A 57,671-nucleotide genomic window follows, 5' to 3' on the forward strand; every position below is an offset into this window, starting at 1 on the left:
AACATCGGTGTCATGGATAATCCCCTCCTGAACTCATCGTACCGGAAAGGGAAACAACACAAATCAACCGAACGGTTGATTTGTGAGGTGGATATGAAAAATAGATAGGAATAAATGCCCATTATGGCCGCTGTGGACGCTGTTCAATATGAATCTACCTGGCCTACTCTTGCAAATAGGTGCTTACTTTATTTGGGATCAATTTGGCCGCTTCTTCCGCCGATTTCCCCGCCCTTCTCCAAATCTCGCACCGTCTCACTGCGCACCACCGTTTTCTCGTCCTTGTACGTACCCAACACTTTGTCCATGACCGGATTAGTGACGCCGAACCAGAAATGCTCGCTTTTGAAGTGATGCCACAAATGCATCTTCTTCATATAACGCCCCCATGGGGTAAGCGGCTGAATGGGACGATGAGCGCGAAAATGAACCCATTCATAATAGAGCAGATAGGCAATGACCCCAGTGACGGCCGCAAGCGTTAGGCTCCAGTCACCCGTAACAGCAATGGCGATGGCGCCAGCGACGGCGATGAGGGGAAAGCTGTACCAAACCGGCAAAAAAAGCAGCTTCAAATTATTCGGATGGACGTGGTGATCGTAATGAAGACGTCTTAGCATGTTCCGGAGAAATGTGTTGCGCGGCGGCTTCAAATGAAAAAGGTAGCGGTGAATAGCGTATTCGCTGAGCGCGTAAGCAATCATGCCGGCAACGATAGCAAGCCATGTCGCCCCCCGCGCCAGGTGCGGTATCGTAAAGCCAAGACAGACGAGCCCTGCCGCGAGTGTCAGCATGATGTCGAAAAACGTAAAAAACTCTTTGACGTACACCCTCATCTGATTCATCCTCCTCCGATTTCGGACTGTACGTTTCTCCCCTTTAGCAGCACATGAGCCGTCGGATGAAAATCCAAGGCTCGTTGGTCGATTCTACTTCCAATTTACTTCCTTTATCCCGAAATTAGTACTTCGCATCAGTCACATCATCGGCTTGTTGTCCTTTTCTTCGATTTGCCCCAGAAATAATGGTAATCCGACAGAGGACCTGACAATGGTAGTACAGACGACTTCACCCTTTGGCTCACTTTCCCTTTCAGACAGAACATCAAACCTGAGACGATGTCATCCACTCAACTCTTATGCACGTTCTCCCCTCCAGTCAGGACATGTACCCAGGGGAAGAGCTTCTAACTCAGTTCGCCCGTTGTGTCAGAAAGCAGAATCCCAAATTAAGCCCAAGAAGAATTAGCTGTAATTATTCTTCATTGAGAAGCTGCACGGAATATTGGATGGCACACATGTGGTGAAGTGTTTCTGAACCGTGGGGAGAGTGGAACTAAGGTCGTATTAGTCAATGGCTTTGTAATTTCAAGGTATAAATTGGAGGTTTCGGTGCAACAAATCCATAAATAAAAAGCGTCTGCTGCGGGCAGGCGCTTTCGATATCCGTCCTATTTATGGCTTGCATTCATCTCATGCATGTTCTGATGCAGCTCTTTGATCATGTGCTGCAGGAAATGCTGCTCCTGCGCGCTTAGGCCGTATTGATTGTCTTGGGCAAGATATTGCTGGATGTTTCGTCTCAGCATCTCGTTCCGACGGTCTAACACATTTTCGTTACTCAAGTGAAAGTCACTCCTCGCTCGTTAGTCATCTATCCGAAACAATTACACTCTTGTATAAGTATAAAGAAACCGGGATCGTATGGAAAACGGAGCGAGAAACACTGTGACCTTCTCAGCTTTGCACATTCACCGTGACAACGCTTGCAAGTAGGGGTGCTTGCAATAATGCTCGCCAATGCTCCTCCTCAGGGCTAGGAACGAAAGGCAGTCAAGCGCCCATTTCACTGTGTGGAACAGATCTGCTTAAAAATATCGACGATTTCGTCGATCTTCATACGGACTAATCCGCTTGAGGAGGGAGCAACGAATTCACGCACGCCGGGTACGACCGGTTCGCGCTGGTATCCCCAGCTTACGTCCCTCCTGCAGCTATATGCTTCATATACCCCTTTCCCGACGAAGCAGACCGTCTTCGGCTTGTACCTCTCAATCTTGTGCCGCAGCTCGTCCCGGCCCTGCGCATATTCCTCTGCCGTAATCTCTGCCGCCGTACGGGTCGGCCGCGCTACTATATTTGTGAAGCCATAGCCCAGCTCCAGTAAATCCCCGTCCTCTTCTGCCCGATACAGCCGCGGCGTCAGTTCGGCCCGATAGATGATATGCCAGAAGCGATTGCGGGGATTGGCATAATGATGCCCCGTCTCGCCCGACTTCAAGCTCGGATTATAGCCGACAAACAAAATGGACAACTCATGCGCCAAATGATCCGGTATTGAATTCATGTGCTTCGACCTCCTGAAATGGCCTATTGACTCGGCAGCCTGCTCTTACGGTATCTATGTCTACCCGAATGTCGTGCATGAGTTACTGCTGACGACTAATGACCAGCCCAATTCGATTCATCCCGTTGATGAACAAATTCATATAAGACACGGAATCGGATTTAGAATACCCCGATTCCCGTATCGAGTCAATTCATCTTGATTCGTATATATCATGCTGGCGGTCCCGTATAGCTGAACGTTTGGCTCATGATATGCGCGTTCTTCTGTCTTGTCCCCGAACTGTATGCAGGCAACCATGTTTTTGTAAAAAAAAGGCTGTAACCAGAGTAGTGAACCTATCTCTGATGCAGCCCCTGTCCCCGTTCCAGCCCCGATAGTCGACGCAAATCTTCTGGCTGCCATAAAGGGCTTAATAATTGCCATATTATATGCCCTCCTGTAGTCATTCTAGGAATTAGCGAATTTTAAAACGACTCGCTATTACATATAATGAGGCAATTAGAAAGATTGACAGTAATTCATTCCCTGATGGAGCGCACATTTTCATAAGTCCGAAGGTTCCAACGTTCATCTTACACGCGGCCGGCCGTCAGTTCTATCCCGCGATTGTGGAATTCTCCAATCATGACGTTGAACGCGCTGAGCGCCTTTGGAAATCCCGCATAGGCCGTGCACTGTATGACAACCTCGATCAGTTCTTCCGGAGTCAAGCCGATATTCAATGCTGCATTCACGTGCATCGGCAGCTGTTCGGCCGCCCCCTGCGTGATAAGGGACGATAGCGTGATCAGTTCCCTCTGCTTCAAGTCCAGTCCCGGACGGGAATAAATATCTCCGAACCCATTAGCTACAATAAACTCGGCCATATCGGGATAACATTGGCGTACCTCTTCCAACGCAGCCGTTCCTTGTGGTCCGACCATGTTTTGAAACAGCTCCAAGCCCCGTTCATACCGATTCTGATTCAAGCGGTTTTGAGTCAAGTCATTCCCCTCCTTGTGCATCTTCACCCTGCTCATCATCCAAACTTAGCAGTCTGGTCAATATCGGCGGAATCTCCAACGGATCGACCATCACTTCAATGACCGCCGGCTTCTTCGTCCCCAGCGCCTCCTGCACGGATGAGATAATATCCGCTTCCGACCGGCAGCAATGCGCGTCCGCTCCCATCGACTGCGCGTACTGCACGACATCCAGCGGATGAGCGTAAATGGCGCCGACAGAGCGTCCCGTTAGGTACGACATCCCTTTGTCGACCATGTCCAAGCGGCCGTTGTTCAGCACGACGATAATAACCGGAACCTGGTGATTCACCGCGGTGGAAATCTCATTGCCGTGCATCATGGCGCATCCGTCGCCCGTCAAGCAGACGATAGGCTTGTCCGGGGCACCGATGCTTGCGCCGATGGAATAACCGATGGCATGTCCCATCGCTCCGAATACGTCGTCGAAATAAAAAGTGCCTGCTTCTCTTATATCATAATGGCGGATAGCATAGAACGAATGGCTTCCGTCATCGCCGAACAGGACGGCATCATCAGGCAGCGCCTTCCGCAAGGCCTGTACGGCGGTCACGGCAGACATGCAGCTGCCCGTATCGGCAGGCACAGCAGTCTGGCTGGTTCCAGCTTCGACGGGTGCCGTGGAAGCCGCAATGTACGCCGCCTCATTCGTGAACGGAATCCCTATCTCATCCGGTGCCTGCACCCTCGAAGCGCCTGCCTTCTGAATGAGCATCTGCAAATTCAGCTTGGCATCGCCAGGAATAGCTAGCGTAGGCGCAGCAATCGACTTGCCCACGAAGGTCAAGTCATAATCGAAATGCACGATCTGCTTAGGAGCCATATCCTCGGTAAATCCAGACAGCGTCATATCGCTCAGCTTGGTGCCGATGGCCAGCATGAGATCGACGCCTGACTTCAAGTAACTGCGGGCTTGTTCCGTTCCGCCCAATCCGAAGTTGCCGAGACAAAGCGGATGCCGGGTAGGGAACGCGCCTTTCCCGCCCGGCGTGCAAATGACCGGGATTCGCCAACGCTCCGCGATGGCCCTTACTTCATCGCACGCCTCTGCGGCTAACACGCCTTTGCCGATGAACAGAACCGGTCTCTGCGCTTGCTCCAGCAGCGGAATGACCGCTTCAACGTCCGGCGATACGACACGGCGATGGCTCTCTGGCAAAGGCAGGTCGAAAGGTTCTATATCGGCCATCAATATATCGAATGGAATACACAGGTGAACAGGCCCCCTTACGCCCGTCAACGCCTGTTCCACCGCATGCTGCAAATATCGGGCTACCAAGTCCTCCCGCTCAATGCGGGCGCTGAATACCGTGACAGGCTCGAACATTTTCACCAAATCGGTTGTAAACGGGCTCGAATCCTGACCTAGCGCTTTCCCGCTATCACGGATGGAAGGCTGTCCTGTAATGAACAGAACAGGCATGTTGTAAGCTTTGGCTTGTCCGGCAGCGGTGAGCATATTCGTTCCGCCCGGTCCTGACGTGCCGATGGCTACACCGAGCGTCTGATGCGTCATGGCATAGCCTCCAGCCATAAATCCTGCGCCTGCCTCATGCCGCGTTAGAACGAACTCGATGCCGCGCGCCTCGCATTCCAGCATCAACGGTGAAATCGATTTTCCAGGAATGCCGAATACGTGGGTAACCCCCCATTTCCGAAAATGTTCTACAAGTAGCGAATAGACCTTCATCATTACTGTTAACTCCTTTTCCATATAAGTACGTGATCAAAAGAGAACTTTTTGAACAACCTCTATAAATTATCGCATCGGCTTGGACCATGACCCGCGCAGCTTCTCCACAATGACATGGGCCGGCAGCGGAGCGCTGAACAGATGGCCTTGCGCCTCATCACACTTTTGTTCGGACAAGAAGGACAGTTGCTCCACCGTCTCCACTCCTTCCGCCACAACCTCAAGCCCAAGCTGATGCGCCATCGCAATGATCGTGCCGACTATTTGCCGGTTGTGCTCGTCACTCGTCACGTCTTTCACGAACGAGCGATCGATTTTGAGACGATGTACGGAAAACTTCTTCAAATAATTAAGCGAGCTGTAGCTTGTCCCGAAGTCGTCGATGCTAATTTGCACGCCCAAATTACGCAGCTGATGAATGAGCGGAGTCGCTTGTTCCACATCCATCGTCATGCTCTCCGTAATTTCAAGCTCCAGATGCCGTGGATTGATTCCGGTTCGCTTCAACACGCGCTCGACGGCATCGACGCAGTTGCTGTTCAGAAATTGGTAAGGCGACAAATTGACAGAAATCTTCATCGGACGCAAACCGGATTGCTCCCAATTCAAAATTTGATGGCACACCTCATGAAGCACCCATTCCCCAATCGGGACGATAATTCCCGTTTCCTCTGCCAACGGTATGAAATCAGCCGGTAGAATGAGCCCATTTTTCGGATGCTTCCAGCGCAATAACGCCTCCATGCCGACGATCTCGCCCGTTTGAATGTTGACTTGAGGCTGATAGTACAGGACGAGCTCTTGATGCTCCACTGCTTTGCGCAGATCGGTTTCCATCGTCAGCTTCTCGTGGGATTGACGCACCATCGACGGAGTGTAGATCATGTACCGATTTTTGCCGATCGCTTTCGCCTGATACATGGCCATGTCCGCGTGCGTGAGCAGCGTCTCTGCATCCAGACCATCATGAGGATAAATCGAGATGCCAATACTTGTCGACAGTCTGAATTGGTAATGGTCAATGACAAAATCCTGTTCAAACAGCTGGAGCACCTGCTGTGCGGCTTGCACCGCGTCGTTCGAATCTCTCACATCGGACAGCAAGATGGAGAATTCATCCCCGCCCATACGAGTCACCGTGTCGTCCGGCAGGCATTTGCGCAGACGCTCGGCCACTTTTTGCAGAAGATAGTCCCCTTTACTGTGACCCAACGTATCGTTAACCAGCTTGAAACGGTCTAAATCGAGATAAAGAACGGCAAGTATGTGCTTGTTCTTCTTGGCCTCCGTCAAGAGTTCATTTAAATGATCGTTATAATGTCTGCGGTTGGGGAGCCCTGTCAGCTCATCATGATAAGCGAGATAGTTGTATCGTTCCTCTGCTTCGTATCGTTCTGTAATATCCCGGAACTGCCCGAACGCCCCAATCGGGTTATCGTACTCGTCCAGAATCGGCAGCGCATCAAATAAGCAGACACACTTGGTCTGACCGGACGGATGATCGATAACAATCTCGATATCTTCATGCTTGTCTCCATGACGAATCACTTTATCGATATATGGCCCCATAGGGAATAGATTAATTACGGGCTTCCCGATTAAATCTTCCTTTGTGAGACCTGTCAGATTCTCAGCATACGTATTGAATTCCGTAATGTGTCCTTCTCTGTCGGTAATAATAATGCCATTGCGGGTCGTATCCATCATAATATGGTTTAAAATGTCTAATTTCCTGTTCTGCCTGCGGAGAAGGAGTTCACGCTCGATAGAATCGACAACCGTAATGAGCATCGTCAAGAAATAGGGATGAGCTTGTTCGAGCGATGTCATAATGGAAATCGAACCCAGCAGATTATTGATATCGGTATAATGAAAAGGTACAGAGTAGCATACCCTGGAGTGAAAAAACTGATGGTAATGCTGGTTGCCGATTAATTGCACCGGACTTCGGTGATTTAGAGCGAGGTTAATCCCGTTCGTACCGCACTCCTCTTCTGCAAACTGTACACCTTCCTTAATGCCCAATTGCGTAATCGTTTGCTTCATCGTCTCATCCCCGGCCAATTCCAGCATGTAGCCTTTTTCATCGGAAATGACGATAATGATGGGTGTCCCTTGCAGCTGATTCAACAATTTGTCCATAAAAAAACGGATGACCGACAAAATTTCCTCATAAGCTAAGCGTTTGCAAATGAGTTCCGATTGCGTCATTACGGTGCGAAACATTGGGATCTTCATTGAGTTCAAGCCTGATTCCCTAGCCCTTCGCCTGGATGTGTCGATCCATTCGATCATTTGATCTTGCGCTTGCCGCTGAATCACGTGATTCAGTTCCATGGTTTCCCTCCCGATTCACTTCATTGACCCATATCATTCTCATGATAAATATAGTGCACCAGCGTCAGCATGCCATCCGCCGGTTCCCTTCAAATTTCGATCTTGTATACGTGAAAATTGTGGAAATAAAGTAGAGGGATGTTCTAAGGTGTGATAAAAAGGTGAAGGTTGCTTGGAAGAAGTTTCATATGGAACAAGTATACTACGTTTGCCGATCTTGTAAAACGATTATGCCAATAGTACCGTCTATTCGACAAAAACAGAACGAGGACGACATGTTAATCGTCCCTCTAATAATAGTTGCCTCTATAGAATCGTCGGTGCATTTTACATGCCGGCGCCTTTGTAATATGCTCGGTAAGAAGATTGGATGCGGAGGTTGGTCATAATTCATGAATAAATGGTGGAAGACAATCGCTTTTATCGTAGGAGCAGCCATCTTGACGCGCTGGATTCCGTTCTCGTCCTTTTTCCGCAACGTCGATACATTAGTGCATGAATTCGGTCATGCGATCGTTACGCTGCTCTTATCCGGGAAGGTGCAGTATATTCATCTGTTCGCAGACCACAGCGGGGTCACCTACTCATCCGTGGCCCATTCGTGGCGGTTCATTCCTATCTCCCTTGCGGGATATACGATTTCCGCCTTGTTCACCGTGCTGCTGTTCTATTTGTATTCGCGCGGGAAGCAGCAAGCCGGGTTAATTACTTTATCCGTATTGGCCTTGGTGAACGTTCTCTTCTTCGTGCGCAATTCATTCGGGGTCATGTGGTGCATCGGATTTACCGTGCTGAGCGCAGCAATATATTTCGTTCCTTGGCGTTGGCTGCGAGATTTTTATTATTTGCTGGTCGCCTTTATTTGCTTGGTGGAATCCGTGCTGGGACCGCTGTTCCTTATCGTCGCCTCCATCCAGCAGCCGACGCAAGCGGGCGACGCTTCCAATCTAAACGCAGCTACGTTCATTCCCGCCGTGTTCTGGTCCCTTCTGTTCACCGCCGTGGCGATAGCGTGTGCCCGAGTGGCGATGGGATTGTTCTTCAACGCGAACCGCCGGCCCCCGGCCGGAACGAGACCAGCATTCGGGTGGTCCAAGCATGCAAGACGGACGTAACGCTCAACTTATATGTCTGATCCAAAACGAAAAATGGTGGGGCAGAGATAGTCTCTGCCCCACCATTTTTCCATCCCTCAAGTATTTTTATCCACTTTCGGAACAGCTCCGTCATGCTCAACTGTTACAGCAATATTCAATTGGCTATTCCGCCGTTTGCTCCAACAACACTTGCTTCGCCGGCACAGCGCCGGATTGGCCCGCAGACGTTCCATCCTCTTGACCGGAAGACGTGCGGCTGGTCATGCGCAGCGGAATTTCCTTCAGGAAGAAGGCCAACATCAAGGCAACGACGAGCAAGGCCGCACCGGACAAGAACACCGTCGATAATGAACTGCTTAACGCATCGCGCAGCATATCTATCATCTGCGTGAAGATTGTCTTCAGCGCTTCTGGCAAGCTCTGCTGGATCTGCTCCAATTTCGGTTGGTCCAGCAGCATTTGCGGATTATGAAACGCTTGGAACTGTTCGGCAACCTTCGGATCCAACTGTGACAGATCTACCGCTTTACCCGAAGCAGCCGCCTCCGCAAGATTGCTAGTTATCTTCGAAGACATAATGGTACCCATCACGGCGATCCCGATCGTCCCCCCCATGTTGCGGAACAGCTGCGAGGAAGCGGTGACGACGCCCAATTGCTGAGGCGCAACTGCGTTCTGTGCAGCAAGCGTGAATACAGGCATTCCGAGGCCGAGGCCGAAGCCAAATACGATCATGCTGATTACAGCCATCCATACACTGTCCATGAAGCTCATAATAATCATACCGAGAATCATGACCGGCATGCCCAAGAGGGCAAATCGTTTATATTTCCCTGTCTTCGTAATCAATTGACCGCTAATGGCGCTGGAGATGACCATGCAGATGGACATCGGCATCGTCACATAACCGGAATAGGTCGGAGAGATGCCCATTACGCCCTGCACGAAAAACGGAATATAGATAAGCGCCCCCATCATACCCGCATTCATCAAAAATCCGATGACATTGGAAATGGTCACGACACTATTTTTAAATAAGGACAACGGAAGCACCGGGCTCTTCACTCTCGTCTGCACAAACAGGAAGATAAGCAGCGAGACCAATGTTCCGGCAAACAACAGGATGATCTGCGGTGAACCCCAGGCATATTGCGTGCCCGCCCACGAGAAGGCGAGAAGCAGCGGTACGATTGTCAGCGTCAGGAATAAGGAACCTGCGTAATCGATCGATTCCGATTGCTTGCGCTCCACCTTCGGAAATAGGATGAGAATCATGAAAAATGCAACGATGCCTAACGGGAGGAAAATCCAGAACACCCATTTCCAATCCATATGGTCGACAATATAACCGCCCAGCGCTGGCCCAATCACACTGGAAAACCCGAACACGGCGGTCATGACTCCCGTCCATTTGCCCCGTTCGCGCGGCGCGAACAAATCACCGACAGCGGTAAAGGCCGTAGCCATAATAATCCCGGCACCTATCCCTTGAATCCCGCGGTAAATAATAAGCTGAATAATATCCGCTGAGGTTCCGGACAAGAATGCGCCAATCATAAAAAATATAATACCTGAAAGAATAAACGGCTTGCGCCCGTAAATATCGGACAGCTTCCCCACTAATATCGTCGCAATGGTAGAGGTAAGCATATAAATGGTGATGACCCATGTATAGTAACCCATGCCTCCAAGCTTGGCGATAATTCGGGGCAGTGCCGTACCGACAATCGTCTGATTAATCGCAGAAAAGAACATCGCTGCGATAATGGCCATCATAATGGTCATTTTTCGTTTGTGTGACAAATGTTCCACGGTTTTTTCTTCTACTCCTTTGACTGTCCCTCTGTATTTTCTAAAATTTGCGTAAATATTCGTTTCAAATGCCCGACATCTTCATTTGGCAAGCTTTCAAAAAACATGGAGATCGTTTCTTTTTGACGCTCAAGCATCATCTGCACGATATCTCTACCTTTATCCGTAATATAAATGTAGACGACCCTGCGGTCATCCTCCGCTCTTTTTCGTTCTGCCAGTCCCTCTTTAATCAATTTATCAGTGCCTCCGGTAATCGCACCGGAAGTAATGCACAGTGCTTCCGCCAATTCAGAGACCTTCTTCTTCCCCCCTTCATTGAGCTTGTAAAGGATGCGAAATTGCGAAAATGAAAGGTTCGCAATCATCCGCTTGTTCCATTCCTGCGTCATCCGTTTCAACAGCAATCTAAAAAGGGTGGACAGTTCAAGCAGTTGTGATCTTGCCTGCATCGAAATCGATTCCTCTCGATAATTACTTTAGAATTAAAATAATTAGCAGTAAACTATTTAGTAGTATATATCTTGAATAAGATATTCGTCAAACAAAGAAATCCGGCCTTGAAAGGCCGAATTTATGTCAAAATGAACGTATGATGTTCATTTTCTTCAGATTCCGCATATCGTCCGTTCCATGCAGGTATTTTTTTGTCCCCATTTCGTACTTGCGAACCCGATTGCCAGTAATGCGGAATCGGTCCGATTGCCCATAATGACAGCAAAGCTCGACAGACAAAATCGCTTCCGTACAGTTCCTTGCGGTCTGGGCTCCGGCAGCGTGCGCGCGATGACCACCGCAAGCGCAGTCCGATGACGTAAAAAGACAAAAAGAAGCCCTCTTCTTATGAAGAAAGCTTCTTTAGCGTTAATGCTGCCGAATGACCTCGCTCAGACTGACCCCGAACTTTTCTCTACAGGCGGCCGCAAAGTATTCGGGGTTCGAGCAGCCTGCCGAGCAGGCCACCTCAGAACTATTCATTTGTCCCTGCTGCAACAGACAGAGCGCCTGTTCCAGCCGCTTCTCACGCAAAAAGGACACCTCGTGAGGTGTCCTTCTACATGGCGGAGGCTGTTCACAACCACAATGATACGTCGTCCGTCAATCCGTCTCGTTACGCAGTAGAGGTAAGCTGTTGTAGCAACAACTACTCGATCTGCACACCCTTCTTGATCGATTTCAGATCACCATTCGGGTTAACAAGTAACGGTAGCATCTTCATATCACGGACCATCGGAGAGTTGCATAACCGACAAGTCGGCTCATTCTCGAATGCAAAATTGTCGCGCATCCAACCCTTGCAGCCTTCTTTCGTGCAAGACCAGATGGCCGTATTTTCCTCCGGAATTTCCTCTAATGGTTTCTTGCGATAATTCATCGTTACCCTCCCTTTCTTTTGATCTTGCAACCAAAAGAAAAACTGCTCTTCACACATGTCAAGAGCAGTCGTCTGGCTTTTCTTACAGCTTCGTTACGTCCTCAGCTTGTGGTCCACGGTTGCCTTGTACCACGTTGAATTGAACGCGTTGTCCTTCGTCCAAGGATTTGAAGCCGTCGCCTTGAATCGCGCTGAAGTGTACGAATACATCGCTGCCGCCTTCAACTTCGATAAAGCCAAAACCTTTTTCTGCGTTAAACCATTTTACTGTACCTGTTTGCATTGTTCTTAACCTCCAAAAGGAAATATAACATGTTTATTTTTTCAACTTTAAAAAAATTCACACATTGAAAAAAGTTCCATCGTAAAAATGATACCCTTTTCAATGTGTGAAGCGTGGTTCAAATTTATCAATTGACATTATAATATCATATAAAATTGAGATATGCAAGTCGTTGAACACCTACCTTTACAATTTTTTTTGGAAAACTATTCATGTAGCAGCTTTTCCGCATGTACAGGCAGGTTAAACAAATAATTATCATATATTCAGTACTTAATTCACATACTATATAAAGAGCGGTTCCTTTACCTTATGTAATCCGCTTTTGTGTGGCAAGACTGTAGCCAATTTAAAAAGGGCTGTCCTCCGGGCAGTTCTTTTTCATTGCCCGTAGCCCCTATAAGTGCCTGTTCAAAACAGATACTCTTTGAACAATCTTTATAACAACATAAGGAGGGTTTCGCGATGTATTATTCTAAGAAAAATATCGAGCCGGTTCCGGATGAGCAAACTTCCATCTGGAGTTGCAGCAGTGAGGACTGTTCTTGCTGGATGAGAGAAAATCTCACGTTTGAAAAAACTCCGAGCTGTCCCCTCTGTCAGTCATCAATGGTCATCAATACGAAGATGCTTCCTCCTCTTATGTATCACACGAGGTAATCCGGATAACGGCGACCGCTTCTCGGTATTCACCGGGAAACGCCGCCGCTCCACATCCACCACCCAGGTAAGCGGGGCTAGTCCGTCAGTTCATCGAGACGCGCGCCGCTACCGGGTAATGGTCAGAAGGATATCTTCCGTTAATCTGCTCCCTGATTACTTTCGTCGCCATAACGCGAACGTCGCTGGACACAAAAATATAATCAATGGCCTCTCCGTCTTCCCCGCCCTTGAAGTCATGGAATGTGGCTCCGACCTTGCCAGCGGCTGCCGTATAAGCGTCTGTCAAAGATAGCAAGCTGCCATCCGGATTCGAGTGGAGGACGTCCAACACGGGACTGTCAGGCGTTGAATTGAAGTCTCCCATCAGCACCATAGGCAGCGGACGCTTCCGGAAGCGTTCCTCCATTTGCTGTCGAACGAGACGAATTCCGTTCACTCGGGCTTCCTCGCTCTCGTGATCCAAATGCGTATTGAACACGATAAATTCGTTGGCAGCCCCCTTGATGAACTGGAACCGGGCCCATGTGCAAATGCGCGGCAGACTGCTGTTCCAGCTTATGCTGCCAGGCTGAGACGGCTGCTCCGACAACCAGAACTGCCCGGATTCAACCGGTGCAATCTGTTCTTTATCATACCAAATGGCATTATGCTCATCTTGCTGTCCGCCGTACCGCCCCTCGCCGATGAAGCCATATTGCGGCAAGCTTTGCTCCATATCGAGCAGCATCGGGTGCAGCCCTTCCTGAGTGCCGATGACTAACGGTTCGTGACTCCGGATGACCTCAGCCACTTTTTCAACCCGATAGGGCCATGCATTTTCCCCATCCTGAATCTCGTTGTACCGCAAATTAAAACTCATGAACGTAACGTCCATAACTCCCACCTCTAATTTATTGTGACTGTTTACTATGTCTATATATCGCCTTCTTGCGTCACCGGATTACCCTTCTCCAAAGTATGGATAATGTCCTCCAGTCCCATATCAAGGAGCGATGATAACCGAATGTCGACATGATCGAACGAGCAGTTCGCCGTAACATGATTCGGCACCGCGACACAAAATAGTCCCGCTGCCTTCGCCGCTTGTGTTCCTACCACCGAATCTTCGAACGCAATCGTCTCGTCCGCTCTTACGCCAAGTCCGTCCACCGCCTTCAAATAGATTTCGGGATGGGGCTTTACCTTGGTCGCATTGTCGCGCGTCTGCAGAAAATCGAAATACTCGAGCAAGCCGTAGCGCTTGACATGATTCACGGCCCAAGCCGCCGAAGCGCTGGAAGCAAGCGCGACTTTGAGGCCCAGCCTACCGGCCGTATCCAACACTTCCCTCACGCCTGGAAGCACGTCCCATTCCGCAATCATCTCATTATAAATGTGCCGATGGTGGCGGTGCAGCTCTTCGCGATCCACTGATTTGCCCAGAAGCCCTTCCAAATATTCGCACGCCAATGGCCAGGTGCGGATTCCTCCGGCCCACTCCCTCCAGACGGCAAGCGGCATATCGTGCCCGTACTCCTGACAAATCTCACGAAAGGATAAATAACTCGCCGTTTCCGTATCCAAAATAAGCCCGTCAAAATCCAATGCAATCGCTTTAATCGCCATGCGTAATCCCCCTCCATCATCATCAGATTACGGGGCTTGCAGCTCTCGCCTCCCACGTTCCCCGACATTATATTCTCATTGTACGCTAATTCGCGCAACCGCTTCCAGCCCTGTATGCAGAAACTTCATAACGAATTTTATATTTCTTTTATAATGCATGGCAGCAACCCTGTCCGGGCCAATTTAAGGTATCGTTGTAAATTTGGAATTGACACCCTTTGTACGGAATGATAAATTTAAACGGTCAAATAAAATAGAACGTTCTAAAAAGGGTGAACATAATGATGCAACAGGACTTGTTTATTATCGACACGCTGGAGAAATTGAAAGTGATCAGCGACCCCCTGCGTACAAAAATATTGATGAATCTGGTGAAGCAAGAGTACACGGGGCAGCAATTGGCGGAAATCCTCGCCATTCCGAAGACCAAAATCTATTTTCATCTAAAAGAGCTGGAGAAACACGGCATCGTGCGGATTGTGCGGGAAGAAGAGAAGAACGGCATCATGCAGAAGTTCTATAAGGCAGTGGCGAGAAGGTTCATTCCGAGCGATGATCTGCTCCCGAGCCATGAGCTCATCGAGACGTCGCGGCAAGTTTTTTTGGAGACGGTGCTGACGACGCGGCAAGAAATCGAGAAGGCGCCGGGCGAAGCTTTCCAGTTAAAGAGCCACAACCAGGACATGAAGAAAAACTTGGCGGCCACCTATCAATTTCATGCGACGGAGGAGCAGTTTACAGCCTTCCTGAAGGAATTTAAAGAGCTATATCATAAGCATTTCAAACAGCAGGAGGCGAATGGGCCTGCAGACGCGAAGCCTTATATGATGTCGCTTATCGGCTTTCAGCGCAGCGTCGGCGGAGCGGCTGTGTTCGGAGACGGACAGGAGGACACGGATCACGATGACAATGCAATCGAATAGAAATATGTGGCTCATCTTGTCCGGAGTATTCGTGTCCGAATTGGCGGCATGGATTGGCACGATCGGCAGCCTGCAGTTTTTAAGCGAGCAGTTGTCTTCCCGCTTCCTGCAATCGTCCATCTTGGTGTCCGGGGCTGTATTCGGCATCTTCTTGGCCCCTTATGCCGGCAATGTCATCGACCGGTTGCACCCGAAGAAAATCTTGCTGTACAGCGGCATGCTGCGGATCGCCGCCATCGGATTCATGCTCGCCGCCATATGGGACCAGAACGTCTGGTATATGATCGTGTTTCAACTAATCATCGTCATATCCTCCTCGTTCTATTTCCCGACGGTGAATGCCGTGCTGCCGGTCATTGTGCCAGAGGATCAGCTAATGAAGGCGAATATGCTCAACTTCAATCTGACTACGATCGCCCGCATCTTCGGAACCGCCATCGGCGGCGTCTTGCTGACCATTCTGTCCTTGCAGAACGTATATGTCATCTCCGGGATCACCTACGTCGTATTAATTATTTTGACGTGCATGCTGTCCTTTGACCGGTCGCAGTTGAGCAACGTCACGCATCGCGCTCGCTCCAAGGCGTCCTTCTCCGAGTTGTTTCCGCTCATGCGGCGGGAGCCTATGGTCAAAGCGCTGCTCATTATGACGTGCATTCCGTTTTTATTTATCGGCGGCTTTAATGTATTTGCCATTGAACTGAGCGAAGCCCATCATTTTGACGGCCTGAAGGGGATCATTTATGCTGTGGAGGGCACGTCCATCCTTATCGCTGGCTTGGCGATGAAAAAGCTCGCACAACGTATGAGCAAACCCGCGCTGCTCTTCGGCGGGGCCATGCTCGTCATTGGCAGCCTGATCATCCTGATCATTCCGCTTATGCCGGTTCAAATGATCGGCTTTGCCGTATTCGGGTTCGCCGGCGGGCTATTCATCCCGCTGTCCAATACGGAGGCGCAGGTGCGTATTTCCAAAGATGCGCTGGGACGCTTCTTCTCGCTGAAACGGATGATTGAAACTTCCGTTCTGCAGCTATCGCTCATTTTTACCGGCATCATTCTCGATGTGTCTTCGTTCCAGACCTTGATGATTATGTACGCGGCTGTCTGCGTCATCTGTCTCATCGTCGCCCGCAGCGTATTCGCACGTACGGCCGCAGCCGTTCGTTAACAGGGCACCCACTCACGATCGAATCAAGACGCGATTCGAATTGGGACACCTATTCCGTAAACGGCACAACATATGATATGATACGTAAGGGTAATTAACTATATAAACAATGACATATGATACTAGAGTTTAAAGTAGGGATGATATTATGCCATTTATTCGTTTTAAAGGGTTTAAGCAGCCATTTGTTGAACGCATTTCCTCTGCAGTCATCCATCTGGTTGCCGACACCGTCCATATTCCACCGGACATCGTGAAGATTGAGCTTATTCACGCGGTGCCAGTCGCCAACTCGCCTTTGTCCGTCGAAATTTATATGTTTCAGCGAGAACAAGAGAAGCATGATGCAGTCGCTTCCAAGCTCTACACCCTATTGCAAGAGCATGGATATGACCATGTCCATATTTTCTACGTCATTCTCACTCCGTCGCTGTACTACAAGGAAGGGAAGCCGCTGCAAGGCGTGCCCGTCATTCCTGAAGCTGCAGGCGAGACAATCGAATAATAGTGCTCCGGTCGTTCTATATCCGAAGCTTCTTCCATTGAGATTCATAACAAAGAGCGCCCATAATGAGCGCTCTTTCGTTCCTTCTATTTGATAACGTCGACATGCTCAATGTTTCTGAGCGCGGCATAAGCGACGAAGACGCCTATGATGGCCAGCGTAATAGGGATAATAATGATGTTATTGAGCGATACCCCGCCATTATTCGAACAGACGATCATTATGATAAGCAAGGAAGTGGTGATGGTCGTCACCGTTGAATACTTTCTCATGCCAAAATATAGCGGAATGAGACTCATGCAGCTGGCTGCCAGCGCATTCATCCCGAAGCTGATCGAGGCTTCCGTCATGATGGAGGCCGTCAGCGGCTCGCTCATTTTATGAGTAAACTCATTGATTGCCAGTATAGCGCCGCTAACTAACAAGTCGGAGATGATGATGGATAGGAACGTAAACAGGAAGACGATGATCAGCTTCGCCAGAATGAGCTTTTTCCGGTTAATCGGATACATGAAGAGCACCGTAATCGACTTGTTTTTGAACTCATCAATAATGAAGCGCGACAATAACACGGCGGCGAACACGATAAACGTGCCTCTCACAAACATATCGATACCTATGAATACTTCGGAAAAGGAGGCAAAGACGGTCTCATCCGCATATTCAGCTCCATAGATCATCAGCAGCACCATGCCGAGAATGGCGACGTTCGCGATAAGAGCACCGCGAATATACCCGCCGATCTTATATTTTTTCAGTTCTAGGCTCATTAACTTACGCAACGATGCCACCGCCATTCAGCAAGGACAGGAAGTAGTCTTCCAACGAACTGTTCTTTTTGTGAATCGACTCGATGACGACATCGTTCATGACTAACGTCTTCGTAATTGAGCTCTGTGGTACAGAGGGATCATACACACGGATGATATGATCGTCCATTACGCGCAGATTGGATACTCCCAGATGCTTCTCCAGCAGAAACGCCGCTTTTTTACAATCGTTCGTCGTAAATTCGATATACTCCGTATTTTTCTCCCGGATCTGCTCCATCGACACTTCCTCGATCAACTTGCCATGGTTGATAACGCCGATCGTGTCCGCCATCTGTTCAATTTCCCCCAGGATGTGACTGGAAATCAATATCGTGATGCCGTATTCCTTGCTCAACATTTTGAACAAGTCGCGAATTTCTTTAATCCCGACTGGATCGAGACCATTGATCGGCTCGTCCAGCATGAGTAATTCGGGCTTCGTCGTAATAGCCCTTGCGATGCCGAGCCGCTGCTTCATCCCGAGGGAGAAGTCTTTCACTGCTTTGCTGCCGGTATTCGTCAGCTTGACCAGCTCCAGCGCTTCATCGATGGCTTGCTTGTTGTGATACCCCATATACTCGCAATGCAGCTCCAGATTCTCTCTGGCTGACAGCTTGTCATAGAAGACCGGATATTCGATTATGGTGCCCATTCTTCCCAGCAGATGGTAGGAAGTATCGGTCAGCTTTTCCCCGAACAATTCGATGTCGCCGGCGGTCGGCTTCACCAGATTCGTAATCATTTTCATAATCGTCGTCTTGCCGGCTCCATTCGGTCCGAGAAATCCATAAATCTCCCCTTTTTGAATATTCATATTGACATTCGAGACGACTTCTTTGCCTTGAAACGTCTTCGTTAGTTGGTTGGTTCTCAACAGGCAGGTCATGATTGTTTCCCCTTTCGCTCCTTCACTTATCTTTTATTGTAAGGAGTGAAATTCTCTTTTTTCTTACCCGATTCTTACGAATTTCTTAAGCTGGATCGCCGGCTCATCGTGCATGTTCAAAAGGTTAACTTGTCAGCACCGGGAAGATTGTATAAATCTAATAGCGTATTTTCTTCAAGGCAAATGAGAAGACAGTCTTCTCATACGGCTTGCTGTACAGATGGATGGTCCCGCCTAGGCTCTCGACCAGCCGCTTCGTGATCGTCAAGCCCAGACCACTGCCCTGATACGACGAGTTCCGCGAATCCTCGAGGGTGTACATCCGTTCGAATACCTGATCCCGGTGCAGCTCTTTAATGCCTTTCCCTTTATCCCACACCTCTACACGGATCCAGTCTCCGTCTTTTCGCAGCGCAAGTCCGATTGCATTGCCGTCTCCCCCATGCTGAATCGCATTGGAAATCAGATTGTTCAATATCCGATCAAGCGCATCGGCATTTCCCATTACATAGAGCGGTTGATCAGGAATATCAATATGAACCTCGAAGCCTCTCGCCGTCAACACGTCGTAAAAGGCCAACATGTTCGTCCGGCAAATCTCGTTGAGATGGATGCTAGTCAGCGGAATGTCCTTATCTCCCGACTCCAGCTTCGCCAAATCGAAAAATTTATGAATGAGCTCTAACACTTCAAGCGTCTTTTTCTGCACTTTGGACAGCATGGAGGCCCGTTCTTCCTGACTCATCTGTCCGTCCAGATTTACCGTTTCCAAGTAGCCCAACACAACGGTCAACGGTGTCTTCAAATCGTGCGATATGTTGGAAATCATTTTCTTCATTGCGATCTCCGTCTTGGCGTGGTTGGCCAATGATTGTTGGTTGCGCTCCAAAAGGCGGTTGATTTCGACGAGCAGCGGTATAAGCTCCTGATCATCCGTCACGAGCAGCAGCTTCTCCCCTGTGCCGCCGTTGACAATTCGGTTCAACTGCTCATGAAGACGACGAATGCTCGCGGTTCTCGTTCGGTTGAACGCATATTGCATGGCGATGATGCCCAGCAGGACGGCGACGATGGCGGCCAGTGCTATCGTCATATTAATGGCCCGCCCACTTGTATCCAATTCCCCATAACGTCTTAATATATTGCGGCTCGGACGGATTATCCTCGATCTTCTCGCGCAGTCTCCGTATATGAACGTTAATGACGTTCTCATCACCCATATAGTCATCATTCCATACGAAGCCGTAAATTTGCGCTTTCGTGAATACGCGATTCGGATTCGTAATGAACAATTTCAAAATATCGAACTCTTTGGATGTCAGCTTGATGTCCTCGTCCCGCTTCATGGCAGAGAAGTTGTCCAGATCGACTGTCAACTGCTCGAACGTAAGCACATTTCTGCGTTCCTCCTGCTGGACGGGATGGGTATACGCCGTGGCGCGACGGATCCCCGCCTTGATTCGTGCCGTCATCTCAATGAGGGAGAACGGCTTGGCAATGTAATCATCCGCTCCGAAACCCAATCCCAATGCTTTGTCCACGTCGCTGTCCTTGGCTGACATAATTAAGATCGGGATGGAGCTCGTCGCCCGAATCAGCTTGATCACTTCCATGCCATCCAGCTTGGGCATCATCAGATCGATCACAATCATATCGAAGGCTTTCTGCTGGAACGTTGTCACTCCCTCTTCCCCATTGTACGCCGCCGTGACGTGGAACCCTTCCTTAGCCAAATGATTGGTCAGCATTTCAACAATCGAAATATCGTCCTCCACCAGCAGTATGCGTTCTTGTTGCATGACCCTCTCACCTTTCCTGAAAAAAACTACATTGGGGTATTTAGCTCGAATACAGCGAGCAGTAAGTACGGGAAAAATCGCGCTTCAGCAAATCTTCCTTGCGCATGAAGAAGTGAATGACCCCGCAGTCCCACCATAGAAAGCCAACCGGATCGCTGCTATCGATCTCAAGCAGCATGACAGTATCCTTCACTTCCTGTTCCGCACGCTCCCGATCACCGCCGAAGTTCGTCGTCAGTTTCTCCAGCGAACGTTCCGCGCTGTAATCATAATGTTCGTTCATGAGCAGCATCAATGCCGCTTCCACTTCCGCGTCGTCGTGCTGTCCAACCGGATAGCCGAACATGCAGCCCCAATTGCGCGACGAGCTATCGGCCAATTCGTCGACCAGATCGTAATAGCTCTCGATATCCTCGAGGTCAAGAGCTTCCTCATCCGCATACGCATAGTTCGGCAGCTCCAGCGAGGAGCGCGCGCTTACCGTGTATGGCCGGAACTCTTCTCTGTCCTCGTCCTCGTCCTGAAGTGCGGTAATGCCATCTGGCTTCTGCAGTTGCAGCGTTCCGGCCTGTTCTACGTAAATGACCTGGTGCTCGATGTTGTAAGCCGGCTCGTCAATGCCGAGGAAGAAATAGAGCATCCCCTGCTGCGGAAGCAATTGGGCGTTGTCATGCGGCGCAATTTCCGCCAGATTAAGCTGGGCGAGGAACGTCATCTTCGTTCCGTCTTTCATCACCGGCCAAGCCGTATGCTCCGGCAGATCCGGGTGCCCGCCGACGCGCGAGCCGCCCGTATGTTCGTATTCATCCCGTTGCACCAAGTCTAGCCGAACTCCTTGCTTGCACGCAGAGAGCAAATAGTGTTCTGCCGCGGTTAGCTCTCGCTCCTCCAGATGCCTCTTTAACTCTATCGTCATTGGATTGTCCAAATTCATGCTCATTTTGTGGCCTCCCTATTACATCTCCCTTTAGTCCATTGTCCTACGACCGAACTGTCGTTGCAACCATTTTGAACAAATGGCAGCGGGAGTCTGTCATCGGGCCCTTACCGGGCAGGATTGCGGGGCGGGCTTGTAGAGCAGACTTGTAGAGCACGTTTACGGAGTGGAATTGCAGAGCTCGCTTGCGGGCTGAGTAGAATGGGAGCAAAGGGCTGCTGCAAAATGGGGCTCGGACAAGCGGTGCCTGTGGGGCAGAGCTTGCAGCGGAGGCGAGGCCTGCGAGGCCGTTGGGAGGCATGCTCTGGCGGCATTTGTGACGCTGCGGGGGGCCACAGGCGAGGGCTCAGCGGGCGGTGCAGGGGCTTTCCCAGTAGGCTGAGCGTTTGAAGTTGTAGTGGGAAGCCCGCTGTAGCGACACCTGAGGCGATGCGGGATTTTGCTGGCGGAGACTAGGCTTGCCAGCCAGCACGCGCTCTAGCAGCACCTGAGGCGATGCAGGGGCGGGGGCTTTCAGGCAAAAGGCTGAACGTGCAGCGGTGGGGGCTTCACGACGAGGGCTGAACGTGCCGCGTCGGGGGCTTCACGATGAGGACTGAACGCGCCGCGTTAGGAGCTTCACGATGAGGACTGAACGTGCGGCGTTAGGAGCTTCACGATGAGGACTGAACGTGCGGCGTTAGGAGCTTCACGTCAGCACTGAACGTGCCGCGTCGGGGGCTTCACGATGAGCACTGAACGTGCCGCGTCGGGGGCTTCACGATGAGCACTGAACGTGCCGCGTCGGGGGCTTCACGATGAGCACTGAACGCGCAGAGGAGGAACCTTACGATAGGGACTGAGCACACGGCGTTGAGGTTTCCGACGGGTGACTGAGCCCCGGGGAGAGTGGATGGAAGGATGAAAAATTGACCGTGAGCGGACAAACGGCCTGTTCCTGCAACTCTTCCCGCCAACCATTCCATTCCATTGGATAATGTACAGTCATTTGACTGTCCTCAAGCGCAAACTCACCTTTCCATTGGAAAACATCCAGTCTAATTGCGACTTCCTCTTATCGGCAGCCGTTTGAGCATGATTCTGCTGGATCATTTCCAGTGGATCACCACGTTACCAGCCCTGTACGCACATTTCGTTGGACAGAATCCAATAGCCATCAACGATCACGACACTTAAAAGATACATCCCTCAGTTACCCCTAACAATTAGCTCGAAGTCGCCTCATCCTAACATATGAGTTTCCGCGAATTAACCTTGGAGCTACGCTTATCGTGGAGTCCGCACGAGTAACACCTGTAGCGAGTGGTAATTTACAGCGAATGTAAATGTGACAGCGTCAGGGGCTTCACGACGAGCACTGAACGTGCCGCGGTGGGGGCTTCACGATGAGCACTGAACGCGCAGAGGCGGAACCTTACGATAGGACTGAGCACACGGCGTTGAGGTTTCCGACGGGTGACTGAGCCCCGGGGAGAGTGGATGGAAGGATAGAAAATTGAACGTGAGCGGACAAACGGCCTGTTCCTGCAACTCTTCCCGCCAACCACTCCATTCCATTGGATAATGTACAGTCATTTGACTGTCCTCAAGCGCAAACTCACCTTTCCATTGGAAAACATCCAGTCTAATTGCGACCTTCCTCTTATCAGCAGCCGTTTGAGTATGATTCTGCTGGATCATTTCCAGTGGATCACCACGTTACCAGCCCTGTACGCACATTTCGTTGGACAGAATCCAATAGCCATCAACGATCACGACACAATAAAAAGGAACACCTATCAGGTGTCCCCTCACTCACAATACACAATATCTCAATATCATCTCATATTAGCGTACAACGACTGCCGTTCCGCTGACCGCGACCATTAACATGCCTTCGCGCACGACTTCGTAATCTACGTCAATGCCGACGACCGCATTCGCCCCTTTTTGCTTTGCCAAGCTCTTCATCTCTTCCATGGCAATGTCGCGCGCTTCCTTCAGCTTGCTCTCATACGCTCCGGCGCGACCACCTACGATATCGCGAACGGAAGCCAGAATATCGCGCACCACATTGGCGCCCATAATCGCTTCTCCAGCGACAACGTCAATGTAGTCCACAATTTCTTTGCCTTGTATAGTCGAAGTTGTAGTTATAATCAAATATCATACCTCCAGTTATATATTTGAATATGCGGTGTAAGGTTGTATTGATTCCTTAGCCTCATATGAGACAAAGTGTAACCCGTCATATAAGTATATTTTACTTTTTTCTGCCGATTCATGTAATCGATTATGGTGACAAAACGAAGGGGAAACGTGACAATTTAGCAAGGGCCAGAATCAACTGCAATCATCAGACGGGGGCGTCCAATTTGTATTTATATCACAGGGCGTCATCTCTCCGTCTTTCCCCACTCCACCCTTTTCGTGTTTTACATATCCTTCTCTTTCTTAAAAATAAGCCCCGGAATCCTAAGCTATCCCGAGGCCTGTATCTTGAATTTCGTATCTTCTGTTTAAAATCTACTACCTCTGTTTGCTATCTTCAAATTAAGTTCATGCGATTGCCGTCCGGCACTGCGCTCGGTTACCCAAGCTCAGATTGTTCGGTGTCCCCGGCCGGATTAGCTCTTGCTAATCAAGTCTTCCCGATTAATGCTCCCGATTAGCCTCCCGGATTAATCTAGCGCTAGCGTATTAATCTTTCTGAAGCATCGTCCACAATTGATGCATCGCTTTCGTGCTTTCCGCTCTCGTTGCGAGCCCTATTGGCGCGAACTGTTCACCCGAGCGGCCTTGCACTAGGCCTAGCCCATAAGCGGAACGGACCGCCTGTCGAGCCCAGTCCGGAGCTGCCGCTGCCACGTTCGACGAATGTTTCGACGAACTTATCAAACTTATCCCATCCGAACGTGTAATTTCCGTCGTCATCCAATGCCGTTCCGTCGCCGAAAAGGATCAAATCAAGCGGAACCGTCACCATGCTTTGTCTCGTTTCATTCATGTTGTCGGCCATCTTGCCGATTAGATTCCACCATTCGGATGAGAAAATCTCATATCCATACTGTACTTTAATATAATCGGATGCCTTCAGGGAATGGTCCGGCCATGGCGGCCGGATCCGAGCCAGAATGTATCATCGTCTTTATTAAATCCGACGCTTATAAGCCCCTGCACCTTCTGACTTGCCTTCTATTCCATTGTTCACTGTGTATACCCTCGTCATGTTATCCATCTTGTCTTCCTCCCCTTTCGAGGCTTTCTAAGAGTACGGTTAACATCGCGAGTCAAAAAGAGCCCCGGAAATAGATTCCGAGGCTCTTGATATGGTCCACTTGATGCGGAGGTGAGCAAACTCACCTTTTTTTAATAGCCGTCACCTGTAATAATCTCGTTGGATGATGCAGACAAACCATTAACGGTCGCATTACGTCCGTCCGCAACGGACATGACGAAGACTTTATAAGCAACGTCGCTTCTGATCAGATTGCCAAATGCATCCCTATCAGATGTACTAAACCATACGGTACTGTCGCCTGAAACACTCACCAGTTTGTAAGCATCCGAGTTCACCCGGTTTGCTTCTGTCAGCGTGAAGTTTCCAGCGTCGCCGACAGGAACCGCCATTACCGCATAATATGTGATGCTGCTGTCATTGCTTGGTTTGTTGAAATAAACTTTAAAGTCGTTGTTTCCCTCTCTTGACGCAAATACATTGCTCGCGACCGGTACAGATTGATCAGCAGCGAGAGTGACATCTCCGGACGAGGATGACAGCGCATTGCCCGTGCCTGTTCTTCCATCAGCCACCGTCAAAATAAAGTAGCGGTACGGCACGCCCTTTCGAATCACATCGCCGTATATATCACGAGTCGAGTCTGTTAATTGCTGACGGACATATGCGCCCTGTTTCGATACTCTCGTATAGTTCGAGGCGGAGACATTATTGGCATTCGACAGATTGAACGCATACGCTTGGTCTGAACGAACAGCCATGATACGGTATTCAGCAACGTTCGATTCGTTGGAAGGTGCCGTAAAGCTTACTTCGATATCGCGTCCACTGCCATGGCTGCCCGTCACATTCGCCGCTACATTACCAGCGACATCCACTGCAGTCGTGCCCCCAAGCGTAATCGCCGGGGATTGATACGACAGAGCGTTGCTCGACTGGTTGCCCGTGCTTACGGACAATACAAATACACGGTAACTGATGCCGTTGCGAATCCGATCGCCATCAACGTCTCTGGCATCGGAAGCCAGCGTCTGGCCAAGGTTGCCGCCTGTTCTGTTCACGACTGTCGAATTCCAGCTGGACACATTATTCGCATCCGAAACGCTGAACCAGCCTGCCTTGTCGGCTTTCACAACCATGACGCGATAATGGTTAATGTTCGCTTCATCAGCGGCACGAGTGAATGTCACCCGCAGGTCGCGGCCGTCGTTGTAGTCGTTCACGTCGCTGGCCGACACGTTCGTTGCCGCCTGCACCGTCGAATTGTTCGACAACGTAATCGTTCCGGACGAGCTGGACAACGCATTGTTATAGCTGCCTCGGCCTACGGACAACACGAATACTTGGTAGCTCACACCGTTCCTAATCGACGATCCGTCCACATCTCTTGCATTGGAATTCAGCGCCAAGCTAATATTTCCTCCGGTCTTGCTCACGGCCGTATAATTATAGCTCGATACGTTGTTCGCCGCCGATAGATCGAAGCGGTTCGCATTGGATGCCTTCACGACCATGATGCGGTATTGGCTGATGTCCGATTCATCCGAAGCCCGGTTGAACGACACACGCAGGTCGCGGCCGTCGTTGTAGTCGCTCACGTCGCTGGCCGTAACATTCGTTACGCCGCTGACGATATTGTTGTTCGACAGCGTAATCGTATCCGAAGCGGTTGACAACGCATTGTTATAGGACCCCCCGCTATTGGACACCGCCATGACGAATAGGCGGTACGTTTCTCCATTACGGATAGAGGATCCATGCACATCCCGCATGCTGGAAGGAAGCGTAGTCGTGATGCTGTATCCGGTCTTAGACACGTCATGGTATCTGCCGTAAGATGCTTTGTTGGCTTCCGTCAGATCGAAGCTGTTGGCATCTTGGTATCTCACGGCAAAAATCCGGTAATAGCTTACTTTCGATTCGTCGGATGCCTGATTAAAGCTAATCTGTAAATCACGGCCATCTCCATAGTTGCCTACATCGCTGACCTTCGTAATGACAGGCAAGCCGACCGATTGACCCAATGTCATCGAGGCAGATCCTGAAGACAACTTATTCGAGTACGAATTCGTATTGCTGACCGACAACACAAATACCGTATATGGCACTCCATTGCGGATATAATCTCCCGAAGTGTCTCTTGCTGTCGAGCTTAGCGTTGATGTCAACGTCGTGCCGCTCGACTTGGATACCGTCGAGTAGTTCTGGCTGGACACTCCGTTCGCTGTAGACGTATCGAATCGGTTCGCGTCTCTGGTCTTCACGACCATAATGCGGTAGTTCGAAATATTGTTATCATTTTGCGGTCTCGTAAAGCTTACATTCATGTCCCGTCCGTCGCCATAGTCCGCGACATCGCGCACTTGAACATTGCTCGCCGCCGACACGCCGTTGTCAGACAGCGAAATCTGTGAGGACGGATAAGAAAGCGCCATCTGGCTGCTTCTCTTGCCAACCGTCACCACGTATACGTTGTACGTTTGGTTGTTGCGGATATAATCCCCGTCCACGTCGCGCGCGCGGGAATCCAGCCGCACGCTCGGATCATCGCCTTGCGGATAAGCCGTCGTATAATTGTTGGAAGACACGGAGCGAGCCTTCGACAAATTGAAGGAAGACGAGCTCGACGATTTGACCACCATGATGCGGTAGTGATCCACGTTGTATTCATACGGCGCCTTGGAGAAGCTGACATTCAAGTCGCTTCCATCTCCCTGTTGTCCGATCACTTTCGCGTATACGTTGGATACTCCGCTTACATTATCCGAATTATCCGGTCTATCCGGTGTGCTTGGTCGGTCCGGAGTCGTAATTGTAACCGTTTTGCCTCTCTCGTTCCAGCTAACCAAGGCGCCCAATGCCTCACTGACAAAGCGGACAGGCACCATCGTTCTGCCTCTCAGCGTGTTGGCCGGCACATCCAAGCTTACGTTCATATTGTCGATGGTCGCCGACTTGGAGCCAAGCTTCAGCACAACGGTCGTGCCGTCCTTGCTTCCCGTCACCGTTCTCGTTCTCGAGTTATAATACACTCTTGCGCCCAATGATTCAAAAATGGCTCGCATAGGCAGCAGTACCCGTCCGCTAGACTGCACGGGCGGTTGATCCATCGCCAGCTTCGATCCGTCAACATAGACGGAAATGGCGGCTGCCGCATTCAATTGTGTGGTCGGCAGTATTAAAGAAAATACCAGTGACATTGCCACAATTCCAGATAATAACTTTCTCACGTGTTCATCCTCCCAGTTTACTTTCATCTTGCCATAAGAAAATTTTCCCTTCATAATTAGACGTACGAGAGCAGGAAAATGTTGCGTATTTTCTGAATAAATTGTGACAAATTCACGGCGGATTTCTTAACCATATCTTAAGGAGACGGCTTGGGCTTCGATGAATGCTGCCGCGATGCTCCCTTGAGGCGGCATAACTACGCATATTTTCGGTTCTTATGCAGCTTGACCAGAGCGCTGTGAAAAAGGGTGATAAGTCAAACAGGCGCTGCCCTAAAGGGTTGGCGCATGTTGGGCGGAGGCGGGCTTCTCCGCCTGCACGCTTCGGCTCATATCGCTGCGCGCAGCGGCGAAACCTCAACGCAAAAAAACCGGCCCATGGGCCGGGGATCGAATTCAATTATATTTTTCCGGAACCTTGCTTATCTTTCAAACTCAGCAATGATTCGAATTGGTATACCTATGTCCCGTTCTCGGAAATTCGCAGCGAACAGACGCCTTTCGCTTTTAGCTTGAGGTGCCCATTCTGGTCGTGCTAACCTTTATTTCAGTAAATGTAAGTATTCGCCCCCACTCTGGCAACGATGGCGTTTACTGAATACTTATTTTGTGCTGCCAAAGGGTTTCCCCTTACAGTTAATTTTTGCAATGATTGAAAATCCGGATGAAGCACACGTTCGGACAGGTAAGCCGATGTCATACTGCCTGGTTTTCTTTTGCTATTAAGGGCGGAAATGATTCCCTCCGACGTTTCTATCCCTATTCCGTGTCCATAATACTGGTCATTGGCCAGCATGACGGTATTCTCCCCTTGCCATTCCGGCGTCTCGGGAAGATAGTCAGGATTTTCGAAATAAAGTATATCCCCTAAATAAGCTTCATTTTTATTATTGACTGAAATTAATCGCAGGTTGCTATCAACATTCCAACCCCATAAGAACAGCTCTGTAAAATAAGTATTGAATGCTTCCTTATGGATAACATCGAGCACTGCCTTGTACAAAATAATGACCACTGCAGTCGCACATTCAAACGCATAGCGATACCCGTTTTTAAAAATATCGTTTATCCCATCAGATGGTAACACGCCACTTTTCAATCCGAAACCTCCATTTTTTGTGCGAGACCAATACCGCTTATTGCATTGGGAGTCTTTAAACGTGGCGAATCTTACACCACTGGCATCTAAATCCGTGGCCGATTTCACAATTTTAGATCTCGTTTTCAACTCGAACTCCAAAGCTTCAGGAGAGTCATATCGATATATGACTGGACTTGCCTTCTTCTTTTGCAATATTTCTCTTTCTATATCCGACAGCGTTACCTTATTTACTTGTTCTACATCACTGTCCGAAATAACTATCACTGATTATCCTCCAACTGATGTATGTTCATAGTATAGGTTAGTGTACGTGTGTTATTATATTTTGGTGCATCATAGGGCTGCATGCATACATATCGATCCAACCTCTGCGTCTTGCTATAATCATATTTTCTCTTTTTCAGGGGAAAAGTAAACCTAAATGTGCGGACGGGGGCAGACGTAAAAAAGACGACAGTGATAAGCTGTCGCCTTTGCAGAATTCGATTTATTTTACGTAGTAATGAAGCGGATACGTACGATATTGGGCCGGTTCCATTTTTTCGGTTGTGTAGAAGCCTGCTGGAGCTTGAAGCAGATCTGGAATCCGGTTGACGACAGTCGCGCATGTAAGCTCCACCGTTGCTGGGCAAGAGATGTTGACCTCCGTTTTCGGTTTGCCTTTGATAACCCAGTCGTTATGATCCACTTCGTCCTCGGCATATACTTTACCGATACATTCCGTTACGATGACTGGACCTTGATGGGTAACGGTCGTGACGACGGCGGACATGCCAGTGGCATCGCCTGCAGGAATCGTTTTGCCAAGCGTAGTTGAATGAAGATCTTCATTGTGCGTCATTGGAATCAATTGTTGATCCATCGACTTAATCGTCCATCCGAACTGTGAGCACAGCCACTCGTTGGCGTTTCTCATAAAGGACGGAAGATCGTTGTTGCTCGCGATTTTCTCCTCGAATTCCTTAATCGTCAAGCCCGCACCATGAACTTCCGCAAGCGCGATGCCGTACTCTTCGACATTGTAGCTGGACATGCCTTCAATTCTAGCAATCTGATGCGTCGCTCCCGCCAATACCGTAATTAAATTGCCCCAGAACACGTCTTGGTAACCAGATCCGGTTAAGGTGCAATTGTTGTCTTTGGCAAGCCGGTCCAGACGGTTGGTCAGCGCCGGAGAGGTTGTCCATGGATAAAACGCCTCTTCGCACGTGCTAATCGCGTTCACGCCATAACGAGCCGCCAGCTCAAAAGCGCCATACGTATCTGTCAGCAAGCTTGTCGTCGAAATAATGCAAACCTGTGCATCGCATTCCATGAATACTTGCTCGGCATCGGAACGGACAGGCACATTCAACTTCACGCCCAAGCCTGCAACCTCACCCACGTCTTTGCCGACGACGTTCGGATTCACGTCGATTGCCCCTACGATTTCCGCACCTTTTTCATACAGATATCTCAGAAAAAACTGTCCCATTTTACCGCAGCCGTATTGAATGACTCTAATTTTTTCCTTCATGTGGACAACCTCCTATATTGTTATATATTTCACAAACTATTATGCAATTGATACTTGGGAGCTCCTATGTCCTTATCATAAACTCTATAGTTACTATAGAGTCAATCCCTTTTGATAGGAACTTGTAATTTCATAAACATATTCCGCTCGTCATGATGAAATATCGGCAGCTCCACCACTACTTCACAAATGTAATCCCCAATCACTTCGTAGCCATGCTCTTGAACATAGTCGAACAACTTGCCCGCGTACTCACGTTCATGAAAGAAACTATCGCAATAGATGCACAAGTAGTCGTATTCCGGGATGATTTCAACACCTGCTTGCATCTCAAAATCGGGATCTACGAACAAAAAAACTTCTGTCGATACGAATTGTCCCCGTTCAATCGCTTCTTGACGGATAATGGAGCCGACATTGCAAAAATAAGCCATCGGCAAATGGTTGACGATCGCCTGTGCGCGCAACTCCCGCAGTATGTATTCGTACGTCTCCAACGTATTTTCATAAATATTAACCTTGCTGTCGTAGCAATAAATTTTGCGTGCCGGAACACGCTGCAGAACGATATGTCCGTCACCCGGGGCGTTCATATAGGTATCGTAATTTTTGATGCTGACATGGACCGCCTTTTTCATCTGATCCAGTTCCTTCATCTTGCGCTCGATGAGAACCGCTTGCTGTCGCAGCATCTCAGGGATAGATTCGACATCCTCGGTGTCGAGCCAAGCTTTAATGTTGTCCAACGACATGCCCAAATACTTCATATAGTTGATCATATCCAGTCTGGCGCATTGTTTAATCGCATAGTAGCGATAACCGGTACTCTCTTCCACGTACTCAGGCTTTAGCAGACCCAGCTTGTCGTAATAGCGCAGTGTTTGGACAGAAGTGTGGTTCAATTCTGCCATTCGGCCGATCGATAGTTTATCCATAACGATAGTGCCCCTCTCGAATATGGCTGTGACACTGCCTAGTCCTATACATTGTGGGTGCTGATAGGGTGTTGCCTGAGAAATTCAATGACAAGCTCGTTAATCCGTTGTTTCTGTTCGATACTTAAGAAATGCCCTGCCCTAGGGATGGTTGCGATTGTGACATCGGGAATGAGGCTCGCCTTCGCTTGAACCGTCTTGATGGAATGGCGGTAAATGACTTCGTCTTCCCCGACCACGAATAAGGTAGGGACTGGAAGCTGCGATAGCTCTCCCTCTGTAAATTCGGCAGGAAGCAGCCCGAGCCGAGGAGCGCAGCTCTGGTAGCTCGCTGCAAGGAGCGCTCTGTAAGACTCTGGCAGCAGCTCCAGACTATTATGCTTCGACATGCACCACTTGAATGCGCGATCAATAAACCACTGTATTGGGAACATCACAGCAGGGAACATCTTTACATAGAACATCCTTGACAGCGGCGCAAAGGAGCCGGCAGGTGCCAGCAGCCCCAGCGAACGTACCCGCAACGGATGCGCTACCGTATAATTCAAAGACAAAAAACCGCCCATGGAATGCCCCAATAAATGAAACGCGCCCAAATGCAGCTCCCCGACCAGCTCCAACAGCCATTGCGCTGCTGCTGCTCTGCTTGATAGCGGCTTGACGAGCGTGCTTTTGCCAAAGTCTCCAGGGACTTCAATGCAATGAACATAATAGTCCTTGGACCATTCGGCAATGTTTGCGCTCCACATGAGAGAAGTCGCGGTCATTCCGTGAATGAGCAGCAGAGGCGGATTCGACTTATTGCCGCATTTGATCATATGAGTAGTTCCGAAGTCAGTTGTAACTAAGCAGGATTCGTAAGAAACTGGCCACTCGCTCAGCGCTTGGTCATAAGCAGCTGTAAAGTGTGCTCGCATACTATCGCTTCTAAATATGGATGAAACCTTCGTATCCATCAACTCACTCCTTTACAGACGAAGTATTAATGAAAGCTCTCAAGATTTGATCTACTTGCGGAAAGCGTTCCAACGACGGATAGGTTAACCGGGTAAACACAACACCGTTCAGCATCGAAGTGTACATAAGAGCTTGCTGTGATGGATCCGCCTTGATGAATTCCCCATGCTTCTGACCTTGCTGGAACAGATGCGTGAGCAACTTCAGGCTCTTGGCCGAATATTCTGCTGAGATCGCTGATGCCTGCTCCGGGACCGTCTTGGACGTATTGGTTTGCAGCGCGATCAGAAAGAAATAACCGCTCTCCCGGGTGTGAGCAAGAATCTCTTCCGTCATTGCCTTTAGACGTTCATAAGGACTTCCATTGCTGTTCACAGCCTGATGAATCGTGTCATAGGAAGTAGTAAATGCCATCTTTGCTAACTCCATATATATATCTTCCTTGGAAGAAAAATAATGATAAATCAAGCCGTGGCTTAGCTGAGCTTCCCCTACAATATCGCTGACTTTCGTGCCTGCATAGCCCCGCTCTCCAAATACCTTCGCTCCGGCTGCCAGCAGCTGCTGTTTGCGTTTATCACGAATTTGCTGATTCTGTTCATCCACTCTGGGCGACATGGTGCTCATCCTCCTTGACAGAAGTGTTCTTCATAAGGCAATCGTAATTAATTTTGATTAATTAGTCAATCAAAAATATGATTTAAAAAAGCACATCTTCTAAAAAAATACGTATGACGGTTATTTTTACAGTTTGTATTTGATATTCACGAACGGATGTTCTATAATACTGGAAAACATTGCGTTTTAATCTAAACGAAACGTTTCCAATAGTTGCAGAGGAGATGAACGAAATGTCGGATACGTGCGTCTACGACAAGGCTAAATATCATTACGACGGTGATTTTCCCGCAGATTTGCCTAACGAGCAAGCATTTGTCCATACTGGTTTGTTTTTAGGATGGATGATAGAGCATGGGTTATATAGCATTGATTTCGAGGAAGATGCCGAAGAAGATATTGCGGCTTTCAAGCAAAGACAACTAACCGGAACACAGATTTATATAAAATGGGACGGGGTTCTGGCCGATGATATGTTAAGCGATGAGGGAAATCGATTTGCAACGGTTTATTTTGATTTTGAGAATGGCACCTATTTAGAAGACTATCAAGATACATTTTCGGATGCCCCTACTCTCTATCATGTAGAGGATACGTGGGACAATTATTTTCAGTTGAAAGAAGTAATCGATCAACGGTTTATGGACTGGAAAAACACGAACGCGAAGTAAGCCTTGTCTATTCAAGAGCTGAACTGGACTATTCTCCGCAGTGTCAGTGGGTCCCACTGGACAATGTACAGTTGAATGCACGCGCTGGACGATGAAACATATGAAATGATTAAGCTGGAGGCTGTAATTCCATGATAAATATATCTTATATCCCTGATTCCGTTGGTAAGCTTACGATAATGAACGAACCGCAGCATTGGAACGTGACAGATGATGCTTTGCTCGTCCATACGCAATCCGAAACCGACTTTTGGTTGAAAACCCATTATGGCTTCGAAGTAATGAACGGACATGTCTTTTATGAGTCGGTTGAGACGGACTTCACGGCAGAGACATCGCTGAGCATGAAGCCCATGTCAACCTATGATCAAGCAGGCCTATTCGTAATGGTGTCGGACACATGTTGGTTGAAGACATCGCTTGAATATATACCGGTTGGCCCATCACACTTGGGAGCGGTCGTCACGAATTTTGGATATTCGGACTGGTCCACTCGGAATTACCGGAATGCATATGTCACGGAACCTCTGGCATTCCGAGTCGAGCGCAAGAACGGCGATTATACCGTATCGGCCAAGACGCAGGGTAACCCTGATGAGTGGGAACAGATCCGAATCGCTCATCTGCATGAAGACCAGCATCCACAACCCGTCAAAGTAGGTATCTATTGCTGCAGCCCGACCCCGAATGGCGGCTTCGAGACGCGCTTTCATTCTTTTTCCATTGAGAAAAGATAACTTGTTGTATCACAAGCATATAGGACTCCAATACCCGACCGCATGCGGTCGGGTGCTTACCTATTCAACGCGATGAACGGAAAGAAAGCGATTCTCCGTCGGCAGGCACGAGTATATTAGAGGAGAGCCCCTTGTCTGCAATGTAGCTTTTCAATTCCTCTCTTGTTAACAAGCAATGATTGACAGATTCCATATGAGACACAATAATGGTCGCTTGCGGGGCTTCCATATGCGTCCGATAGACATCTTCCTTCGTCATCGTAATAGGATCGCCCTCTAGAAACTGGGCTGCGCCTGCATTTACGACAATCACTTCAGGCCGGTGCGCGTCAATCGCTGCGTGAACATCGTCGCACCATATGGTATCGCCTGCAATATAGAGGGTCGGTTCATCTGCATGGGAAAAGGCCACTCCCGATACTTCGCCCATTAGGTTGCCGATCTCGCCTAGCCCGTGCTTTCCTGACGTCCGATGCAGCCGAATTTCCCCAATCTCGGATATGCTATCCAACCATTCCACGTTATGAAATCCCGCTTCCTCTATGACCTTCGCATCTTTTTCAGACTGCGCAATCATTCTCATATCCTTCGGCAGCGCCTCGATAGCGGCCGCATCGAAATGATCTGGGTGCAGGTGGGTTACAATAACCGCATCGGCTTGTACAATATCATCCACAGGGATCGGCAGCTCGACCGTCGGATTCCATTGTTCTTGATTCGGGGTGTTTGGAAACGGTGGATATGTCCCCTGCCGCGCTAGAAATGGATCGATTAAAAAGGTTATGCCACCATAATTTAACACGATAGTGGCATTGCGTATTTGTCTAATCTGCACGGTCAATTCCTCCTTTAAGTATATTCTCCTATAGGATAATATGTAAGCAATAACACGGAACATCGATCAAATCATGAATAATGTGCGATTTACTTGAAAAATGAAAGAGGTTGGTAGGAATGCTGGATAACACGGACAGACGAATCCTGGAAGAGCTATTACAGAATGGCCGAATGTCGATGAAGGAATTGGGGCAAAAAATTCATATGACCGGTCAGGCGACCGCCAACCGCTTGCTCAAGCTAGAGGAAGAGGGGGTAATCGAAGGATATACCATTCGGCTGAATCACGCCAAAGCAGGGAACCCCGTCCATACCTTTATCAATATTTATACAAAGGAATTCGATCACCGTCCCTTTCTCTCGTTTATCGAGACACAACGTTCTTATTTGGTGAACAACTTCAAAATTAGCGGCGAGGGCTGCTATCTGCTAGAGTACAGGTTTCCGTCTAATGAGGAATTGGATCTGTTCCTGACTGAATTAAATAAATATGTAAATTATAAGTTGTCTATTGTGATTAATAAGAACAACTTAACATGAGCGAAATACAAACAAGAGCACCTGGCATGGTGCCCTTATGGCTATTTTCTTCCATAATCAGCTTTAATTTCTCCCCAGTCTTGGGTCTCCCACTTTAATACCTTGTTGTCATAGCTATTGGTCTGCAGCCATTTCAGAGCTCGGTCCACCAGATCCCATACTTCTTTTGTGGATTCATTCCGCTCTAATGTCGTAGCTACTTTCTTCTCTCTCACCCATTTTAAAGCGGTTCTGGAGTCGCTATATACGGTCTGAGTGCTGCCCTGCTTCTTCAAGTAAGCCAAGGAATGGACGATAGCTAAAAACTCACCTAAATTATTCGTACCGTTCGGAATGGGACCACGGGAAAATATGACCTCGCCGGTTTGCGTATTCACGCCTCTATATTCAATCGGCCCCGGGTTCCCCTGCGTTCCTACATCAACTGAAATGCTATCGTAATCAATCGTTTCTTTGGACTTGGGTGAGGCAGGTTGTGTCTGTTTCTTAGCGGACCCCTTCTGGCCCCAATGCTTGGTCCAACCTTCCCGATAGGCTTGTTCCGCCTCCGCTTTAGAAGGATAGGATTTATACTTCGCATCCTTGCGTCCGTCCACTTGCTCTTTACATTCTGTCCAATTCGTATAAATGCCTGGCCGATTGCCGACCCATACGACATAGTACTTTTGTTTTGCCATTTACCTATCTCCCTCTTCCTCCGCACTTTCACTACTTATCTTCTATATACTTACATATCAAATGATATTACGTCCACCCCCAGGAGAAGCCGTCTCTGTCCCATGCTATTTTACCGCCATGCAGCTTGCGAAATGCTTTCTTCACTTCTTTGGAAAGCGACGCATTTCCATTTTCATTCACAAACACAAACTCTTCTCCGAAATGCGCTTTTACATAAGCGATCACATCGCTTTGATAGACAATTCCTTTGAATTTAATTTCTGCTACCATCCATTCGGCAACCTGTTGCGCTGTTACTTCCATGTGGATCCCACTCCTTATTCTTCTATTCAAAAATATGTACGCAAAGAGCCGACCTCATGCGGTCGGCTCTTTCATGTGTGATGTAGGCGAACCTTGTTGTGTACAATGAATTCGCCGCAGCGTGATGTCCCAGAGCTTATGCCTTTCGCACGATTTCATCTATTTCACTCTTCAACAAAAGGTACCTATGAACACTCCTCATAATTGGAACCTTGGTCAAATTATTTTTATCCACATATATTTTCATGAGATCTTTAGTGAGACCTAACTTCTTTCCCGCTTCCATAACTGTTAATACAACTTCGTTACTTGTAGCATTAAAAGTTTTCTTCACCTTTTGGTTCCAGTCTTCAAATTCTTGCATTTACGAGCAACCTTTCTCATCCTTAATCGTTCAGAATACCTTAATTGTATCATGAACCTACGTAAATGCATAAAATTCGCTTTTAACAGTGTGATGTAAGCCTATCCATCGATGACGTAGTTTAAACTCACCAAGAGTATCCTTACGGTTCAAAAAGTAAGATCATAAAAACAAAAACCGCCAATACAAGACATAGCGGTGAAAATAACATCGTATCCCATCTGGCGAAAGGGGTCCCCTTCTTCTTTTTAAAAAAGCCGACCCAGCGAAATTCGCCGATGGACCGCAATAAAAAAACAATTCCGATGCTCCACCCGCCCCAGCGATACATCCATTCAGGCAAGACAGCCAACGCTCCTCCCGAGAGTCCGATGATGATAACAGACGCGAACGCCAATAACAAGGCAACTGCAAAAGTCGAGAATGTCCTTGGAGTAAACAATGGCCTGCTTCCGTTGTAAGGTATAGCGGCAGCCTTGCCCCATTTCCCCCCGAACATCCAATACCAATGCAGGATGCTTAACCCCATGAAGACGCAGCCTACAAAAATAGATAATGCACTTGTCATCCAGACACCTCCCTCGTTTCAATTATGGTTTGCCACAACAGATCCACCAGGTTGGCGGCGTCATCCAAATGTTCACGATGTTTATTTCTTTCATACCAGCCTAAGTAGAAGTGATAAATTACACACGCTTTTTGTTGGGCGGATTTTTCAGATAGCCCTCTTGCCTGCAAAAGAGAGATCATGAAATCAATCCTTTTGTTTTCTATCGTGTCTAACAATTGTTGATATCGTTCGTTTTCTTGTCCTAGCCTCCGCAAATAAAAAACAAAGTCACCCGCTGATGTTGTAGAAAACATCGCTGTCAGCAGTTTTTTAATCTGGTTGTCAATGTTCCCTTCTGTAAGGGTATGATCGATCACTTCATGAGTTGCTCGCTTCACCCAGTCGTCTACGACGCATGTAATGAACTCTTCCCGATTGCCGAAGTACCAATAGAAGCTGCTTTTGCTGCAGCCTAACTCCCTCGCCATTTTTTCAATCAAGAGAGCCTCACTTCCCCCGATTGAAAAGTATTTCTGGCCTTTCTGGATCCACTCTTCCTTCGTCACCACGATTTTGGGCATCGACCTCTCCTTTCTGTACGGTGTCGTACAGATAATATATGATCAGTATACCGCCGTGATTAGATTCCCGCAATGGTTATGTACGCAATCGTCTAGAAATGATTATATTTATAAAAAACAGTTCACCATCTACACTCAAAATAACCAACCCCCATTGAATGAGGATTGGTTATTTTACATTATTCACTATGTGCTTAAGGCCTGGCTTTACCAGCCAAAGTCTAGCGTGTTCCGGTTTCGGCCAGCGTCTTGATGTTGCTTAATATCATCCACCAATGCGCTTCCGCATTTTTATACGAAGGATGCTCGGCTGTCCACTGGGTTCCTTCCGGCGACACGAACGTATCGAACGAACAACTGTCCTAACGCAAGCAAAGGCTGGGGCCCCCTCTCGCTAGAGGAAGCATCAGCCCTCGAATTTACACTTCAATGTCGGCGATATTGAGAATAACAGGGCAATGATCGCTGCCTAAAATACTTGAATCGATTTGCGCATCGATTAATAAGGAATTCAGTCTTGAAGAGACAAGGAAATAATCAATTCTCCAGCCAATATTCCGCTCCCTCACCTTGGGCATGTAAGACCACCACGAATAGGCATCTGTCTTCTGAGGATAGAAATGCCGGAACGTATCGGTAAATCCAGCGTCCAGCAATCGGGTCATCTTCTCACGCTCTTCCGGAGTAAACCCGGAATTGTTCCAGTTGGACTTCGGATTCTTCAAGTCGATCTCTTGGTGGGCCACATTCATATCCCCGCACATAATGACAGGCTTACATGCATCCAACTGCTGAACGTAATGTCTGAACCGTTCTTCCCATTCCAGCCGTTCTTCCAACCGGGACAGATCTCGCTTGGAATTGGGCGTATATACATTCACAAGATAGAAAGTCTCGAACTCGAGCGTGATGATCCGCCCCTCAGGCTCTTCATCTTCTTCTATCCCATATCGTACCGATACAGGCTTTATTTTAGTGAAAACCGCTGTCCCCGAGTACCCCTTCTTCAGCGCATAATTCCAATACAGCTCATATTCATCGCCAAGCTCCATGGCAATTTGGCCTTCCTGCAGCTTCGTCTCCTGCACGCAAAATATATCTGCTTCCGTCTCCCGGAAGTAGTCATTAAATCCTTTGTTCACACACGCCCTTAGGCCGTTCACATTCCAGGATACCAGCTTCATTCGCGTCTATCTCCTTGCTGTATACTATTCTTTAATCTAGTGTAACATAGCTGAACGATAGACTGGGAGGCTCTCTCGTGATGCTATTGTTTCCAATGATTTGACCTATTGCACAGAACCCGGTTAAGGCCGAGTATCGAGAGAATCATATGCTACCACGATGGGCAGAGAACTGGATTCAACCACCAGGGAGACAGCCTCGCCGTTTTTTTTGTCTCTATATGTAACAGAATAACCGCCAAACCCATAGGCATACTCTACTTCTTGAAACTCCAAATCCATATCGTAATACTGAAAAGTGACATAGATGGAAGCAGTAAATCGAGCCGCTGCACGTTGCAGAACAGTTGATTGGGATACGGCCAATGCGAATAGGATCGATGTCAGCAGAACTGCGAACATAATTTTATATTTCTTCAACGATTATTTCTCCTTTTTTTAAGCTATCGACAACCCGTATACCTTGAACACTCCATAAAATCAAATAGATCCCAAATTTAATAAAATTGTAAGAAGGAGTTTTAAGTGTGATTAGGTGATATATGGATTATGTTCATATGAGTATAAATAAATTATTTAGAGAGGCACTGTGGGAAGTTATTTAAATTCTATTTTAAACATCTTTTTTAGTAGTGGTCTGACTATCAAAAATACTATAAGTACCGAAGTAAGCAATCCTACCGTCAAACTACTTACAAGACTACAAATAGTATAAAAAACTAAAACTGTAAGTAGTAGATCGGAAATGAAATAAAGTTTCGATTTATCCATTCCTTTGCCCTCTTTCGCTGAATAACGTACATTGATCAACACTAGTCATAACTTGATGAAAGACATGCTCAAATATATGGACATAAAAAATCAAATTATAAAACGTCTCAAATCGAAATGTTCTATTCAGGAATGGGTCTAGAGGTATATCTCTTCATCTGTTACGCCAAACTCATCCATCCATTAATGGTCGCAAAACACTCATTTCACCTTAACATAATCACTCGGATCGCTACCTGTCATCTCTATGGACATGGATGCTTCCTAAATAATTTGCATCTGATTCCGTAGAAACTTCAGTAGTTCCGTACGGCGGAAAGTTCCAGGTTTTGAACCAACCGACATCTATTCCACCTCAAAATTACATTGTATACAATGTAATTTTTTTGTCAACTATTGGTATAAATTATCCTTCGGAACGACTAGGTTATAGATATCCATAAATGGACTTAAGATCATCGTTTGTTGGTTTTGAATCATCGGACTCACCTACTAAGTTTGATATCTTAAGGATACAGAAAAAAGGTACAGCCTCCTCATAAATTGAGGAACTATACCTTTTTCTTTAAGTGGACTTTTTCAGTGGCCTCCTTCATACGGCCGGGGTTTTCATGGTTAAGGCAATGGGGGAATCAAATCTCATATATCATTTTTCTATTTTTCTTCGTTGTGCCAAATAACAGCTAAGGTACCTTCACCGGCATGAACGGCAATGGCAGAGCTAATCTCTCCGATCACAATATCAAGACCTGGGAATTGGCTCAGGAGATCTTGCTTGAATGCCTCTGCTTTATTACGAACATTTCCATGCATAATTTGCAATTGTTGAATGTTGTTTTGATGATAAGCATGTTTGAATAGTTCAATCATTCGCAAGTAGGCTTTTTTCTCTGAACGCACTCTTTCAAATAGCTCAAATGCGCCGTCTGAATTAATCCGAATGATAGGTTTGATGCGGAGAAGTGAACCTAATAAATACTGGGTGCCTGTCATTCTCCCACCCTTATAGAACTGCTCTAGACTGCCTAACACAATGTAATTTTCCGACTTATCAGCCTCTTGTCGTAATGTGACCGCTATATCCTTGCAGTCGATCCCTTGTTCAGCAAGTTCTATCCCTTTGTAGAGTAACGTCGTGATAGCATAGGACATTGATTTAGAATCGATCACTTCGACCTGGAGCGGCACGGAATCTGAAGCTGATGTGCAACAGGCTAGTGTCCCGCTTAATTTGTCAGATACATGAATGGCAATAGCGCAGTCATAATCTATACTTAATTTCTCGAACAACTCTGTAAACTTACCGATAGGAGGCTGTGACGTTTTGGGGATGTCTTTCTCTTCCCGGATGCGTTGATACAATTCCTCAGTAGTCAGATCAATTCCATCGTCAAACACATTATTACCAAATACAATTCCTAACGGAATCACATACACGTCTGGGTTATTCTTTAAATCATCAGGAATATAGGCGGTGCTGTCTGTAATCCAAGCAATTTTCTTTGTCATTGAGTTCCCATTTCTGTTCATGTTATGAAGTCGACTAAAAATGTAAAATAATTTATTTTTATGCAAAAAAATAATCGCGTTTCCATCTTATATAAAAGTAAATAAACTCTACCTATATAAGTTAGATCTCTAAGCTTTTACAGAGGGTTTCGCTCATGTAACCATACTGGCCTTCATTATATCATCTACATTCATTTATATAAACGGGCCTCTGATCGAATAAATTAAAAAGACTATCATATTATATAAACTTCCTTCGTATTGCCATATTTAACGTTTAATTATTCGTTCGCTGGTATCTCCCTTCGGAGTATTCTCTTCTTCCCTGCACGCGAACGAGGGTACTTCTTTATCTATCCGCACATAGCTATCCCGGAACGATTACAGTATAATGTGGACATATTATTGCAGGTGTTTCACCTTAGGAAGCATAGGAGGTATTTACTTGAGTTGGAGTTCTGTTACAAAGACCTTATATGCAGTAGCTATTTTTCTTGTGATTCTTATCATCAGTCAAGTCTTTATAAAAGCAATTCTCAATTCGTTCGTGTCTTCTGATTATTTAGTAAATCTGCTTACATTGTTGACCTCTATTGGTTTCTCGTTTGTTGTAACCAGAAAGTTTCTTCTTAAACAAAAAAGGAAATATTCGCTGTGATATCCCGTTAACCTTATTGAGAGTCTTTACATTTAACCTCCAACCACTACGATAGAAAAGTCGATGACATGATCTATTGAGGACAGGGAGGGAACATATGAGATTATTTGAAATGCTTTTAGTTCTATCATGTTTTGCTTTACTGATAGACTTATTGTTTTTCAAAAGAATAGCCCCCAAAACAGGCATAGTTACATGCATAGCAAGCACCGTTATATTAAGGCGTCCTAAAAAAACTACAAATATAAAGTTTCCAGAGGTGAAATTTCAATAAAGGCTTGGACAAAAGAAAACCTAACGGGAGGCATTCTTCCCGTTAGGTTATTTATTTTTGAGAGGCCGTGGCGTAGAGGCCACATGTTTATAAGCATAGAAAAGCAACATACAGTCGACTAATAAGGTGGGACTTTTGTTATAATCAGGGTAAGTTTGAGACCTGAAAGGTAAGTGTATACAGGAGAACCGGGAAGACAAACTATTCGATGCGCTCAATAAGATCTGAAAAACAAAATGTGCCACAACGTACAACAACTGCTGTGTGCCAGTGAACCTGATTCGGAATCATCCAGCTTAGGAATAGGAGTTGATTCAGCTTGAATCTCCATCATCTCAGTAAAAGCATTGACCCTGTTATTATGAATAGAGGCCAGGATTATGTCCTGGCTGGATATGTACGCTCCATTTAGAAATCGAGGATGGACTGTATAGGGCGTTGGTGGAGGGTAGTGATCTCTATGAGGTTCTTGTAGAGCTTAGAGACAATGATGACGTTCTATCCGTCGAATGTGACTGCCCATATGATTACGGTCCAACTTGCAAGCACCAGGCTGCAGTTCTGATTAAGCTAAGGGAAATGAGAGGAACAGCCAGAAGCCATTCGGCGAACCTGTCCTCACCCACATCCGTTCAGACCAAAACTCTGAAACAACTACTGGAAGCAGAGAGCAAAGACAGCCTGATTTCACTACTGCTCTACTTAGCCGTTGATTCCGAACTGATGGAAGAGCGAATCAGACTGTATCTGTCCGATGTCGATCATAACGATTCGATTGAGAGCTGCAGACATCTGATTCAGTCCTATATCGAAATGTATGCCGACAAATATGGATTTGTCAGATGGGATAACGTTGAACGGGCTGTTGAGGGCGCCGAGCGCGTGGCTGAACAAGCCGCTCTAGCTATCGATGATGGCAAGCTGCTGCAGGCTGCAAAGATAAACATCTGCATCCTGGAGGAAATGATGGACTTGCTCCAGTCATCGGACGATTCTAACGGTGCAATCGGCGGAATCATCGAGGAAAGTATAGAGCGCTTGGATGTCATTGCCCAATCAGGCGAGTTGTTGTTGTCCGGAGAAATGGAAATCCTGTTCGATTTGATAATGGGTGTTGCTATACAAAACCGTTTCGACGGATGGCCTGATTGGCGGGTAGATCTGCTTGCAGCAGCCTCATATTTAACCGCCTCCCCTGATCTGCGGGAGAAGTGGGAACAACACATTGAACGTATGAGTCAAAATACAGACGAAGATACTTGGAGCGGCGAGTACTTTACAGCTCGTATAGCCAAACTGCGTTATAACCAACTGCAAGAGCACGCCGGTGAGACGCAGGCCAACGATTATTTATACAGCCAGTTGCACTTTTCCGACTTCCGCAAGCAAGCCATACAGCTTGCACTGGATAACTGCCGCTATGATGAAGCTATACGTCTGGCGGAAGAGGGCGAAGCACAGGACCTTGAGAAGGGCTTGCCCGGCCTCGTTGGTCAGTGGAAGCAGCTCCGCTACGATGCATATCGCTTGTCAGGGGATGTGCAGAGGCAACGCGAGTTAGGCTTGGAACTGCTATGCTGCGGAGACCTTTCTTATTACACGTTCGTCAAAGCTGCCTATTCTTCCGCCGAGTGGCCGCTAGTCTATCACAACCTTTTAGAAACCTTGGAGAAAGGTAACTTCTGGCGGCAGGAATCAGTGTATACGCAAATTCTGGTGCAGGAACAGGAGCACGCACGTCTGCTGCTCTATGTGAAACAACACCCTGAACAAGTTGAGACCTTCTGTCCTCTTCTGATAGAACATTATCCAAAGGATGTTATCCACATCTTCCAAAAGTATATTGAATGGAAGGCAGCCAACTCTTCTTCAAGAAAGCAGTATCAAGGGGTTTGTCAGGTCCTCAAGAGGTTTAAGAAAGCCGCCGGCCCTGCGGAGGCAGAACGTATTGTTCAGCTACTGCTGACACAGTACCCGAACAAGCCGGCCTTCAGGGATGAGTTAACGAAGCTCTAAGCCACCACATCTGAGTGCATATGTTCAAAGCTAAATCTCAGAACAGGATTTGATAAACTCCTTCCATGAGAGGATATGGAGATGACGTCCATGCAGGGCGCGCATCACAAGAAACCGGCCTTATACGGCCGGTTTCCCTAAATTTTCCCAATTATGATACGATGGGCAAGGTGATTGAAATGGAACGAAGAGCAACAAAGTTCGAAAATAACCTAGGAATCACGATGAATTATCAATAGTTATTCGCACGTGGCCCTCGCTGCGTGATACTTATTCGGTTTTAGCACTTGACTGAACCATCCTTCGGGCTCATGACCGCGTGATTGTATGCTGACCGGAGGGATCTGTAACCAAGAAGCACGATAGCCAGAGCAAGCAATCCCGCCGCTATAGCCACGACAAATCCCGCCCGTGCGCCAAAGCTATCCACAACCCATCCTGCTGCAGCCGAGCCTAGAGCAACCCCGATACCCAAGCCTGTAATTGCCCAGGTCATTCCTTCCGTTACCTGGGATTCAGGAACGATTTTCTCCACCAACCCCATAGTGATGATCATCGTGGGAGCCACGGACATCCCGGCGAAGAAGACAGCGACTGCTAGCTTAGCAATGATGTCCACGAAGAAGAGTGGAAGCATCGTAACGGCCGATACTGCAACGGCCCGCAAAAACTGACGGTGTGGCGGAGTACTCAGCCTCAGAGTGCCGTAAACCAGGCCGGCCAAGCATGAACCTACAGCGTAGACGGAAAGCACGATACTGGCGGCTACCGTATTTCCCTGATTCTCTGCAAAAGCTACACTCACTACGTCCACTGTGCCAAATATGGTGCCTATGGCAGCGAGCGTGAACACCAGCACCCTCAATGAACCAATCTTGATCACGGTTCCTTTACTGTTAGGGTTAAGGGGACGCACCGCAGGTTCGGTACTCTTTTGCATCGTGAACAGGAATACCCCTATCGTTAGAAAAACGCACGACAAAAGAGGACCCGCTTCGGGGAAGAGCATAACGCTTAAACCGACAGAAATGACCGGACCAATAATAAAGCATAGCTCATCAACAACGGACTCAAAGGAAAATGCGGTATGCAGCTTTGGGGAACCCCGATACAGCTCGGTCCAGCGCGCGCGTACCATGGCCGGCATACTGGGCATGCATCCGGCGAGTAATGCGAACAGGAATAACGTCCAATCCGGTGCTTGATATCTTGTGCACAGCAGCAAGGAGACAACAGATACTACACTGATCCCTGTGGCTGGAAGCAGTACACGGGATTGCCCCAATCGGTCCACCATACGGGAAATTTGAGGAGCCATCAAAGCTGACGCCAACGCAAAGGTAGCTGCAACAGCACCAGCGAGCCAGTACTCGCCACGCAATTGAGACAACATGGTAACAACGCCAATGCCCAGCATGGATATAGGCATCCGAGCGACAAAGCCTGCCGCTGAGAACCCCTTTGCACCAGTGGCATCGAATATCTCACGATATGGATTAGGCAAGATGCACCCCCGAATAAATGCAGATTGGAAATACATTCTTCATTCCTTTAACTCCCCTCATTTTGATAAGATGTGAAATACTTATACTATCCTATCGGCTGAATTATATTGACATACACAATGTATGTGAATACTATATATACATACGATGCGTATGTCAATGTGCATTTTTATACCTCCAACTACTGAGTTCCAAAGGACTTATTCTTTCGGATGTCGAACAATATTAAGCATAGGATTGGTTCCCAGCGAAGACAATTAACATAAAAACGTATGTAAGCAGGAGGAAAAATGGCTCGAAAAGCACGATCGGAAATGATTGCAGAAACACGCGCCAAGTTGGTAAGTGCGGCAAGGCAAGCTTTTGGCACGATTGGGTATGCACACACATCCATGGATGACCTCACAGCTTCTGTGGGCCTAACGCGCGGCGCGCTTTATCATCACTTTGGCGACAAGAAAGGCTTATTGGAAGCTGTTGTCAAAGAAATCGACGCTGAAATGGATAGCAGATTGGGAAGGATCTCAGATGCAGCAGAAGGAAATTGGGAAGGCTTCGTTGGTCGTTGCCGCGCTTATCTTGCCATGGCTCTTGAGCCCGAAATCCAGCGAATCGTGCATAGAGACGCGCCTTCGGTACTGGGCAATGCTTATTCTCAATCATCTCAGTCGCACTGCCTAGCGACGATGGCTGATATGCTTCAGCAATTGATGAAGGATCGGATCATTGCAACGACGGACTCCGAAGCTTTAGCGCGGCTATTGAATGGGGGACTCATGGACACTGCTTTTTGGATCGCAAACTCCGAGGATGCCGAGGCTGGCTTGTCCAAAGCTTTACACAGCCTTTCACTTGTATTGAACGGCTTGCTTCTGGAGAAGGGTTTGTAGTGTAGAAGCAATGAAATGACTCTTCGCCGAGCTAGGCGGACCTACACATTGCCTATGTAGCTTCGTGTAATATTGGGAATGACAATCATGTTGTCACTGCTATATTTTATAAAAAGCTCGGTCACTGCCTCAATAAATGGATTGTAATTTGCATCTGTCGGCTTAGGAGCATAGGATGCTGACAAATTGCGTCCTACAAATCCCTCTAGATTAAACTCCAGATCGTGCCGAAAAACTTCATATTCATATTTGCCGTCTTTGAAAAAGTCCTTGTATATGTCAGGCGTTTCATCTATGCCTCCACTAAAGCCTTTAAACCCAGAGCACAGCTGTTTGCATACCTCCGCATTTTCATTTACTAGAAGGCTTGAAGAATCCCTGCTGTTCCATACAAGGGCTACATTTGAATTGGGTTTCAATATTCTCTGGCATTCCAATTTAAATTTATCTTTGTCGAACCAGTGAAATGCCTGCGCAACCGTTGCCAAATCAATACTGGAACTTTGAATACCGGTATTCTCGGCAGTCCCTTGTATCGAGATAAAACTTGAATAGCGGTTTAATGCTTTTTCTGCAATCGTTCTCATATCACGATTAGGCTCAACTGCAAACACTTTAAAGTTTCTGTCGAGTAGCTGTTGAGTAAAAACCCCCGTACCCGAACCTATATCTGCAATAATATGGTTGGAAGTTAATTGGTTGGATGAAATCAAATAATTCATATATTCTGTTGGATAGTTCGGGCGATATTTCGAATACGTATCTGCTTTACCGGTAAACTTGTTTGTTGTTTCCAAAGCATGTACCCCCTTCGCCTAATATAAATTCCACGTGCTGATATCTCCATTACAGTGCTACCGAATCCTATCCATAAAAACCCGACCTCATATGGTCGGGTTTTTATGGTAGAAGGCCAGGGAATCGAACCTCAATCCGAAAATATCGCCACATAGGCTGCAAAGATTGTAGCGACACCCTAGAAACCTCCGAATTCAAATTAATCTTCAAGCTCAACGTTATGGTAAACTTGTTGAACATCTTCCAGATCTTCTAGCACATCAATCAGTTTCTCGAATTGAGCCTGAACGTCTTCTGCAAGCGTAACATAGCTCTGTGGAAGCATTGTCAGCTCCGCTACGGTAAATTCCGTGATGCCCTCATTCTTGAATGCCTCTTGAACAGCATGAAACTGATCAGGCTCAGCGTAAATAATGACCGCTTCATCCTCTTCCAAGATATCACGAACGTCCAAGTCCGCATTCATTAAGATCTCCAGCACTTCATCTGCTGTTTTGCCTTCCAGACCAATGACCGCCGTTTGATCAAACATATAATTTACAGATCCGCTGACTCCAAGGCTGCCGCCGTTCTTGTTAAATGCAGCACGCACCTCAGAAGCCGTACGGTTCACGTTATTCGTTAATGCGTCCACGATAACCATGGAGCCGTTAGGTCCGAAGCCTTCATAACGGAGTTCATCGTAGTTCTCATCTGAACCGCCCTTTGCCTTCTCAATCGCACGGTCAATGATCGCTTTTGGTACATTGTATGTTTTGGCACGCTCAACGACAAACTTCAAGGCTTGATTCGATTCCGGATTCGGCTCGCCTTGCTTCGCGACCACGTAAATTTCTCTTCCGAACCTGGCATATATACGACTTGTATTAGTATCTTTGGATGCTTTCTTTTCCTTAATGTTGTTCCATTTACGCCCCATACTGATCCCGCTCTCTTTCCACATTGAATGTGCATAATCATCATAATTATATCTCTTAAAAGGGGCTTGGGCAAATATCAAAACTTTAGGTATTCATTTTATTACGCTTTATATCGCGTGGGATTGAAGGTGAAAAAAGATGCCTCAGTTTTGGAGAGGTACTGTCATTTTCTCTGCAACCCATATTTTTTTCAACAATCAATTTTCTGATAACCTTGAAGCTGTTCTTCTGTTTCTAATCCCGGAAAGTTAGTTCGTATAAATTTTGCAAGCTTCATTCACAATTCCAAATCATCACTAGTTGCCATCTGAATCGTAAAGTCTTGCTCTATAGATATAAAATGCTCAATAGATGCCGAATATTTTGTAAGTAATTGTTTAGATTCTTATGGGGTACAATTCTGTTTTCAGAATATCAGACAATGGCATCCATGAAAATTCCAACTTAAAACTTTGGTTTTCTAATTGCTCTGTGCCCCAGAAACTGACACTTAATGGAATTTGAGGTTCGTCTGCAAGCGATACAAGATAAAATAGACATATTAGTTGGCAATCCTTATTTCCCCACGGAAAGAAAAGTTCACCTACCCATTTTAACGAACCGACTTTTATATTTACGCCCATTTCTTCTTTAAATTCTCTTATAAGGGTTTCCTCATGAGTCTCTCCAAAGCTAACATGACCGCCTGGAAAAGCATAGCCTGTGTCATTGAGCGGTCTTTGTAATAGAATCTTGTCGTTCCGCATTAATAGGCCAGCCACTCGATAACTAAATACATGTTTCTCCGTTTTGAACAAGATATCCTGTTTACTCATGCCCTTACACTCCCCAGACACCCCTTTTTCACTTCTTGATACCATGTTCCACAAAAATTTGGGCCATATCTTCGACAGAATACTTCCCATTCACAATATCCACCATGAAATTCACTGCAAATTCCCGTTCCATTTTCAGATGATAGCCGTTTATTTGAAGGAATGATTTTACAGCCAAATAAGCGGTTCGTTTGTTACCATTGTGAAAGCAATGGTTTTTAGCCAATGAATCCACCAACGCAGCTGCTTTCTCAAATAATGTCGGATACGCATCCTCACCAAACACACTTTGCTGCGGTCTATAAACGGCAGATTCAAGAAGAGAATGGTCTTTTACGCCCGCTTGCTCCATATCCTGCATCTGCTTCATCATGAAGTAGTGCCCGGCAATCACTTCTTCTTTGGTCAAATACTTTACCATTAGCGGTCCCTTAGATCATTGAATATGTCCTGATCTTCATTAAAAATATCATAAAACGCCTCAAGCACTTCAGGCCGCACATTCTCAGGCAGATTCGATTTTCGAACCTTTTTGATTACGATTTCTCCTTGGTCGTTTTCGATAAATTCAATCTCGTCACCCTGTACTACATTCAGTTTCTCTGCAAGCATCTTTGGCAAACTAATCCCTAAACTATTTCCCATTCGGCCTATTTTGCGAGAGTATCGAGTCGTCTTCGTTCTATCTCGGCCTTTTTCCATATTGACCACACCATTCATAATAATGTTCTCCTCTCATAGTATGATCCATACGCACAAAGTTATACCTTACTAATGTAATAACTTAATAACATTCTAACATAGTATATCAAGGAGTAAAGCAAAAGCCGACCCTGCGCGGTCGGCTTCAAATGAATAAACAATTGGATATTCAGATACAACAATTTACTGATTCAGGTTACTATGCTTACGTGAATACATAAAGTATATAATCGTGCCAATACCAATCCATATAACAAATGAAACCCAAGTGATTAAGGGCAAACTAGATGCAAGGTAAAGACAAAGTAACGCACTAATAGCTGGCAGCACTGGCACGAACGGGACTCGGAATGAGGCCTTTAATTCAGGGAATTTCTTGCGCAGGACGATGATTGCGATGGATATTAAAGTAAACGCAGCTAATGTGCCCATGTTCACTAAATGTGCAAGTGTTGTTAGATCAATAAAACCTGCAATGCCTGCGGCAACGAACCCGGTTAACCACGTGTTAGCGAATGGAGTCTGGGTCTTTGCATTTACTTTTGAGAACTTTCTCGGTAATAATCCATCACGACTCATTGCGTAGGATAAACGAACTTGCGCATAGATCAATGCAAGGATAACGGTTGTAATGCCAAATACCGCCCCAATTGATATGATTCCCGCTATAGAGTTCTGCCCTACAGATTCTAATGCTAATGCAACAGGTGCACCAACATTTAACTGGGTATACGAAATCATCCCTGTTAATACCCCAGATACGGTCATATATAAAATGGTACAGATGAGCAAGGACGCTATAATCCCCATCGGCATCGTTTTTTTAGGATTCTTTACTTCTTCCGATGCCGTGGCGATAACATCGAACCCGATATAGGCAAAGAACACCGTAGCTGCACCTGTTATAATCCCATTAAATCCAAAGGGTACAAATGGCACCCAGTTATCAGGTTTTACATACCAAATCCCCACAATAATAAATAGTAAGATAACAGCTAATTTTACAAAAACCATCATATTGTTAAACTTAATACTTTCCTTTACACCTTTACTAACGAGTGCTGTGATGGACAATATGATCAGAACTGCTGGCAGATCAATGGCTCCCCCTTTTCCTACACCGGGAGCGGAGGAGATAATGGCGGGAAATTGTATATGAAAGCCCGTGAGCAACGATTGAAAGTATGCAGACCAACCCGTAGCAACGGCAGAAATAGCCAGTACATATTCAAGCATGAGATCCCATCCAATAAGGAAAGCCAACAATTCACCTAATGTTGCATACGTAAATGTGTACACACTTCCTGAGACAGGTACAGCTGAAGAAAACTCTGCATAACAGAATGCAGCGAGCGCACAGGCAATACCTGCTATAACAAATGATAACATGATCGCTGGTCCTGAAGATTCTGCCGCAACGACACCTGTAACAACAAAAATCCCAGTCCCGATCACGCAACCTACGCCAAGGAAGATTAAATCCATCAAAGACAGCGCTCGTGCTAATTCTTTTTTCTCACTTTGAGCAAGCATGAGGTTCAGTGATTTTCTTCGGAAAAGCTGATTCAATTTTATTCCTCCTATGCAATGGGCACACAAAAGACATATTTAGTATTCCAACAATTGAAACATTCATTATTTTGCGCACGACTTCAATGCTGACATTCTTTTTAAGAATCTATCATAGGAAGGAAGATATTATTTGTGAGTTGTATCACATCTAATATCATCCAGTTATTGTGCAATCCCCCTTTATCTGTGCACCATCAGAAAGGCTAACCATTCTTTCAAATTGCAACGACGGTTCTCACACCTTTATCGCCGATGAATTCCAACCACGAGGGATTATTCAAAAGCTCAAGCATAAACTCCGCATCGTCAGTTGATATCCGACGAAGGATTAGCCGATCTGTTTCAAGAACTTTCAAAGTAGATGTCCCCTTTTTGAGATCTGAAATGACAACACCCTATGTAAATAAATTATATGCATAAAAAGGAAATATACCTCCCCCCCGTGGATAATATTAGAGATTGGATACTAACAGTATGCTCGTTCGCTGACGTTTCCTTTGTAAGATCTGCTTCGCCACCTGCGTGCGGGCGAACCCCTGTATCCGAAAATATCGCTACACAGGCATCTACGTATGTAGTCACAGTCTGGATGCCACCCCAGTATCACCCTGTCTTCAACTCTGATCCGATAAGTACTAATAATCCGCTCATATTGAAGCATTAGTTGTTGTCAATGCCCACATTACCTGTACATGACTGCAATATAATATGTCTAAGATGCACTTGAGGAAATACACGAGCAAAACAGTCGATCGTTAATATCGTTTTTTCATCAGACTTTACGTTGTATATATGATTAAGAGTGGAGTTGGTGATAATCTTATGATCTATACAGCTCTTGGAGATTCCATTACATTTGGGGAAAATGCCTCTTCTTTGGCAAAGGCTTATCCCCGATTGGCCGTATCTGCTTTAAATTCGGACTCACGCAAGGTTCGTGGGTTTGTTCTGGCTCGGCCCGGTTGGAGCAGCTATGATCTATTGGATGCCGTCATATGGCAGGGGTCCTCCGTAATCAGTCATTCCTCTGTTGTTTCTGTATGGATTGGAGGAGTGGATTTAGCCCACGCGGCACTAGCTTCAATTAGAACCAAGAAACAACTAGCTGTAAAGCACATTGTAACCAGCTATAGGCGTAATTTAAGTGCCATTTTTACTCAAGTAAAAAAAGGAAGCTGTGCTCAGATCATTTGCTGTACGCAATACAATCCGTTTCCGAACAGCCCTCTTTCAGTTGAGTCGATAGGCCAATTAAATCGTATGATAAACGAGCTGGCCCATAGTTATGATGTAACTGTAGCTCCCGCTCATAAGTGGTTTGAAGGAAAGCAGGCATATCTTATGTATGGATATCAAAATGGAAAGATTGAAGATGCGTTGAGCGGACATCTGCCCATCCATCCAAATGATCGGGGGCATCGAGTTATTGCAACGGGATTGGCCCCATATCTTATCCCACGCAAGTAGACCTAGAGGTCGTATCTCTATCTATCAGAAAAACCACTAAACATTAGGTTCAGTGGTTTTTTGATATCTCCATTTTACTTGCTGCCGAAGCCTATCCTCTGTCGACGATATTAGAGGTATGGTATCAACGCCGTGCTCGTTCGCTGAGGATTTCCTTCGTAGCTTCTCTTTCGCTGCCTGTGCGCAGGCGAACCCGCTCAGGGGTTCAACTCCCTTTATTGCCTCCAACAAACACAAAAAACCGACCTCATGCGGTCGGCTCTTTCAGGTTTGGTAGAGGCGAACCGTGGATCAACAAATCCACAATTCGCCGCAGCAAAGTAAGTTGTTTACCTTGATCCGTAGGTTCCTTCGGATGTGAAGCGCCCAGTACCTTTCAATGTATAATCAAAGAATTTAAGAATAAGTTCATTCTCCGTTTCTATACAGTAATATTGGTCAATAGCTGCTTTTCCACCCTGCAGCATCTTTGCGAGCAGAGGAGAAAAAAGCGGTAAATCGGTGAGGCTTAAATGTTTTGCTCCTTGAAAATGAACGGTATATGCTTCCATGAAGTTTTTGTCAGCGATGTAGTTTGCCGCATAAGTAGAGTTACTTCCAAGCTGTTTCCAAACATCGTCAGAATAAATGTTAAGGATTGGGGTCATGTAAGCTTTGCCACTTGCCGCAAAATCACCAGTCTCATTGTTATAAGCAAGCTCGCTAAAAAACGGGGCATCAATATTGACAACCGCACTTACATCTTTACGGTCTCGGCCGATCCAAACGCTTGCCGCGCCGCCCATGGAGTGCCCGAAAACACCTATTTTATCTTTACTGATATGTTGATAAACAGGGGCTGTATCGTTTCGGGATTTTTCAATGATTGTATCTATGACAAAATTCATGTCGTCCGTTCGCAGTTTCATCCATTTTTGAATGAGCCCATATAACTGCTCCCTTGTATAAATGCCCTCTTTGTTGACATTATCGACTTCCATCTTATAATCCGAATTGATTAAGGTAAACGCCCCATCGTCTGAAACTGTATAAAAAGAATGATAAGGATGATCAATGGAACATACGACATACCCGTGACTTGCAAGCTCCCTAAAAGTAGAAGCATTGCTTGTCTTAATACCAGAAGCTCCATGTGAGAATACCAAGAGCGGATATGTTCCATCGGAATTTTCGGGATACCAATATTGTACATTAACAAACCTATTCTTACCGGTATCGGCAAATTCCTCGATGCGGTTTTTGTCTATGTAAGTGTATGTTGCAGTTGCGACTTCATATTGGCCCGTAACTTTTGGTAGTTTATGCTGCGGAAAAACAAGTGCAGGTACAAATACAAGTACCAACAATAATGTCATCATGACTGCTTTTACGACAATACAGGAGATTTTGTAATCACGGTTACTCGCTTTATTGCGAATAAGGGAAGCCGTTCCGATTACCGCTAGTATGACAAGCAGTGCTGCAAGCAATACCCAGCGGGCATATTTTTAAGTACCGGCACATACTGCCTCGATATGACAACACGTTCCCCATTATCAAGCACTGCTTCAAATCTGCCGCTTAACGATGGACGAACGAATGAAATTTTGGCTATGTTCAAAATCGTTGATTTGGATGTGCGAAAACATTTCCTTCCTTTGCATAACTCCTCCAACTCATAGAGCTTGTGCTTCACCTCATAAATCTCATCCTTGCAATAAATAAAAACTTTCCCGTCAACGGCCTCGAAATAATAAATATCGCTAATTTTTAGACGGTGAATCCTATCATTGTGATATCCTAGAAAAATGAGGTCTTCCAACTTTAGCTTGTTTACGATTTCGTATATTTTGTTATTTACCTCATAGCACCTGATAAGAATTTCCTCTTCCTGCTCTTTACCGATCTCTTCTATTGAAACTTTCATAAACTCACTCGCTCGCATCGTCGTATATGATTTTTGCCGCGGGCTTATACACCGCAAAGAAAGCATCTAAAACTTCGGGACGGAGATTCTCTATAGCATACGTACATTCTAACAAATCTTTCTATAGACATACAGCAAAAATCCACAACCTCATGCGGTTGTGGATTTACATGGTGGAGGCGAGGGGCTTTTGATATCTCCATTATACTGCTACCGAAGCCTATCCTCTGTCGACGATATTAGTGGTTAGATATCAACGCCGTGCTCGTTCGCTGTTGTCTTTCCTTCGAAGTATCTGTGATTTGAACTATAATATTACCACTGTTTGAATCATATAATTGCCGAAGTATAAACAAAAAAGGCTCTTTTTTATCATGAGGAGAATAAATAATGAACTATAATATTGCCACAAGTTCATTTTTGAAGCATAAGTTTGCCTTTATTAATTTTATTTATTCCTATGGCTATGTTTTAAATAGATGTTGAAAATTGATATATTATATATAAGATATACTATAATTAAGCCATATATACATACAGGTTTGGAGGTATTATTATGGCAACTGTTAATTCTTTGATTTCAGATATTCAAAAACTATCAGTATCTCAACAAGAACAGTTGCTTTCCTATTTAGAAGAACTGCTTGTATTAGGTACACAAGTAGGTCAAGTAACACAAGAAGTCAAGGAATTTAGATTTGCCAAGGGAAAAATCTGCCCACATTGTAGTACTGAAACTGTATCAAGAAACGGCAAGTATAAAGGGAAGCAACGATATATTTGTAAATCCTGCAATAAGACTTTTACTGACTTCACAAACTCTGCCACTTACAAAAGCAAGAAAACATTAGATAAATGGCTTAAATACGCTAAATGTATGATTGCAGGTTATTCCATTAGAAAGAGTGCTAAAATTGTAGAGATTAATATTGCAACAAGTTTCTTTTGGAGACACAAAATACTTGATTGTATAAGGGTCATTTTTTGGTGTAGGCTCTGTTGAGGGTGTAATTGAGGCTGATGAAGTATTCTTTGCAGAGAGTTTCAAAGGTACAAAACCTTCTAAAATGCCGAGAAAATCTCGTAAAAGAGGCAAACAGATTAAAAAGAGAGGTATATCTAACGAACAGGTTTGTATTGCTACTGCTATTGATAGACAGGGTAATCTAATTATGGAGTTACTATGTAGAGGTAGAATGACACACCAAGAATTAGAAAGCTATGACGGTCGTGTAGGGGATAACTCTATCTTTTGTACTGACAGTCATAAGAGTTATGTTCAGTTTGCCAAAGATTTTTCATTGGAACATAAGCGTATACAAAGAGGAAAACATAAAGAAGGAATTTACCATATTCAACACATTAATGCTGAACACAGCAAATTAAAAAAGTGGATGAATAAGTTTAAAGGTGTTGCAACTAAATATATCAGCAATTATTTATATTGGTTTAAATGGCTACAATTATTTGAAACTGACAAAGAAGTTGTTAAAATCAAGAACTTTATGGTTCAATGCAATGTAGCCCATGCTTATACAAGAATAACAGATTTTAAAGAAAGAGAGCCAATATTTATTTAGGTATATACATTTGTAATATTAGGAATGACGAATTATTTATATTTCATGGAGGATAAATTTCAATGATAAAAAATAATTTTAAAATAGAAAATATTCCAGCGATTTTGTGGGGTGACAAATCAGATAAGTTATTTGTGGTGGTGCATGGTAACATGTCAAATAAGGCAGATGACTCGATTATTGTATTTGCAGAAGAAGCAACAGCAGTAGGTTATCAAGTGCTTAGTTTTGATTTACCTCAACATGGTGACCGTAAGGATGATACTTATCTTTGCAAAGTTCAAAACTGTGTTCAAGACCTTAATGCAATTATGACCTATGCAAAATTGTTATCAAATAATATAAGCATTTTTGCTTGTAGCATGGGAGTATATTTTAGCCTATTAGAATATAGCCATGAGCCGTTGAAGCAGTGTTTGTTTCTCTCTCCTGTGGTAAATATGGAACGTATCATAAATAATATGATGACATGGTTTAACGTAAGTGAGAGTAGACTAAAAATAGAGAAAGAAATTTCTACACCTATTGGACAAACTCTCTATTGGGACTACTACTGTTATGTGAAAGAACATCCTATTGTTGCTTGGAATAATCCAACTTCAATTCTCTATGGTTCAGAAGATAACTTATGTGAGTTTAACGTTGTATCTGAATTTAATAAACGTTTTAACTGTAATTTGCAAGTAATGGAGAATGGAGAACACTATTTCCATACTGAGGAACAGTTGCAGTATTTCAGACAATGGCTGAAAAAACATATATACGTTAAATGATAATAAAAAATGATTGATGTATAATCTTCTTTAAAAGTTATATAATTTCAACATTGTTTTAAAACATCGCCATTCCTATAATCATAATGCTTCTTGGTTATAATTTTACACTCTTCAGGGAATTTTCTCTTCACGAATTGAGGTTTACAAGAGACACGTTTAGCAATTTGAGAAAGAGATGGCGGAGGTTCCTCTAACATTGCCTCTTTTAGGGCATTTTTAATTA

The 57,671-nt window shown here is 46.3% G+C and carries 61 protein-coding genes and 1 pseudogene (2 of these 62 running past the window's edge); 13 read left to right on the plus strand and 49 right to left on the minus strand.

The features are described from left to right. The 8 genes from M3650_RS11900 to M3650_RS11935 form a co-directional block, all read right to left on the minus strand. A protein-coding gene (locus M3650_RS11900) for an ABC transporter ATP-binding protein (RefSeq protein ID WP_251574951.1) crosses the window boundary here: on the minus strand, positions 1–14 show its beginning. 925 nt of this gene lie to the left of the window's left edge; 14 of the gene's 939 nt are visible here — the first part of the coding sequence; the start codon lies at positions 12–14; its stop codon lies beyond the left edge, outside the window. A gap of 174 nt (positions 15–188) precedes the next feature. Beyond that, complete coding sequence (locus M3650_RS11905; RefSeq protein ID WP_251574955.1) at positions 189–836, minus strand: sterol desaturase family protein; 648 nt, start codon at positions 834–836, stop codon at positions 189–191. 614 nt (positions 837–1,450) lie between these two features. Then, complete coding sequence (locus tag M3650_RS11910; protein ID WP_019420827.1) at positions 1,451–1,624, minus strand: hypothetical protein; 174 nt, start codon at positions 1,622–1,624, stop codon at positions 1,451–1,453. A gap of 221 nt (positions 1,625–1,845) precedes the next feature. Then, positions 1,846–2,346: a mismatch-specific DNA-glycosylase gene (locus tag M3650_RS11915; RefSeq protein WP_251574956.1), complete on the minus strand. Its 501-nt coding sequence runs from the start codon at positions 2,344–2,346 to the stop codon at positions 1,846–1,848. A gap of 138 nt (positions 2,347–2,484) precedes the next feature. Then, the gene (locus M3650_RS11920; RefSeq protein WP_251575193.1) at positions 2,485–2,772 is read right to left on the minus strand and encodes a hypothetical protein; all 288 of its coding nucleotides are present in this window, start codon (positions 2,770–2,772) and stop codon (positions 2,485–2,487) included. Positions 2,773–2,921: 149 nt separating this feature from the next. Continuing rightward, the gene (locus tag M3650_RS11925) at positions 2,922–3,332 is read right to left on the minus strand and encodes a carboxymuconolactone decarboxylase family protein (protein ID WP_251574957.1); all 411 of its coding nucleotides are present in this window, start codon (positions 3,330–3,332) and stop codon (positions 2,922–2,924) included. A 1-nt stretch (position 3,333) separates the two neighbouring features. Continuing rightward, positions 3,334–5,064 (minus strand): thiamine pyrophosphate-binding protein, encoded by a 1,731-nt coding sequence (locus M3650_RS11930; RefSeq protein WP_251574958.1) that lies wholly within the window; start codon positions 5,062–5,064, stop codon positions 3,334–3,336. Between the two features lie 66 nt (positions 5,065–5,130). Beyond that, positions 5,131–7,401 (minus strand): EAL domain-containing protein, encoded by a 2,271-nt coding sequence (locus tag M3650_RS11935; protein WP_251574961.1) that lies wholly within the window; start codon positions 7,399–7,401, stop codon positions 5,131–5,133. Between the two features lie 392 nt (positions 7,402–7,793). On the opposite strand from M3650_RS11935, the gene M3650_RS11940 reads away from it, so the two are divergent. Continuing rightward, positions 7,794–8,516 (plus strand): M50 family metallopeptidase, encoded by a 723-nt coding sequence (locus M3650_RS11940; RefSeq protein WP_251574963.1) that lies wholly within the window; start codon positions 7,794–7,796, stop codon positions 8,514–8,516. 144 nt (positions 8,517–8,660) lie between these two features. On the opposite strand, the gene M3650_RS11945 is transcribed toward M3650_RS11940, so the two are convergent. From M3650_RS11945 to M3650_RS11970, 6 genes are all read right to left on the minus strand, one after another. Next, complete coding sequence (locus M3650_RS11945; RefSeq protein ID WP_251574965.1) at positions 8,661–10,310, minus strand: MDR family MFS transporter; 1,650 nt, start codon at positions 10,308–10,310, stop codon at positions 8,661–8,663. 11 nt (positions 10,311–10,321) lie between these two features. Further along, entirely contained in the window at positions 10,322–10,762 is a 441-nt protein-coding gene (locus M3650_RS11950; protein WP_019420819.1) for a MarR family winged helix-turn-helix transcriptional regulator, read from the minus strand. Positions 10,763–10,884: 122 nt separating this feature from the next. Continuing rightward, positions 10,885–11,136, minus strand: a complete 252-nt coding sequence (locus tag M3650_RS11955; RefSeq protein ID WP_251574966.1) for a hypothetical protein — start codon at positions 11,134–11,136, stop codon at positions 10,885–10,887. 38 nt (positions 11,137–11,174) lie between these two features. Further along, positions 11,175–11,339 (minus strand): helix-turn-helix domain-containing protein, encoded by a 165-nt coding sequence (locus tag M3650_RS11960; RefSeq protein ID WP_251574975.1) that lies wholly within the window; start codon positions 11,337–11,339, stop codon positions 11,175–11,177. A gap of 115 nt (positions 11,340–11,454) precedes the next feature. Further along, on the minus strand, positions 11,455–11,685 hold the full coding sequence (locus tag M3650_RS11965) for a cold-shock protein (RefSeq protein ID WP_019420816.1): 231 nt from the start codon (positions 11,683–11,685) through the stop codon (positions 11,455–11,457). 82 nt (positions 11,686–11,767) lie between these two features. Beyond that, a complete protein-coding gene (locus M3650_RS11970; protein ID WP_019420815.1) occupies positions 11,768–11,968 on the minus strand; it encodes a cold-shock protein in 201 nt (66 codons plus the stop codon). 465 nt (positions 11,969–12,433) lie between these two features. Between M3650_RS11970 and M3650_RS11975 the strand changes: the two genes are divergently transcribed. Continuing rightward, complete coding sequence (locus tag M3650_RS11975; RefSeq protein ID WP_019420814.1) at positions 12,434–12,628, plus strand: cold-shock protein; 195 nt, start codon at positions 12,434–12,436, stop codon at positions 12,626–12,628. Between the two features lie 85 nt (positions 12,629–12,713). Here M3650_RS11975 and M3650_RS11980 read toward each other — a convergent pair whose 3' ends face one another. Next, positions 12,714–13,490, minus strand: coding sequence for an endonuclease/exonuclease/phosphatase family protein (locus tag M3650_RS11980; RefSeq protein WP_251574977.1), 777 nt, complete (start codon positions 13,488–13,490; stop codon positions 12,714–12,716). Between the two features lie 53 nt (positions 13,491–13,543). Then, entirely contained in the window at positions 13,544–14,236 is a 693-nt protein-coding gene (locus M3650_RS11985; protein WP_251574979.1) for an HAD family hydrolase, read from the minus strand. 281 nt (positions 14,237–14,517) lie between these two features. Here M3650_RS11985 and M3650_RS11990 point away from each other — a divergent pair, with 281 nt between their 5' ends. The 3 genes from M3650_RS11990 (at position 14,518) to M3650_RS12000 (ending at position 16,835) form a co-directional block, all read left to right on the plus strand. Beyond that, positions 14,518–15,159 (plus strand): winged helix-turn-helix domain-containing protein, encoded by a 642-nt coding sequence (locus M3650_RS11990; protein ID WP_019420811.1) that lies wholly within the window; start codon positions 14,518–14,520, stop codon positions 15,157–15,159. Continuing rightward, on the plus strand, positions 15,140–16,330 hold the full coding sequence (locus M3650_RS11995) for an MFS transporter (RefSeq protein WP_251574981.1): 1,191 nt from the start codon (positions 15,140–15,142) through the stop codon (positions 16,328–16,330). The genes M3650_RS11990 and M3650_RS11995 overlap by 20 nt, the downstream gene beginning before the upstream one ends. Before the next feature lie 148 nt (positions 16,331–16,478). After that, positions 16,479–16,835, plus strand: a complete 357-nt coding sequence (locus M3650_RS12000) for a DUF1904 family protein (RefSeq protein ID WP_019420809.1) — start codon at positions 16,479–16,481, stop codon at positions 16,833–16,835. 86 nt (positions 16,836–16,921) lie between these two features. Here M3650_RS12000 and M3650_RS12005 read toward each other — a convergent pair whose 3' ends face one another. The 13 genes from M3650_RS12005 to M3650_RS12065 form a co-directional block, all read right to left on the minus strand. Beyond that, complete coding sequence (locus M3650_RS12005) at positions 16,922–17,617, minus strand: ABC transporter permease (protein WP_251574983.1); 696 nt, start codon at positions 17,615–17,617, stop codon at positions 16,922–16,924. Further along, positions 17,610–18,533: an ABC transporter ATP-binding protein gene (locus M3650_RS12010; protein WP_019420807.1), complete on the minus strand. Its 924-nt coding sequence runs from the start codon at positions 18,531–18,533 to the stop codon at positions 17,610–17,612. The genes M3650_RS12005 and M3650_RS12010 overlap by 8 nt, the downstream gene beginning before the upstream one ends. Positions 18,534–18,690: 157 nt before the next feature. Then, entirely contained in the window at positions 18,691–19,626 is a 936-nt protein-coding gene (locus tag M3650_RS12015) for a sensor histidine kinase (protein ID WP_251574985.1), read from the minus strand. A 1-nt stretch (position 19,627) separates the two neighbouring features. Continuing rightward, positions 19,628–20,332 (minus strand): response regulator transcription factor, encoded by a 705-nt coding sequence (locus tag M3650_RS12020; protein ID WP_285848421.1) that lies wholly within the window; start codon positions 20,330–20,332, stop codon positions 19,628–19,630. A gap of 40 nt (positions 20,333–20,372) precedes the next feature. After that, the gene (locus M3650_RS12025; RefSeq protein WP_251574987.1) at positions 20,373–21,272 is read right to left on the minus strand and encodes a YwqG family protein; all 900 of its coding nucleotides are present in this window, start codon (positions 21,270–21,272) and stop codon (positions 20,373–20,375) included. Positions 21,273–23,096: 1,824 nt separating this feature from the next. After that, a complete protein-coding gene (locus M3650_RS12030; protein WP_251574989.1) occupies positions 23,097–23,411 on the minus strand; it encodes a heavy metal-binding domain-containing protein in 315 nt (104 codons plus the stop codon). A 537-nt stretch (positions 23,412–23,948) separates the two neighbouring features. Next, positions 23,949–24,182 (minus strand): S-layer homology domain-containing protein, encoded by a 234-nt coding sequence (locus M3650_RS32595; RefSeq protein WP_369011115.1) that lies wholly within the window; start codon positions 24,180–24,182, stop codon positions 23,949–23,951. 435 nt (positions 24,183–24,617) lie between these two features. Further along, a complete protein-coding gene (locus M3650_RS12040; protein ID WP_251574994.1) occupies positions 24,618–27,716 on the minus strand; it encodes a copper amine oxidase N-terminal domain-containing protein in 3,099 nt (1,032 codons plus the stop codon). A 547-nt stretch (positions 27,717–28,263) separates the two neighbouring features. Next, on the minus strand, positions 28,264–29,082 hold the full coding sequence (locus M3650_RS12045) for a protein-glutamine gamma-glutamyltransferase (RefSeq protein ID WP_251574999.1): 819 nt from the start codon (positions 29,080–29,082) through the stop codon (positions 28,264–28,266). A 223-nt stretch (positions 29,083–29,305) separates the two neighbouring features. Beyond that, positions 29,306–30,334, minus strand: a complete 1,029-nt coding sequence (locus tag M3650_RS12050) for an NAD(P)H-dependent amine dehydrogenase family protein (protein ID WP_251575000.1) — start codon at positions 30,332–30,334, stop codon at positions 29,306–29,308. A 101-nt stretch (positions 30,335–30,435) separates the two neighbouring features. Continuing rightward, positions 30,436–31,269, minus strand: a complete 834-nt coding sequence (locus M3650_RS12055; RefSeq protein WP_251575003.1) for a MerR family transcriptional regulator — start codon at positions 31,267–31,269, stop codon at positions 30,436–30,438. Between the two features lie 44 nt (positions 31,270–31,313). Next, on the minus strand, positions 31,314–32,186 hold the full coding sequence (locus M3650_RS12060; protein ID WP_251575004.1) for an alpha/beta fold hydrolase: 873 nt from the start codon (positions 32,184–32,186) through the stop codon (positions 31,314–31,316). Positions 32,187–32,229: 43 nt separating this feature from the next. Continuing rightward, the gene (locus tag M3650_RS12065; RefSeq protein WP_251575005.1) at positions 32,230–32,844 is read right to left on the minus strand and encodes a TetR/AcrR family transcriptional regulator; all 615 of its coding nucleotides are present in this window, start codon (positions 32,842–32,844) and stop codon (positions 32,230–32,232) included. A gap of 233 nt (positions 32,845–33,077) precedes the next feature. On the opposite strand from M3650_RS12065, the gene M3650_RS12070 reads away from it, so the two are divergent. Beyond that, the gene (locus tag M3650_RS12070) at positions 33,078–33,515 is read left to right on the plus strand and encodes a DUF7832 domain-containing protein (protein WP_251575007.1); all 438 of its coding nucleotides are present in this window, start codon (positions 33,078–33,080) and stop codon (positions 33,513–33,515) included. Positions 33,516–33,649: 134 nt separating this feature from the next. After that, the gene (locus tag M3650_RS12075) at positions 33,650–34,252 is read left to right on the plus strand and encodes a DUF1349 domain-containing protein (RefSeq protein ID WP_251575183.1); all 603 of its coding nucleotides are present in this window, start codon (positions 33,650–33,652) and stop codon (positions 34,250–34,252) included. A 64-nt stretch (positions 34,253–34,316) separates the two neighbouring features. On the opposite strand, the gene M3650_RS12080 is transcribed toward M3650_RS12075, so the two are convergent. Next, positions 34,317–35,087, minus strand: coding sequence for an MBL fold metallo-hydrolase (locus tag M3650_RS12080; protein WP_251575016.1), 771 nt, complete (start codon positions 35,085–35,087; stop codon positions 34,317–34,319). A gap of 119 nt (positions 35,088–35,206) precedes the next feature. Between M3650_RS12080 and M3650_RS12085 the strand changes: the two genes are divergently transcribed. Beyond that, positions 35,207–35,629, plus strand: a complete 423-nt coding sequence (locus M3650_RS12085) for an Lrp/AsnC family transcriptional regulator (protein ID WP_251575017.1) — start codon at positions 35,207–35,209, stop codon at positions 35,627–35,629. A 41-nt stretch (positions 35,630–35,670) separates the two neighbouring features. On the opposite strand, the gene rnhA is transcribed toward M3650_RS12085, so the two are convergent. The 8 genes from rnhA to M3650_RS12130 form a co-directional block, all read right to left on the minus strand. Next, on the minus strand, positions 35,671–36,306 hold the full coding sequence (gene rnhA / locus M3650_RS12090; protein WP_019419799.1) for a ribonuclease H: 636 nt from the start codon (positions 36,304–36,306) through the stop codon (positions 35,671–35,673). 67 nt (positions 36,307–36,373) lie between these two features. Then, the gene (locus M3650_RS12095) at positions 36,374–36,610 is read right to left on the minus strand and encodes a DUF6953 family protein (protein WP_251575018.1); all 237 of its coding nucleotides are present in this window, start codon (positions 36,608–36,610) and stop codon (positions 36,374–36,376) included. A 136-nt stretch (positions 36,611–36,746) separates the two neighbouring features. Beyond that, complete coding sequence (locus tag M3650_RS12100) at positions 36,747–36,974, minus strand: DNA-binding protein (RefSeq protein ID WP_251575019.1); 228 nt, start codon at positions 36,972–36,974, stop codon at positions 36,747–36,749. 142 nt (positions 36,975–37,116) lie between these two features. After that, positions 37,117–37,542, minus strand: a complete 426-nt coding sequence (locus tag M3650_RS12105; RefSeq protein WP_251575020.1) for a DUF3995 domain-containing protein — start codon at positions 37,540–37,542, stop codon at positions 37,117–37,119. Then, complete coding sequence (locus M3650_RS12110) at positions 37,539–38,105, minus strand: TetR/AcrR family transcriptional regulator (RefSeq protein WP_251575022.1); 567 nt, start codon at positions 38,103–38,105, stop codon at positions 37,539–37,541. Before M3650_RS12110 ends, M3650_RS12105 begins: the two co-directional genes overlap by 4 nt. A 419-nt stretch (positions 38,106–38,524) precedes the next feature. Further along, complete coding sequence (locus tag M3650_RS12120) at positions 38,525–39,289, minus strand: exodeoxyribonuclease III (RefSeq protein WP_251575024.1); 765 nt, start codon at positions 39,287–39,289, stop codon at positions 38,525–38,527. Between the two features lie 123 nt (positions 39,290–39,412). Beyond that, positions 39,413–39,709 carry a hypothetical protein gene (locus M3650_RS12125; RefSeq protein WP_251575025.1) on the minus strand — a complete coding sequence of 99 codons (297 nt, stop codon included), beginning with the start codon at positions 39,707–39,709 and terminating at the stop codon, positions 39,413–39,415. Between the two features lie 1,005 nt (positions 39,710–40,714). Then, positions 40,715–41,569: a DegV family protein gene (locus tag M3650_RS12130; protein WP_251575026.1), complete on the minus strand. Its 855-nt coding sequence runs from the start codon at positions 41,567–41,569 to the stop codon at positions 40,715–40,717. A gap of 1,373 nt (positions 41,570–42,942) precedes the next feature. Between M3650_RS12130 and M3650_RS12135 the strand changes: the two genes are divergently transcribed. After that, the gene (locus M3650_RS12135; protein ID WP_251575031.1) at positions 42,943–44,517 is read left to right on the plus strand and encodes an SWIM zinc finger family protein; all 1,575 of its coding nucleotides are present in this window, start codon (positions 42,943–42,945) and stop codon (positions 44,515–44,517) included. 280 nt (positions 44,518–44,797) lie between these two features. On the opposite strand, the gene M3650_RS12140 is transcribed toward M3650_RS12135, so the two are convergent. Continuing rightward, on the minus strand, positions 44,798–46,057 hold the full coding sequence (locus M3650_RS12140) for an MFS transporter (protein WP_483311738.1): 1,260 nt from the start codon (positions 46,055–46,057) through the stop codon (positions 44,798–44,800). Positions 46,058–46,312: 255 nt separating this feature from the next. Between M3650_RS12140 and M3650_RS12145 the strand changes: the two genes are divergently transcribed. Beyond that, on the plus strand, positions 46,313–46,912 hold the full coding sequence (locus M3650_RS12145; protein ID WP_251575033.1) for a TetR/AcrR family transcriptional regulator: 600 nt from the start codon (positions 46,313–46,315) through the stop codon (positions 46,910–46,912). A 41-nt stretch (positions 46,913–46,953) separates the two neighbouring features. On the opposite strand, the gene M3650_RS12150 is transcribed toward M3650_RS12145, so the two are convergent. The 7 genes and pseudogenes from M3650_RS12150 to M3650_RS12180 all read right to left on the minus strand — a co-directional run. Beyond that, positions 46,954–47,709, minus strand: a complete 756-nt coding sequence (locus M3650_RS12150; protein ID WP_251575034.1) for a class I SAM-dependent methyltransferase — start codon at positions 47,707–47,709, stop codon at positions 46,954–46,956. Between the two features lie 200 nt (positions 47,710–47,909). Continuing rightward, positions 47,910–48,629, minus strand: coding sequence for a YebC/PmpR family DNA-binding transcriptional regulator (locus tag M3650_RS12155; RefSeq protein ID WP_019419814.1), 720 nt, complete (start codon positions 48,627–48,629; stop codon positions 47,910–47,912). A gap of 378 nt (positions 48,630–49,007) precedes the next feature. Further along, the gene (locus M3650_RS12160) at positions 49,008–49,445 is read right to left on the minus strand and encodes an NUDIX hydrolase (RefSeq protein WP_251575035.1); all 438 of its coding nucleotides are present in this window, start codon (positions 49,443–49,445) and stop codon (positions 49,008–49,010) included. A gap of 28 nt (positions 49,446–49,473) precedes the next feature. Beyond that, positions 49,474–49,866, minus strand: a complete 393-nt coding sequence (locus M3650_RS12165; RefSeq protein WP_251575043.1) for a type II toxin-antitoxin system death-on-curing family toxin — start codon at positions 49,864–49,866, stop codon at positions 49,474–49,476. Beyond that, on the minus strand, positions 49,866–50,165 hold the full coding sequence (locus M3650_RS12170) for an AbrB/MazE/SpoVT family DNA-binding domain-containing protein (RefSeq protein ID WP_251575047.1): 300 nt from the start codon (positions 50,163–50,165) through the stop codon (positions 49,866–49,868). Before M3650_RS12170 ends, M3650_RS12165 begins: the two co-directional genes overlap by 1 nt. A gap of 165 nt (positions 50,166–50,330) precedes the next feature. Beyond that, the gene (bcaP, locus tag M3650_RS12175; protein ID WP_251575052.1) at positions 50,331–51,716 is read right to left on the minus strand and encodes a branched-chain amino acid transporter BcaP; all 1,386 of its coding nucleotides are present in this window, start codon (positions 51,714–51,716) and stop codon (positions 50,331–50,333) included. Between the two features lie 230 nt (positions 51,717–51,946). Next, a pseudogene (locus tag M3650_RS12180) lies at positions 51,947–52,075 on the minus strand (GNAT family N-acetyltransferase); the annotation flags it as partial. A 466-nt stretch (positions 52,076–52,541) separates the two neighbouring features. Here M3650_RS12180 and M3650_RS12185 point away from each other — a divergent pair. Further along, positions 52,542–53,186: an SGNH/GDSL hydrolase family protein gene (locus tag M3650_RS12185; protein WP_233695645.1), complete on the plus strand. Its 645-nt coding sequence runs from the start codon at positions 52,542–52,544 to the stop codon at positions 53,184–53,186. Between the two features lie 329 nt (positions 53,187–53,515). Here M3650_RS12185 and M3650_RS12190 read toward each other — a convergent pair whose 3' ends face one another. Then, entirely contained in the window at positions 53,516–54,544 is a 1,029-nt protein-coding gene (locus M3650_RS12190; RefSeq protein ID WP_251575054.1) for an alpha/beta hydrolase family protein, read from the minus strand. Positions 54,545–54,627: 83 nt separating this feature from the next. Then, positions 54,628–55,092, minus strand: a complete 465-nt coding sequence (locus M3650_RS12195) for a LytTR family DNA-binding domain-containing protein (protein ID WP_251575055.1) — start codon at positions 55,090–55,092, stop codon at positions 54,628–54,630. 556 nt (positions 55,093–55,648) lie between these two features. Between M3650_RS12195 and M3650_RS12200 the strand changes: the two genes are divergently transcribed. Next, positions 55,649–56,672, plus strand: a protein-coding gene (locus M3650_RS12200; RefSeq protein ID WP_483311739.1) for an IS1595 family transposase whose coding sequence is annotated in 2 segments (ribosomal slippage) — positions 55,649–56,068 and positions 56,070–56,672 — 1,023 coding nt in all. Because the reading frame shifts where the segments join, the coding sequence is not laid out codon by codon here. Positions 56,673–56,734: 62 nt separating this feature from the next. After that, the gene (locus M3650_RS12205; protein ID WP_251575060.1) at positions 56,735–57,445 is read left to right on the plus strand and encodes an alpha/beta hydrolase; all 711 of its coding nucleotides are present in this window, start codon (positions 56,735–56,737) and stop codon (positions 57,443–57,445) included. 47 nt (positions 57,446–57,492) lie between these two features. Here M3650_RS12205 and M3650_RS12210 read toward each other — a convergent pair whose 3' ends face one another. Continuing rightward, positions 57,493–57,671, minus strand: partial view of a hypothetical protein gene (locus tag M3650_RS12210; RefSeq protein ID WP_157259447.1) — the end only. It continues 256 nt past the right edge of the window; only the last 179 of its 435 coding nucleotides appear in the window; its start codon lies off the right edge, out of view; the stop codon is at positions 57,493–57,495.

The sequence above is a fragment of the Paenibacillus sp. MER TA 81-3 genome (genome assembly GCF_023713585.1).
GTDB lineage: Bacteria > Bacillota > Bacilli > Paenibacillales > Paenibacillaceae > Paenibacillus_B > Paenibacillus_B profundus.

Excerpts from the sequence above, each read along its gene's own strand:
- M3650_RS11905 (WP_251574955.1), bottom strand. The coding sequence starts at position 836 with ATGAGGGTGTACGTCAAAGAGTTTTTTACGTTTTTCGACATCATGCTG.
- M3650_RS12025 (WP_251574987.1), bottom strand. The coding sequence starts at position 21,272 with ATGAGCATGAATTTGGACAATCCAATGACGATAGAGTTAAAGAGGCAT.
- M3650_RS11930 (WP_251574958.1), bottom strand. The coding sequence starts at position 5,064 with ATGATGAAGGTCTATTCGCTACTTGTAGAACATTTTCGGAAATGGGGG.
- M3650_RS11990 (WP_019420811.1), top strand. The coding sequence starts at position 14,518 with ATGATGCAACAGGACTTGTTTATTATCGACACGCTGGAGAAATTGAAA.
- M3650_RS11970 (WP_019420815.1), bottom strand. The coding sequence starts at position 11,968 with ATGCAAACAGGTACAGTAAAATGGTTTAACGCAGAAAAAGGTTTTGGC.
- M3650_RS12195 (WP_251575055.1), bottom strand. The coding sequence starts at position 55,092 with ATGAAAGTTTCAATAGAAGAGATCGGTAAAGAGCAGGAAGAGGAAATT.
- M3650_RS12070 (WP_251575007.1), top strand. The coding sequence starts at position 33,078 with ATGTCGGATACGTGCGTCTACGACAAGGCTAAATATCATTACGACGGT.
- M3650_RS12185 (WP_233695645.1), top strand. The coding sequence starts at position 52,542 with ATGATCTATACAGCTCTTGGAGATTCCATTACATTTGGGGAAAATGCC.
- M3650_RS12095 (WP_251575018.1), bottom strand. The coding sequence starts at position 36,610 with ATGGAAGTAACAGCGCAACAGGTTGCCGAATGGATGGTAGCAGAAATT.
- M3650_RS12060 (WP_251575004.1), bottom strand. The coding sequence starts at position 32,186 with ATGCGAGCACACTTTACAGCTGCTTATGACCAAGCGCTGAGCGAGTGG.
- M3650_RS12085 (WP_251575017.1), top strand. The coding sequence starts at position 35,207 with ATGCTGGATAACACGGACAGACGAATCCTGGAAGAGCTATTACAGAAT.
- M3650_RS11980 (WP_251574977.1), bottom strand. The coding sequence starts at position 13,490 with ATGAGTTTTAATTTGCGGTACAACGAGATTCAGGATGGGGAAAATGCA.
- M3650_RS12105 (WP_251575020.1), bottom strand. The coding sequence starts at position 37,542 with ATGACAAGTGCATTATCTATTTTTGTAGGCTGCGTCTTCATGGGGTTA.
- M3650_RS11965 (WP_019420816.1), bottom strand. The coding sequence starts at position 11,685 with ATGAATTATCGCAAGAAACCATTAGAGGAAATTCCGGAGGAAAATACG.
- M3650_RS12015 (WP_251574985.1), bottom strand. The coding sequence starts at position 19,626 with ATGACGATAGCACTGGCCGCCATCGTCGCCGTCCTGCTGGGCATCATC.
- M3650_RS12155 (WP_019419814.1), bottom strand. The coding sequence starts at position 48,629 with ATGGGGCGTAAATGGAACAACATTAAGGAAAAGAAAGCATCCAAAGAT.
- M3650_RS12165 (WP_251575043.1), bottom strand. The coding sequence starts at position 49,866 with ATGGTAAAGTATTTGACCAAAGAAGAAGTGATTGCCGGGCACTACTTC.
- M3650_RS12160 (WP_251575035.1), bottom strand. The coding sequence starts at position 49,445 with ATGAGTAAACAGGATATCTTGTTCAAAACGGAGAAACATGTATTTAGT.
- M3650_RS32595 (WP_369011115.1), bottom strand. The coding sequence starts at position 24,182 with ATGACGACGGAAATTACACGTTCGGATGGGATAAGTTTGATAAGTTCG.
- M3650_RS11935 (WP_251574961.1), bottom strand. The coding sequence starts at position 7,401 with ATGGAACTGAATCACGTGATTCAGCGGCAAGCGCAAGATCAAATGATC.
- M3650_RS12050 (WP_251575000.1), bottom strand. The coding sequence starts at position 30,334 with ATGAAGGAAAAAATTAGAGTCATTCAATACGGCTGCGGTAAAATGGGA.
- M3650_RS11985 (WP_251574979.1), bottom strand. The coding sequence starts at position 14,236 with ATGGCGATTAAAGCGATTGCATTGGATTTTGACGGGCTTATTTTGGAT.
- M3650_RS11950 (WP_019420819.1), bottom strand. The coding sequence starts at position 10,762 with ATGCAGGCAAGATCACAACTGCTTGAACTGTCCACCCTTTTTAGATTG.
- M3650_RS12145 (WP_251575033.1), top strand. The coding sequence starts at position 46,313 with ATGGCTCGAAAAGCACGATCGGAAATGATTGCAGAAACACGCGCCAAG.
- M3650_RS11940 (WP_251574963.1), top strand. The coding sequence starts at position 7,794 with ATGAATAAATGGTGGAAGACAATCGCTTTTATCGTAGGAGCAGCCATC.
- M3650_RS12140 (WP_483311738.1), bottom strand. The coding sequence starts at position 46,057 with ATGTATTTCCAATCTGCATTTATTCGGGGGTGCATCTTGCCTAATCCA.
- M3650_RS12205 (WP_251575060.1), top strand. The coding sequence starts at position 56,735 with ATGATAAAAAATAATTTTAAAATAGAAAATATTCCAGCGATTTTGTGG.
- M3650_RS12120 (WP_251575024.1), bottom strand. The coding sequence starts at position 39,289 with ATGAAGCTGGTATCCTGGAATGTGAACGGCCTAAGGGCGTGTGTGAAC.
- M3650_RS11920 (WP_251575193.1), bottom strand. The coding sequence starts at position 2,772 with ATGGCAATTATTAAGCCCTTTATGGCAGCCAGAAGATTTGCGTCGACT.
- M3650_RS12190 (WP_251575054.1), bottom strand. The coding sequence starts at position 54,544 with ATGATGACATTATTGTTGGTACTTGTATTTGTACCTGCACTTGTTTTT.
- M3650_RS12010 (WP_019420807.1), bottom strand. The coding sequence starts at position 18,533 with ATGACCTGCCTGTTGAGAACCAACCAACTAACGAAGACGTTTCAAGGC.
- rnhA (WP_019419799.1), bottom strand. The coding sequence starts at position 36,306 with ATGGCAAAACAAAAGTACTATGTCGTATGGGTCGGCAATCGGCCAGGC.
- M3650_RS11995 (WP_251574981.1), top strand. The coding sequence starts at position 15,140 with ATGACAATGCAATCGAATAGAAATATGTGGCTCATCTTGTCCGGAGTA.
- M3650_RS11915 (WP_251574956.1), bottom strand. The coding sequence starts at position 2,346 with ATGAATTCAATACCGGATCATTTGGCGCATGAGTTGTCCATTTTGTTT.
- M3650_RS12055 (WP_251575003.1), bottom strand. The coding sequence starts at position 31,269 with ATGGATAAACTATCGATCGGCCGAATGGCAGAATTGAACCACACTTCT.
- M3650_RS12000 (WP_019420809.1), top strand. The coding sequence starts at position 16,479 with ATGCCATTTATTCGTTTTAAAGGGTTTAAGCAGCCATTTGTTGAACGC.
- M3650_RS11975 (WP_019420814.1), top strand. The coding sequence starts at position 12,434 with ATGTATTATTCTAAGAAAAATATCGAGCCGGTTCCGGATGAGCAAACT.
- M3650_RS12110 (WP_251575022.1), bottom strand. The coding sequence starts at position 38,105 with ATGCCCAAAATCGTGGTGACGAAGGAAGAGTGGATCCAGAAAGGCCAG.
- M3650_RS12170 (WP_251575047.1), bottom strand. The coding sequence starts at position 50,165 with ATGAATGGTGTGGTCAATATGGAAAAAGGCCGAGATAGAACGAAGACG.
- M3650_RS12130 (WP_251575026.1), bottom strand. The coding sequence starts at position 41,569 with ATGACAAAGAAAATTGCTTGGATTACAGACAGCACCGCCTATATTCCT.
- M3650_RS12020 (WP_285848421.1), bottom strand. The coding sequence starts at position 20,332 with ATGCAACAAGAACGCATACTGCTGGTGGAGGACGATATTTCGATTGTT.
- M3650_RS12065 (WP_251575005.1), bottom strand. The coding sequence starts at position 32,844 with ATGTCGCCCAGAGTGGATGAACAGAATCAGCAAATTCGTGATAAACGC.
- M3650_RS12100 (WP_251575019.1), bottom strand. The coding sequence starts at position 36,974 with ATGCAAGAATTTGAAGACTGGAACCAAAAGGTGAAGAAAACTTTTAAT.